General features: G+C 60.8%; 59 protein-coding genes, 1 tRNA gene and 1 pseudogene (1 of these 61 cut by a window edge). 20 read left to right on the plus strand and 41 right to left on the minus strand.

Annotated elements, in window-relative coordinates:
- Window positions 1-39: 39 nt before the first annotated feature.
- Window positions 40-399, plus strand: a pseudogene (locus NW822_RS09670) (C39 family peptidase); the annotation flags it as partial.
- A gap of 232 nt (window positions 400-631) precedes the next feature.
- Window positions 632-2,539: a hypothetical protein gene (locus tag NW822_RS09675; protein ID WP_414404291.1), complete on the plus strand. Its 1,908-nt coding sequence runs from the start codon at window positions 632-634 to the stop codon at window positions 2,537-2,539.
- Here the strand turns inward: NW822_RS09675 and NW822_RS09680 are convergent.
- The 3 genes from NW822_RS09680 to NW822_RS09690 all read right to left on the minus strand — a co-directional run bounded on the left by NW822_RS09680 (window position 2,536) and on the right by NW822_RS09690 (window position 4,647).
- Window positions 2,536-4,002 carry a DASH family cryptochrome gene (locus NW822_RS09680; protein WP_414404292.1) on the minus strand — a complete coding sequence of 489 codons (1,467 nt, stop codon included), beginning with the start codon at window positions 4,000-4,002 and terminating at the stop codon, window positions 2,536-2,538. The genes NW822_RS09675 and NW822_RS09680 overlap by 4 nt on opposite strands.
- 1 nt (window position 4,003) lies before the next feature.
- Window positions 4,004-4,333, minus strand: a complete 330-nt coding sequence (locus tag NW822_RS09685; RefSeq protein ID WP_414362421.1) for an HU family DNA-binding protein — start codon at window positions 4,331-4,333, stop codon at window positions 4,004-4,006.
- A 116-nt stretch (window positions 4,334-4,449) separates the two neighbouring features.
- On the minus strand, window positions 4,450-4,647 hold the full coding sequence (locus tag NW822_RS09690; protein WP_414362420.1) for a cytochrome b6f subunit family protein: 198 nt from the start codon (window positions 4,645-4,647) through the stop codon (window positions 4,450-4,452).
- Between the two features lie 155 nt (window positions 4,648-4,802).
- On the opposite strand from NW822_RS09690, the gene NW822_RS09695 reads away from it, so the two are divergent.
- Window positions 4,803-5,264: an ATP-binding protein gene (locus NW822_RS09695; RefSeq protein ID WP_414362419.1), complete on the plus strand. Its 462-nt coding sequence runs from the start codon at window positions 4,803-4,805 to the stop codon at window positions 5,262-5,264.
- Here NW822_RS09695 and NW822_RS09700 read toward each other — a convergent pair.
- Entirely contained in the window at window positions 5,261-6,850 is a 1,590-nt protein-coding gene (locus NW822_RS09700; RefSeq protein WP_414404293.1) for a DUF3352 domain-containing protein, read from the minus strand. The two genes, NW822_RS09695 and NW822_RS09700, sit on opposite strands and share 4 nt — an antisense overlap.
- A gap of 220 nt (window positions 6,851-7,070) precedes the next feature.
- Between NW822_RS09700 and tatC the strand changes: the two genes are divergently transcribed.
- The 4 genes from tatC (at window position 7,071) to NW822_RS09720 (ending at window position 11,739) form a co-directional block, all read left to right on the plus strand.
- Window positions 7,071-7,853 (plus strand): twin-arginine translocase subunit TatC, encoded by a 783-nt coding sequence (gene tatC, locus NW822_RS09705; RefSeq protein ID WP_414404294.1) that lies wholly within the window; start codon window positions 7,071-7,073, stop codon window positions 7,851-7,853.
- A 621-nt stretch (window positions 7,854-8,474) separates the two neighbouring features.
- Entirely contained in the window at window positions 8,475-9,698 is a 1,224-nt protein-coding gene (locus NW822_RS09710) for an NAD(P)/FAD-dependent oxidoreductase (RefSeq protein WP_414404295.1), read from the plus strand.
- Between the two features lie 246 nt (window positions 9,699-9,944).
- The gene (locus tag NW822_RS09715) at window positions 9,945-10,676 is read left to right on the plus strand and encodes a DUF2993 domain-containing protein (RefSeq protein WP_414404296.1); all 732 of its coding nucleotides are present in this window, start codon (window positions 9,945-9,947) and stop codon (window positions 10,674-10,676) included.
- A 151-nt stretch (window positions 10,677-10,827) separates the two neighbouring features.
- Window positions 10,828-11,739, plus strand: coding sequence for a methylenetetrahydrofolate reductase (locus NW822_RS09720; RefSeq protein WP_414404334.1), 912 nt, complete (start codon window positions 10,828-10,830; stop codon window positions 11,737-11,739).
- Here the strand turns inward: NW822_RS09720 and dapB are convergent.
- The 6 genes from dapB to rpsL all read right to left on the minus strand — a co-directional run bounded on the left by dapB (window position 11,736) and on the right by rpsL (window position 17,491).
- Window positions 11,736-12,509 (minus strand): 4-hydroxy-tetrahydrodipicolinate reductase, encoded by a 774-nt coding sequence (dapB, locus tag NW822_RS09725; protein WP_414404335.1) that lies wholly within the window; start codon window positions 12,507-12,509, stop codon window positions 11,736-11,738. The genes NW822_RS09720 and dapB overlap by 4 nt on opposite strands.
- Window positions 12,510-12,645: 136 nt before the next feature.
- The gene (gene rpsJ, locus NW822_RS09730) at window positions 12,646-12,963 is read right to left on the minus strand and encodes a 30S ribosomal protein S10 (RefSeq protein ID WP_414362414.1); all 318 of its coding nucleotides are present in this window, start codon (window positions 12,961-12,963) and stop codon (window positions 12,646-12,648) included.
- Between the two features lie 88 nt (window positions 12,964-13,051).
- Entirely contained in the window at window positions 13,052-14,281 is a 1,230-nt protein-coding gene (gene tuf, locus NW822_RS09735; protein WP_414404297.1) for an elongation factor Tu, read from the minus strand.
- A 22-nt stretch (window positions 14,282-14,303) separates the two neighbouring features.
- Complete coding sequence (gene fusA, locus NW822_RS09740) at window positions 14,304-16,433, minus strand: elongation factor G (protein ID WP_414404298.1); 2,130 nt, start codon at window positions 16,431-16,433, stop codon at window positions 14,304-14,306.
- Between the two features lie 135 nt (window positions 16,434-16,568).
- The gene (gene rpsG / locus NW822_RS09745) at window positions 16,569-17,039 is read right to left on the minus strand and encodes a 30S ribosomal protein S7 (RefSeq protein ID WP_414404299.1); all 471 of its coding nucleotides are present in this window, start codon (window positions 17,037-17,039) and stop codon (window positions 16,569-16,571) included.
- Between the two features lie 44 nt (window positions 17,040-17,083).
- Window positions 17,084-17,491 (minus strand): 30S ribosomal protein S12, encoded by a 408-nt coding sequence (gene rpsL / locus NW822_RS09750; protein ID WP_414362410.1) that lies wholly within the window; start codon window positions 17,489-17,491, stop codon window positions 17,084-17,086.
- Between the two features lie 133 nt (window positions 17,492-17,624).
- On the opposite strand from rpsL, the gene NW822_RS09755 reads away from it, so the two are divergent.
- Window positions 17,625-18,326 carry a ComF family protein gene (locus NW822_RS09755; RefSeq protein WP_414404300.1) on the plus strand — a complete coding sequence of 234 codons (702 nt, stop codon included), beginning with the start codon at window positions 17,625-17,627 and terminating at the stop codon, window positions 18,324-18,326.
- Here NW822_RS09755 and NW822_RS09760 read toward each other — a convergent pair whose 3' ends face one another.
- Window positions 18,327-19,262: a prohibitin family protein gene (locus tag NW822_RS09760; protein WP_414404301.1), complete on the minus strand. Its 936-nt coding sequence runs from the start codon at window positions 19,260-19,262 to the stop codon at window positions 18,327-18,329.
- Window positions 19,263-19,348: 86 nt separating this feature from the next.
- Complete coding sequence (locus NW822_RS09765) at window positions 19,349-20,152, minus strand: prohibitin family protein (protein WP_414362407.1); 804 nt, start codon at window positions 20,150-20,152, stop codon at window positions 19,349-19,351.
- A 219-nt stretch (window positions 20,153-20,371) separates the two neighbouring features.
- Between NW822_RS09765 and NW822_RS09770 the strand changes: the two genes are divergently transcribed.
- The 5 genes from NW822_RS09770 (at window position 20,372) to NW822_RS09790 (ending at window position 24,178) form a co-directional block, all read left to right on the plus strand.
- The gene (locus NW822_RS09770) at window positions 20,372-20,653 is read left to right on the plus strand and encodes a hypothetical protein (protein ID WP_414404302.1); all 282 of its coding nucleotides are present in this window, start codon (window positions 20,372-20,374) and stop codon (window positions 20,651-20,653) included.
- A 506-nt stretch (window positions 20,654-21,159) separates the two neighbouring features.
- The gene (locus NW822_RS09775; RefSeq protein WP_414404303.1) at window positions 21,160-21,660 is read left to right on the plus strand and encodes a GNAT family N-acetyltransferase; all 501 of its coding nucleotides are present in this window, start codon (window positions 21,160-21,162) and stop codon (window positions 21,658-21,660) included.
- 57 nt (window positions 21,661-21,717) lie between these two features.
- Window positions 21,718-22,008, plus strand: a complete 291-nt coding sequence (locus NW822_RS09780; protein WP_414404304.1) for a 4a-hydroxytetrahydrobiopterin dehydratase — start codon at window positions 21,718-21,720, stop codon at window positions 22,006-22,008.
- A 117-nt stretch (window positions 22,009-22,125) separates the two neighbouring features.
- Complete coding sequence (locus tag NW822_RS09785; protein WP_414404305.1) at window positions 22,126-23,082, plus strand: NmrA family NAD(P)-binding protein; 957 nt, start codon at window positions 22,126-22,128, stop codon at window positions 23,080-23,082.
- A 109-nt stretch (window positions 23,083-23,191) separates the two neighbouring features.
- Window positions 23,192-24,178: an ABC transporter ATP-binding protein gene (locus NW822_RS09790; RefSeq protein ID WP_414404306.1), complete on the plus strand. Its 987-nt coding sequence runs from the start codon at window positions 23,192-23,194 to the stop codon at window positions 24,176-24,178.
- 232 nt (window positions 24,179-24,410) lie between these two features.
- On the opposite strand, the gene NW822_RS09795 is transcribed toward NW822_RS09790, so the two are convergent.
- The 3 genes from NW822_RS09795 to NW822_RS09805 form a co-directional block, all read right to left on the minus strand.
- Entirely contained in the window at window positions 24,411-25,553 is a 1,143-nt protein-coding gene (locus NW822_RS09795; RefSeq protein WP_414404336.1) for a glycosyltransferase family 4 protein, read from the minus strand.
- 95 nt (window positions 25,554-25,648) lie between these two features.
- Window positions 25,649-25,792 carry a hypothetical protein gene (locus NW822_RS09800; RefSeq protein ID WP_414362400.1) on the minus strand — a complete coding sequence of 48 codons (144 nt, stop codon included), beginning with the start codon at window positions 25,790-25,792 and terminating at the stop codon, window positions 25,649-25,651.
- Window positions 25,793-25,914: 122 nt separating this feature from the next.
- Window positions 25,915-26,643, minus strand: a complete 729-nt coding sequence (locus tag NW822_RS09805; RefSeq protein ID WP_414404307.1) for a M50 family metallopeptidase — start codon at window positions 26,641-26,643, stop codon at window positions 25,915-25,917.
- 150 nt (window positions 26,644-26,793) lie between these two features.
- Here NW822_RS09805 and NW822_RS09810 point away from each other — a divergent pair, with 150 nt between their 5' ends.
- Window positions 26,794-27,426 carry a class I SAM-dependent methyltransferase gene (locus NW822_RS09810; RefSeq protein WP_414404308.1) on the plus strand — a complete coding sequence of 211 codons (633 nt, stop codon included), beginning with the start codon at window positions 26,794-26,796 and terminating at the stop codon, window positions 27,424-27,426.
- Window positions 27,427-27,445: 19 nt separating this feature from the next.
- Here the strand turns inward: NW822_RS09810 and NW822_RS09815 are convergent, their stop codons facing one another.
- From NW822_RS09815 to NW822_RS09830, 4 genes are read right to left on the minus strand one after another with little or no spacing between them, the layout of a single operon-like run.
- A complete protein-coding gene (locus NW822_RS09815; protein WP_414404309.1) occupies window positions 27,446-28,273 on the minus strand; it encodes a thiazole synthase in 828 nt (275 codons plus the stop codon).
- Window positions 28,274-28,306: 33 nt separating this feature from the next.
- Window positions 28,307-28,504, minus strand: a complete 198-nt coding sequence (gene thiS / locus NW822_RS09820) for a sulfur carrier protein ThiS (RefSeq protein ID WP_414362396.1) — start codon at window positions 28,502-28,504, stop codon at window positions 28,307-28,309.
- Window positions 28,492-29,682 carry an FAD-dependent oxidoreductase gene (locus NW822_RS09825; RefSeq protein WP_414362395.1) on the minus strand — a complete coding sequence of 397 codons (1,191 nt, stop codon included), beginning with the start codon at window positions 29,680-29,682 and terminating at the stop codon, window positions 28,492-28,494. The genes thiS and NW822_RS09825 overlap by 13 nt, the downstream gene beginning before the upstream one ends.
- Before the next feature lie 50 nt (window positions 29,683-29,732).
- Window positions 29,733-30,485, minus strand: a complete 753-nt coding sequence (locus tag NW822_RS09830; protein WP_414404310.1) for a GvpL/GvpF family gas vesicle protein — start codon at window positions 30,483-30,485, stop codon at window positions 29,733-29,735.
- A gap of 133 nt (window positions 30,486-30,618) precedes the next feature.
- Between NW822_RS09830 and NW822_RS09835 the strand changes: the two genes are divergently transcribed.
- The gene (locus NW822_RS09835) at window positions 30,619-31,233 is read left to right on the plus strand and encodes a DUF3318 domain-containing protein (RefSeq protein WP_414404311.1); all 615 of its coding nucleotides are present in this window, start codon (window positions 30,619-30,621) and stop codon (window positions 31,231-31,233) included.
- Here the strand turns inward: NW822_RS09835 and surE are convergent.
- Window positions 31,216-31,947, minus strand: coding sequence for a 5'/3'-nucleotidase SurE (gene surE, locus NW822_RS09840; RefSeq protein ID WP_414404312.1), 732 nt, complete (start codon window positions 31,945-31,947; stop codon window positions 31,216-31,218). The two genes, NW822_RS09835 and surE, sit on opposite strands and share 18 nt — an antisense overlap.
- A gap of 180 nt (window positions 31,948-32,127) precedes the next feature.
- Between surE and gap the strand changes: the two genes are divergently transcribed.
- Window positions 32,128-33,141, plus strand: coding sequence for a type I glyceraldehyde-3-phosphate dehydrogenase (gene gap / locus NW822_RS09845; RefSeq protein WP_414404313.1), 1,014 nt, complete (start codon window positions 32,128-32,130; stop codon window positions 33,139-33,141).
- 3 nt (window positions 33,142-33,144) lie between these two features.
- Here the strand turns inward: gap and folK are convergent, their stop codons facing one another.
- The 7 genes from folK to NW822_RS09880 form a co-directional block, all read right to left on the minus strand.
- Window positions 33,145-33,651 carry a 2-amino-4-hydroxy-6-hydroxymethyldihydropteridine diphosphokinase gene (gene folK / locus NW822_RS09850; RefSeq protein WP_414366273.1) on the minus strand — a complete coding sequence of 169 codons (507 nt, stop codon included), beginning with the start codon at window positions 33,649-33,651 and terminating at the stop codon, window positions 33,145-33,147.
- Window positions 33,648-34,019: a dihydroneopterin aldolase gene (folB, locus tag NW822_RS09855; protein WP_414366274.1), complete on the minus strand. Its 372-nt coding sequence runs from the start codon at window positions 34,017-34,019 to the stop codon at window positions 33,648-33,650. Before folB ends, folK begins: the two co-directional genes overlap by 4 nt.
- Complete coding sequence (folP, locus tag NW822_RS09860; protein WP_414404314.1) at window positions 34,006-34,875, minus strand: dihydropteroate synthase; 870 nt, start codon at window positions 34,873-34,875, stop codon at window positions 34,006-34,008. Before folP ends, folB begins: the two co-directional genes overlap by 14 nt.
- 491 nt (window positions 34,876-35,366) lie before the next feature.
- Window positions 35,367-36,458 (minus strand): redox-regulated ATPase YchF, encoded by a 1,092-nt coding sequence (gene ychF, locus NW822_RS09865; RefSeq protein WP_414404315.1) that lies wholly within the window; start codon window positions 36,456-36,458, stop codon window positions 35,367-35,369.
- A gap of 111 nt (window positions 36,459-36,569) precedes the next feature.
- Window positions 36,570-37,964: a 23S rRNA (uracil(1939)-C(5))-methyltransferase RlmD gene (gene rlmD / locus NW822_RS09870; RefSeq protein ID WP_414404316.1), complete on the minus strand. Its 1,395-nt coding sequence runs from the start codon at window positions 37,962-37,964 to the stop codon at window positions 36,570-36,572.
- A gap of 119 nt (window positions 37,965-38,083) precedes the next feature.
- Window positions 38,084-39,337, minus strand: coding sequence for an O-antigen ligase family protein (locus NW822_RS09875; RefSeq protein ID WP_414404317.1), 1,254 nt, complete (start codon window positions 39,335-39,337; stop codon window positions 38,084-38,086).
- Window positions 39,338-39,390: 53 nt separating this feature from the next.
- Entirely contained in the window at window positions 39,391-39,759 is a 369-nt protein-coding gene (locus NW822_RS09880) for a 2Fe-2S iron-sulfur cluster-binding protein (protein WP_414404318.1), read from the minus strand.
- A 200-nt stretch (window positions 39,760-39,959) separates the two neighbouring features.
- On the opposite strand from NW822_RS09880, the gene NW822_RS09885 reads away from it, so the two are divergent.
- A complete protein-coding gene (locus NW822_RS09885; protein WP_414362446.1) occupies window positions 39,960-40,349 on the plus strand; it encodes a phosphomannose isomerase type II C-terminal cupin domain in 390 nt (129 codons plus the stop codon).
- Here the strand turns inward: NW822_RS09885 and NW822_RS09890 are convergent.
- Window positions 40,346-42,388 (minus strand): M48 family metalloprotease, encoded by a 2,043-nt coding sequence (locus NW822_RS09890; protein ID WP_414404319.1) that lies wholly within the window; start codon window positions 42,386-42,388, stop codon window positions 40,346-40,348. The two genes, NW822_RS09885 and NW822_RS09890, sit on opposite strands and share 4 nt — an antisense overlap.
- A gap of 401 nt (window positions 42,389-42,789) precedes the next feature.
- Complete coding sequence (locus tag NW822_RS09895; protein WP_414362381.1) at window positions 42,790-43,236, minus strand: Fur family transcriptional regulator; 447 nt, start codon at window positions 43,234-43,236, stop codon at window positions 42,790-42,792.
- A gap of 261 nt (window positions 43,237-43,497) precedes the next feature.
- On the opposite strand from NW822_RS09895, the gene NW822_RS09900 reads away from it, so the two are divergent.
- Window positions 43,498-43,878, plus strand: coding sequence for a hypothetical protein (locus tag NW822_RS09900; protein WP_414404320.1), 381 nt, complete (start codon window positions 43,498-43,500; stop codon window positions 43,876-43,878).
- A gap of 46 nt (window positions 43,879-43,924) precedes the next feature.
- A complete protein-coding gene (locus NW822_RS09905) occupies window positions 43,925-45,235 on the plus strand; it encodes a D-alanyl-D-alanine carboxypeptidase (RefSeq protein ID WP_414404321.1) in 1,311 nt (436 codons plus the stop codon).
- Window positions 45,236-45,312: 77 nt separating this feature from the next.
- Here NW822_RS09905 and NW822_RS09910 read toward each other — a convergent pair.
- The 6 genes from NW822_RS09910 to NW822_RS09935 form a co-directional block, all read right to left on the minus strand.
- Window positions 45,313-45,385: transfer RNA gene (locus NW822_RS09910), tRNA-Ile, on the minus strand.
- A 73-nt stretch (window positions 45,386-45,458) separates the two neighbouring features.
- The gene (locus NW822_RS09915; protein ID WP_414362378.1) at window positions 45,459-45,686 is read right to left on the minus strand and encodes a DUF3134 family protein; all 228 of its coding nucleotides are present in this window, start codon (window positions 45,684-45,686) and stop codon (window positions 45,459-45,461) included.
- Window positions 45,687-45,793: 107 nt separating this feature from the next.
- Window positions 45,794-47,134: a UDP-N-acetylmuramoyl-tripeptide--D-alanyl-D-alanine ligase gene (locus NW822_RS09920; RefSeq protein WP_414404322.1), complete on the minus strand. Its 1,341-nt coding sequence runs from the start codon at window positions 47,132-47,134 to the stop codon at window positions 45,794-45,796.
- 82 nt (window positions 47,135-47,216) lie between these two features.
- On the minus strand, window positions 47,217-47,714 hold the full coding sequence (gene aroQ / locus NW822_RS09925) for a type II 3-dehydroquinate dehydratase (protein WP_414362376.1): 498 nt from the start codon (window positions 47,712-47,714) through the stop codon (window positions 47,217-47,219).
- Window positions 47,692-47,823, minus strand: coding sequence for a hypothetical protein (locus tag NW822_RS09930; RefSeq protein WP_414362375.1), 132 nt, complete (start codon window positions 47,821-47,823; stop codon window positions 47,692-47,694). The genes aroQ and NW822_RS09930 overlap by 23 nt, the downstream gene beginning before the upstream one ends.
- Before the next feature lie 110 nt (window positions 47,824-47,933).
- The gene (locus NW822_RS09935; protein ID WP_414362374.1) at window positions 47,934-48,071 is read right to left on the minus strand and encodes a hypothetical protein; all 138 of its coding nucleotides are present in this window, start codon (window positions 48,069-48,071) and stop codon (window positions 47,934-47,936) included.
- Between the two features lie 147 nt (window positions 48,072-48,218).
- On the opposite strand from NW822_RS09935, the gene NW822_RS09940 reads away from it, so the two are divergent.
- Complete coding sequence (locus tag NW822_RS09940; protein WP_414404323.1) at window positions 48,219-49,421, plus strand: Era-like GTP-binding protein; 1,203 nt, start codon at window positions 48,219-48,221, stop codon at window positions 49,419-49,421.
- A 7-nt stretch (window positions 49,422-49,428) separates the two neighbouring features.
- Here the strand turns inward: NW822_RS09940 and lipA are convergent, their stop codons facing one another.
- From lipA to NW822_RS09970, 6 genes are all read right to left on the minus strand, one after another.
- Entirely contained in the window at window positions 49,429-50,283 is an 855-nt protein-coding gene (lipA, locus tag NW822_RS09945; RefSeq protein WP_414404324.1) for a lipoyl synthase, read from the minus strand.
- Between the two features lie 86 nt (window positions 50,284-50,369).
- Complete coding sequence (locus NW822_RS09950; RefSeq protein WP_414362371.1) at window positions 50,370-50,867, minus strand: DUF4079 domain-containing protein; 498 nt, start codon at window positions 50,865-50,867, stop codon at window positions 50,370-50,372.
- A 37-nt stretch (window positions 50,868-50,904) separates the two neighbouring features.
- Window positions 50,905-51,033, minus strand: a complete 129-nt coding sequence (locus NW822_RS09955; RefSeq protein WP_414404325.1) for a hypothetical protein — start codon at window positions 51,031-51,033, stop codon at window positions 50,905-50,907.
- Window positions 51,034-51,557: 524 nt separating this feature from the next.
- A complete protein-coding gene (locus tag NW822_RS09960; protein WP_414404326.1) occupies window positions 51,558-52,064 on the minus strand; it encodes a thioredoxin domain-containing protein in 507 nt (168 codons plus the stop codon).
- A 44-nt stretch (window positions 52,065-52,108) separates the two neighbouring features.
- Entirely contained in the window at window positions 52,109-52,297 is a 189-nt protein-coding gene (gene rpsU / locus NW822_RS09965; RefSeq protein WP_414362368.1) for a 30S ribosomal protein S21, read from the minus strand.
- 77 nt (window positions 52,298-52,374) lie between these two features.
- Window positions 52,375-53,494: the 3' portion of a trypsin-like serine protease gene (locus tag NW822_RS09970; protein WP_414404327.1), read on the minus strand. It continues 161 nt past the right edge of the window; 1,120 of the gene's 1,281 nt are visible here — the last part of the coding sequence; the start codon falls outside the window, past its right edge; it ends in the stop codon at window positions 52,375-52,377.

Genomic DNA, 53,494 nt, shown 5'->3' on the forward strand with positions numbered 1-53,494 from the left:
GTGGCTGGGGTGTAGGACCGGGTTTACCAGGGCCACGGCAACTGGGCCTTCAATGTGGCCCATGCCGCTGAGCGAGGTTTGGCCGGCCTGGTGGCGCGGCTGCAGAGCCTGGCCCAAGCAGAAGCCTGGATTGCGGCGGGGGTGCCGGTAATCCTTAGCTACGCCTGGGGTGAGGGCGAGCTGGAGGGGGCGCCGATCCCCCGCAGCAACGGCCATCTGGCAGTCCTGGTGGGGTTCGATAACCAAGGGGATCCCATCCTCCACGACCCGGCGGCCCCGACCCACGAAGAGGTTCGCCGCACCTACCGCCGCGACCAGCTAGAGTCTTTGTGGTTGGCACACTCCGGCGGTACTGTCTATTTGATTTATCCACGAGGGTGGCCAATTCCAGAAGGTTAGCCACAGGGCCGAGTTGGATTGACCTCTGGCTGTGCGAATAGGTAGAGTGAGGAGGGGGACTCACCCATAGGTGAGTCCGGTTGGAGATGAAGAGGGTTAGGGTTCAAGGCCGGAGAGGGTGGCCAAGGGACTTCCCTTTGTCGACCAGCCGCTGGGGCACGGCTGGCTGCAGGAAACGTGAGGGTTTGGGTTCCTGCCGTTTCCCCGCCTGGGGGAGAGGGTGAGCTGCATCATGCCACGACGGGTTTCCCCTCCACCAGTATCCTTGCCAGCGCTCAGTGTCTTGGTGCTGGCCCTCTCGGCCTGCGGCAAGCTTGTTTCCTCTAATTTGTCTCCCAGCGCCGTTCCCCCTTCTGCCCTGCAGCCGGTCTCCACTCCAACTCCCCTCGCCCCCTCCGCCTTTGCCCTCACACTCGAACAGGCCCGCCAAGCGGGTTTGGCGGTGCCCAGCAACCGCATCGTTTTGCTGCTCCAGGAACAGGGATCCGATCTGGTGGCCCAGCTGCCGGTCTCCGAGGTGGAGCGCTGGCTGGCCCGCACCGCCAGCTGGCCAGGGGTGGAAGGGATCGACTTGAGCATTACCCTGGGCAGCTATCGCCAAACCGCCACCGCGCCCCTGCGCCCAGGGCAGCCGGCCACCTTCACCTTTACCAACCCGCCCGCCGGCGAAGCGGAGCTCAGTGCCGTCGCCTACCGGGGATCCACCACCCTGGCCCAAGGGAAGGGATCCCTGACCCTTTCTGACCGCTCTGGAGCTTCTGGCGGGACCAATCGCCGCCTGGCCATGCTGGTCCTCGCCGAGGTAGAGGTGCCGCTGCTGCATACGGGGTCGGGGGTGCCGGCGCCCGGCCAGCCCCTGCTGCTGTTAGGAGAAAACCTGGAGCGGGTGGAAACGGTTTTGTTTGCTTCAGCCGCCAATCCCGAGCGCAGCTTGAAAGGGGAGATCCGCTCCCGCAGCAGCGACCGCCTGACGGTGATGCCGCCGGCCTCCCTTTCCGGAACCGTTTGGGTGGCCGTTGCCGATGCGGCGGGGCAAGGGTTGGGAACCTTGGTTTACGAGTGGCCGGCCCCTACCCCCTCACCCACCCCTACGGCGGCGGCAGCCTCAGCCTGGCGGGTGGAGACCTTGCTGAATGGCCGCACCGCCTCGGCAGTCCTTCCTAGGAACAGCGTCTCTGATGGCGGCGGCGAGTCCGAGATCCCTCTCAAACAGGTTGGCGGCATTGCTGTTGATCCAGAAGGGTTCTTTTACTTGGCTGACCCGGCCCAGCACCGGATTTTTCGCCTTTCTCCCGAAGGGGAACTGGAGGTTTGGGCCGGCAGTGGCAAGGCCGGCTATCGGGATGGAGCAGCCGATCGGGCCCAGTTCGATTCTCCCCAGGGGCTGCTCTGGGATCCCAAAGGGGGAGTGTGGGTGGCCGACAGCGGCAACCACTGCCTACGCCACATCAGCCCTCAGCGGCAGGTAACCACCTTTGCCGGCACTTGTGTAGCCGGCTACCGCGATGGGAAGCGCGACCAGGCGCAGTTTCGCGAGCCCTTTGGCCTGGCCTTGGGTCTAGAGGGCAGCCTTTACGTGGCCGACCGTGCCGACCGCCGCATCCGCCGCATCACCCCCGCCGGCGAGGTGACCACAGTGGCTGGCACCGGGCAGCCGGGATCTGCCGATGGCCCGGCAGAGCAGGCCCAGCTCCTGCAGCCCACGGCCCTAGCGGTGGACAGGGAAGGGAATCTCTGGATCGCTGACCGGCATCGCCTGCGCCGGCTCTCTGCCGACGGAGAACTGACCACCCTCTCCAGCCCAGAAGCGGGCTACCGCGATGGCCCCTTGGCGGAAGCCCGTTTTCAAACCCTTGCAGGGCTGGCCTTCGATGGGTCGGGGGGCCTCTGGCTGGCCGACCGAGATAACCAGCGCATTCGGCGGCTGCAGCCCAATGGACAAGTCTCCACCTTGGCCGGAGGGGAGGAGCCAGGCTGGCAGGATGGCCCCGCCTCCTCGGCCCGCTTCCAGCAGCCCGGCCATCTGCTCATTTTGCCGGATGGCAGCGTGGTAGTGGCAGATAGCGGTTTACCCGGCTTGCGCCGTCTTAGCCGCCTCCTCCCCCCGCCCGCTACTCCCGTTTCCAGGGGATCCCCCTAGCGGCGCCGGTGGCGGGCCAAGGCCGCTTCGTAAGCCCGCCGATTGGCCTGCAGGGACTTTTCCAGATCCACCAGAGGGCGGGGATAGTCTACCCCTAGCCGCACGCCAAACTGCTTTTGCTCAGCGGCGCTGAGGCGATAGGGCTCGTGGATCTTGTCCCCCGGGATCCCGGCCAGTTCCGGCAGCCAGTGGCGTAAGTAGTGGCCTTGGGGATCGTAGTCGCGGGACTGCTTGGGAATGTGGAAGTAGCGAAAGCCGCGGGCGTCGTTGCCCACACCGGCGGTGTAGTTCCAGTTGCCATAGTTGCTGGCCACGTCGTAGTCGATGAGCAGCGACTCAAACCATTCCGCCCCCAGGCGCCAGTCAATCCCCAGGTTTTTGGTTAGAAAGCTGGCCACATTCTGCCGCCCGCGGTTGGACATAAAGCCGGTGGCCGCCAACTCCCGCATGTTGGCATCCACCAGGGGGTAGCCGGTCTCACCGCGACACCAGGCCTGAAAGCGGTCCCAGTCCTGCTGCCAGGGGATGGGGATCCCCTGGATCCCGGAGGGGCGAAACAGCTTGGCCCCGTGCTTGGCCAAGATGAAGCGAAAGTAATCCCGCCACAGCAGCTCGAACACCAACCAGTAGGTGGATTCGTTGCGCACCCGCTCCTGCTCGTAGCGCTTGACTTCGGCATACACGGTGCGGGGGGAGAGGCAGCCTAGCGCCAACCAGGCAGAAAGGCGCGAGCTGTCGTTGGGATCCAGCATGCCATTGCGGGTTTCTTTGTAGACGCGCAACCGGTCCAGCTCCCAGATATAGGTCTGCAGGCGCGCCTGGGCGGCGGTGCTGCCACCGGTATAGACAAAGCGGGCGCGGGGATCCGGCGGAGGCAGGCTCAGCCCCAGCTCGGCCAAGGTGGGCAGAGGGCCGGGATCCAGCCCCGGTGGCAACGGCGGGAGAGAAGGAATGGGCAAGGGATCGCGGACGGTGGCCTTGGCTTCCACCTGCTGGCGGAAGCGGGTGAACACCTCCGGCAGCTCTGCCAGAGCAAAGGGGAGATCTTCAGGGTGGTAGAGGGTGTGGCCCCAGTCCAGCTGCAGGGGGATCCCCAAGTTCTGAAGCGCTTGCTGCAGGGCAGTGGCTACCGCCTCCTCCTCCGTGCCCACCTCTGCATGGGCATAGACGGCCTTCACCCCCCACTCCCGCACTAGGGCTGGGATCACCTGCTCCGGCTGGCCCTGGCGGATGACGAGGTCGGAGCCGCGGGCTCGGAGCTGCTGCCGCAGATCCGCCAGGCTTTCCAGCAGGAACTGGGCGCGGAAAGGACCGGTCTTAGGAAAGCCAAAGGCCGTCCGGCCAAAGTGGCGGGGATCCAGGCAGTAGAGGGGAATGAGGAAGGAGCCCTGTTGGCATGCCCGTGTGAGCGGCTGGTGATCCAGCAGGCGCAAATCGGTGCGAAACCAGAGCAAAACGGTCATTTTAGACGGATGCCGGCGCTTCTGGGTCTCCTTGGCGTTCCCTCCTGGGTCGTCCCAGCTCTGGGCTGGGGACAAAGTGGGGCACTTGGGCAGCCGGGATGTGGATGGGAGCTTTGGTGCGGGGATGATAGGTTCGCCGGGCCGGACGGTGCCGCAGCAAGAAGGTGCCAAAGCGCGCTAGCCGCACAGATCCTCCTTCCGCTAGACACTGGCTAATGCTGTCTAGCATCGCCTCCAGGGCAGCGGCAGCCATTTTGACTGTCAGGCCATCCACCTGGGCGGCCATCTGGCGGGCCAGCAAACGACGATTCAAATGGGGAGGAGAAGCCACGACCACCTCTCCAGACAACGGCAACGGGACAACAGCGGCCTTAAGTAGGAGCGGAAATAGCCCCAGATGCAGAAGGGATCCAAGACTGCAACTGCCCCTGTTTCTATCCAGACTGCTCACCTCGGCTCCTCGTTAGCGTGGTCGGAATCGACCGCTTCCAGCTCGCTCTCGAAAAACCAGTGCCGCGAGCGATCGGGAAACTCCAGAATATAGCCGATGCCGCTGCCATCAACTACCCGCCGCGCCAGGACCACGGCCTCCTTGCCCACCAGCGCGCTCACCTCTTCTTGTCCGCGATCCTGGATAGAGCGCACCCTAACCTTCGTCCCAACTTTGATCACCATAGCCAATCAGGGTAACCGCGAAGAGCTTCACCACTCAAGATGGTACGCCAAAAAGGCTCCCTGCCGGGATCTGGCCCGACCGGGCGGAGGCCAAGGGGGATTGGCTAGAATGGAAAAAGAGCGTTGTGCCCCCACCTGCCCCTGTGATTGCCCTCTCTCTCAAGCCCGCCAACTGCTCCTGGAGCGTCCTCAGCTTTCCCTCCACCCTCTATACTCAGCCAGTTCTGGAGGTGTTAACTGCAAAAGTTCCCGCCCCCTGGAGAGCAGAGGTGCGTCTGGGCTTGCAAGAGGCAATCATCAACGCTGTTCGCCATGGCAATCGCCTAGATCCCAATAAGAGGGTGATTGTCGAGTACGCCAGCTCTGAGTGCTTGTACCAGTGGCTAGTGCGGGATCAGGGATCCGGCTTCCGTCCCCAGCAGGAGTTGCAGCGCTGCCGCTGCGGCCTTTTGGAAACAGAGGAATCGGGGCGGGGGATGCTCCTGCTTACCCAGATTTTTGATCTTGTGGAATGGAACGAGACGGGCAACCAAGTCTATTTGGCCAAGTACATTTACCCCGGCTGCCGGGATCCCTGGATCGTCTAGTACCACTGCCAAAACAGCTTGCCCCTTTGGAGAAGCCAGCGTCCCCGATCCGGGTAGGGAGCCTCAGACAGCCTCAGCGCCGTGGTGGCAAAGGCAAGGCGGGTGGATGACCAGCGGGATCCCGAGAGCTGTGGCAGCCAAGTTTCCAGTAAGTCCAGGGACCCATACCCATAGCCCAGGTTGCGGTGAGGGAGGGGAGCCACCAGGCGGCGCCAGGTGCGAGCAGCACTTAAGGGGGGATCCGCCAGGGCCGCTTCCAAGGCCGCCAGCGACGAAGCCAGATAAGAATAGCCTGCCCGGTCGGCGTGATACACCTGGGCCGAGAGGGACGCGAGCAGGGCTTGGGGAACAGCCTCGGCTGCCGGCTTGCTCCAGGCAGTAACAGGACCGTGTTTTGTTGAAAGAGAAACCACCTGCCAGCCTTGGGCGATGGCCCGCTGATCTAGGGTTGGCGCATCCGGCATCTCGCCAACCCACAGCCAAGCCGGCCCCTCATCGGTGGGCAGAAAGGCAAAAGCGAACTCTCCCCTTTCCGGCAGCAAGTGCTGCCAGGCCAGCTCCACCGGCAACGGCAACCGCTGCAGCCATTGGTCGGGATCCAGCTGCAGCCCCAGGAGGCTCAAGGGTTGCATCTGCCCCAAACTCTGCCAAAAGGTGCCCCAGTTCCCGCCGGACACCAGCGCTAGCGTCTCGTCGGGCAGGTGGCCAATAACCTGGGGACGAAAAGCTTCCTCCCTAGGCAGGGCAAAGTCGGCAGGCGTATGCCAAAGAGCAGCCGCTTCCGCCAGCAAGCCCTGAAAGCTCACTCCTAGCCCCAGCCCCACCGCCTGCAAGGTCAAACCTTCGGCGGAGGCCGGTTGCGGATTTTGCCAGAAGGCCCAACCCACCGGCGCTGGCTGCAGCAGCTGAATGACCTGCCGAAACCGCGGCTCTGCTAGCAGCGACAACTGCGGCACCTGCCAGGCATCGATGGCGGTGCGAATGGCAGCAGCCTGTTCCGCCAGCAGCACATAGCGCTCCCCGAAGAGGGCTGCTGCAAACCCCGGCAACCCTGGCAGCGGACTAGAGACCACCTGGATGCCCTTGTAGGTGTCCACCTGGACCGGCAGCCCAGCCAAACTCTGCCGCTCCCACAACAGGTTGAGCTCAAATTGCGCCAGCGCCGGGTTGCGGATTTCCAGGGCAACCAAGGTGCCCCCCTCCGTCAAACTGGCCAAGAGTGTACTCTTTCCCAGCCAGGGTTGCACCTCGCGCTCAAAATCCAGCGATCCTCCCGCCAAGAGGGATCCCAGCCATCCTGGACCCTCGCTGGAGAAAAACTTGCGCCACTGCTGGCGGGTAGCGCGTCGTTGGGGGGCGGGAGTTGCTGCTTGCCAAAAGGTCTGCAGCTCCTCCAGGGGAACAGCCAGCAGCAGGAGCGCCTGGGTAGAGCGGGGGGCCAGGCCCACAATTGGCGGCAGCTCCTGGCGAAGCAGCAACAGGGCTAGCGGACTTTGGGTAAGCAGCCAGGCGATCACCCCCACCGTCATGGCTGCCAGCAGGCCCAGCCCAATTAGAATGCCGCGCCAGCGTTGCCGTTGTCCCATACCTCTGTTCCCACTTTGGAATAGATGCCGTCTTGCCGTGAAGCCGGTAGTCAGCACTGCGTAATCATCTTACCTGGGAGGGGAAGTTAGCTCCCCTTGCTTGCCGTTGAAACAAGGGTTTCTTGGGGCAGCAGTGCGCCAAACCTTGCTGAGTGGGCGCTTTCCCTGGAGGCTGGGGCAAGGCTAAGATAGCGGAAAAGGTTGTGTTACCAGCCGGCCGATGCCCCTTGCCTCTGAGACTGAATCCTCGCAGCAAGCTGCGGCAACGCAGGCGCCTACACGGGTGCCCGATCCAGAGTTTCCCTACGAGGTCGAGATGACCTTGCTGGAGCACCTGGAGGAGCTGCGCCGCCGCCTCTTGGCCAGTCTCATTGCCGTGGCCCTGTGCATCGTTGCCTGTTTTCTGGGGGTGAACCGCCTTATCACCTTCCTGGAGGTGCCTGCCCAGGGAGTAACCTTTTTGCAGCTGGCGCCGGGCGAGTACTTCTTCGTCTCCCTCAAGGTAGCGGCGTATGCCGGTTTGCTCTTGGCCACGCCCTTTTTGCTCTACCAAATTGTCCGCTTTGTGTTGCCAGGGCTAAGCGTCAAAGAGATCAAGCTGCTGGGGCCGGTGGTGCTAGGGTCTAGCCTCTTGTTTGTGGCGGGCCTGGCTTTTGCCTACTACCTTCTCCTTCCGGCAGCGCTTAGCTTCTTTATTCACTATGGGGAGGGGGTGGTGGAGCAAGCCTGGTCCATCGAGCGCTACTTTGAGTTTGTGCTGCTGCTCTTGTTCAGCACTGGCTTGGCCTTTCAGGTACCGATTCTGCAGGGACTGCTGGGGGCTTTGGGGCTGGTAACTGCCGAGCAAATGCTCAAGGGCTGGCGCTACGTCGTCGTGGCTGCAGTGGTGGCAGGAGCCATTCTTACCCCCTCCACCGATCCCCTTACCCAGAGCCTTCTAGCCGGCGCCATCACTTTCCTGTACTTGTTGGGCGTCTTGCTGGTAAAGCTACTGGGTCAGTGACCACAGCCAGGGGCGCTGGCTTGGGCAGCCTGGCTTCCCGTTGGGGGAAAGCAGTTTGACTCTGGGAAGAAGGATGGACAAGCTCTACCTACTCACCAAGATACTTAGCGGTAACAGTCGCGACTGCAGCCCTGGTTAGGGCTGGGCTGCCAGCCTTAGGCGAAAACCGCACCCCTCTAGCAGCAGAGAGTCCCAGGGGGGTGCAAAGAGGGCTTGTCCAATCTGTCTTTGCTGGCGGGGGATCACCCCTGCCCCTACCCTACCTCAGGCGAGGGGGAGAGCTAGCTATGCGCCCCTGTTAAAGGGGTGCGGGCCAGGAGTGGCTTGCTGTTTTTCATCGCCAGTACCTGCGGCAGGGTCCTGGCCAGTACGGGCAGGAGGCAGCGCTCCCTGCTCCTCCTCCTGCTGGCTGGCAAAGAGGCTGCTGCTGCAAAAGTGGATTTTCTTGCTTTTGCGCAACGAGTTCTTAACATCACTGCTTCTATGCTTTCTTGGACTTTTTGCCCCAAAACAAACCCCTATCCCGCTAGAACTTACGATCCTTCCTATCCAGTCGGTAGCTACTGGGACAGCACGATAGCAGATTCCAGTTGGCGACACCCCGCCCCCCTGCAAGGGCAGGTGGAGGTCGAGGTAGCCATCATCGGGGGCGGATTCACAGGACTTTCGACAGCGCTGCACCTAGTTCGCGACTACGGTATTTCCGCCTGCCTGCTGGAGGCAGGATCCCTGGGCTGGGGGGCCTCGGGACGCAACGGCGGTTTCTGCGGCGTGGGGGCGAGCTGCCTTACCCATGCCCAGATGGTACGGCGGGTAGGGCTAGCCGAGACAGAGCGCTACTACCGGGATCAGTGGCAAGCGGTGGAAACCGTTCAAGAGCTGGCTGCTACCGAGGGCTTTTCCCTGGATGCCCAAGGCCAGGGTTGGTACGCGGTGGCCCATCGCCCCAGCGCTTGGCGGGAGTTGGAGGCGGAATACGAGATCTACACTCAGGTGGCCGGCTACCCGGTTCAGCTCCTTAGCCCCAAAGAGCTGCGGGAGCGGGGCTTCGATAGCCGGGAGAATTACGGCGCTCTCCACATCGGCATTGGGTTTGGCCTCAACCCCCTCAAGCTTACCCAGGGGCTGGCCCAGGCTGCCCGCAGGTGGGGAGCCCAGCTATACAGCGCTAGCCCGGTTATTGCCTGGGAAAAAGTAGGATCCCGCCACCTTTGCCATACGCCAGGGGGGACAGTGCGGGCGCGCCATCTGGTAATTGCAACCAACGGCTACACCCCAGCCCAACTCTATCCCCAGCTGGCGGGATCCCTCCTGCCGGTACTTTCCAATATTGTGGTGACCCGCCCCCTGACAGCGGAGGAGCAAAAAGCCCAGGGTTGGTGGGATCCGACCCCTATCTACGACACACGGCGGCTTCTGTTTTACTACCGCCTCTTGCCCGATGGGCGGCTGCTGTTTGGGGGACGGGATGCCACCTGCGATAGCCCAGCGAAACGCCAGGGTCTGCGGGCTTGGATGGCGCGGCAGCTCTACCGCCTCTTTCCTGCCTGGGAGGGGGTGGAGATTGAGTACGCCTGGAATGGTTTGGTTTGCCTTTCCCGCGAGCTACATCCCCACATTGGCCCTTCGCCGACAGACCCTAGCCTCTGGTACGGCCTGGCCTACCACGGCAGCGGCGTGGCCACAGGGGTGTGGGCAGGCAAAATTTTGGCTCAGGATATTGCCGGTCATCGACCCCAGATCAGCGGCCTTTTTCGTCAGCCGCCGCGTGTTTTTCCTTTCCCTTGGTTGCGGCTTCACTACCTACGGTTGGTCTATCTTTGGTGGCAGTTGATAGACGGCTAGCTCCTCAACCAACTGTGCGGGAGAAGTCCTTGGGCACTGCCGCAGCCCTGTCGTAACCTAGTCCTAGTTTGGCCGGAGAAAGCCGCCTAGCTGTCTTTACCAGTTTTTCCTCTGAGGTGCCTCGTGCTGTCCCCATCTAGCTCCCTCCCCCTGGAGCCATCCGCTCCTTTGGTTTCCCCCCCCTGCCGCCCCCGCCGCCTCTTCCTAGGGAGGCTGGGGCTTGCTCTGCTGCTTGGCCTGCCCGCTATGGTTTTGCCCTGGCCTGCCTTTGCCCAAATTGCCGGATCCCTGCTCAACCCTCTGGTGGCCGCCTGGATTCGCTCCGAGGTGCAGCAGGTGGAAAACTTGCAGGTGCAGATTGCGGGTTCTGACGCCCAGATTCTTAACGGCCAGATCCCTCAGGCCCAGGTCTCAGGAGACAACCTCATCTACCAAGGCTTCCAGATCAGCCATCTGCGGCTGCGGGGCCAGGACATTCGCCTCAATGTGGGAGAAGCCATCCAGGGGCGTAGCCCCCTGCGGCTGTTGGCCCCTGTGCCCGTGCAGGTAAGCCTGCGCCTCACGGAGGCAGACTTGAATCGCACCCTTCAGGCTCCCCTCATCCAGTCGCAACTGGCCCAAGCCCAGGTGCAACTGCCCTTTGGAAAGCAAACGGTTCCCTTTTTCATCCGCCAACCCCAGGTTGCCCTAGAGCCAGGGCGGCTGCGCATCCAAGCCCAACTAATGACTCCTGAGGGGGCAGCGGTGCCAGTTACAGTGCTAACTGGGCTGCAAGCCCAGGGCCCTAACCAGTTGCGACTGGTTAACCCTGTCTGGGTAAGTGAAGGCCAGGAGATCCCTATCCCTGGCCTGGCAGATTTTCCCATCCAGTTGGATCCAGCGGTGCGCATTGATCGCTTGGAGCTGCAGTCTGGCCAAATCCTTTACGAGGGGATGTTGGTCATCTACCCGGAGTCGGTGACGCCACCCCAGGGGTAGGTGGTGCCAAAGCTTGCTGCGGAGAAGCCTAGCTGCAGTTGAAGGGGGATCCCAAGGTCCCTGAGCAAAGGGAAGCACTGCCCTGGTTGGAAAAACCCTCCCAAACGGTCGATAATAGGCCAACGTGCTACTTTTCAATCTTCTCAAAACTGTGGCCTTGACTTGCTCACCACCCTCACGCTTTGCTCAAGCCATTCAGCGGGGAGAGTTTCTGCTCACCGCTGAGATTACCCCCCCTAAGGGATCCGACACCACTGCCATGCTGGCTTTGGCCCAGCAGCTCAAGCAGCGGGTGCACGCCATCAACATTACTGACTCCAACCGAGCTGTTGCTCGCATGAGCCCCTTGGCCGCCTCGCTGCTGCTGCACCAGGCGGGCATTGAGCCCATCCTGCAACTGGCCTGCCGGGATCGCAACCGCTTGGCTCTCCAGGGGGATTTGCTAGGAGCTTCAGCCCTTGGCCTGCGCAATGTTCTAGCCCTAACGGGGGATCCCATTCACATTGGGGATTGCCCCGATGCTCGAGCCGTCTTTGACCTGGAGTCGGTGCGCCTGCTGCAGCTTATCCAGCGCCTTAACAACGGCCTTGACTGTAACGGCAAGCCCCTTCCTGACGGCGGCACTTGTCTGTTTCCGGGAGCAGCAGTAGAGCCGCAATCTCCCAGCTTTTCGGGTCTGGAGCGGCGCTTCTACCGCAAGCTGGAGAACGGAGCCCAGTTTTTCCAAAGCCAGATGGTGACTGACTTCGAGCAACTGGAGCGCTTCATGGACAAGCTGGGCCGCCCCGCCGGCAAGCCTATCCTGGCCGGCATCTTCCTGCTCAAATCCGCCAAAAATGCCCTGTTCATCAACCGCAACTTGCCAGGGGTTCGCATCCCAGAGGAGGTCATCCAACGGCTGGCCAACGCTCCCCATCCCCTAGAAGAAGGGATCCGCATCGCTGCCGAACAGGTGCGCCAGGCCCGCCAAATCTGCCACGGGGTGCACCTCATGGCCGTCAAGGCCGAACATCTCATCCCCCGCATTCTTGACGAGGCGGGGATCCCGCCTCTGAGCAGCTAGCTCAGCACCTGCTCCAAGCCATAGACCAATCCCTTGAGCTGCAACACCTTGCGAATGCCTAGGATTACCCCCGGCATGAAGGCCACCCGGTCGGTGATGTCGTGTCTCAAGGTTAGCGTCTGCCCCATGCCGCCGAAGATCACCTCTTGGTGGGCAACTAGTCCCGGCAGGCGAACGCTGTGGATGGGAATGTTGGGGCCAGGGATCCCTCCCCGCGCGCCAGGAATCAGCTCTTTTTCTTCCACCTCGGGGGGATTGAACGCCTTGCCCAGTTGCCCCAGGCGCTGGGCCGTCTGCAGAGCTGTGCCACTGGGAGCATCAGCCTTGCGGTTGTGGTGTAGCTCGACAATTTCCACGTGATCGAAATATTGGGCTGCCTGCAGGGCCATCTGCTGCAGCAGGATCATGCCGATAGCAAAGTTGGGCGCAATCAGGCAGCCCACCCCCGCCTTGTCTGCCAGATCCCGCAACCGCTCCAGTTGCTCTGGCGTCAGGCCTGTCGTCCCCACCACTGGCCGCACCCCAAAAGCAATTGCCGAGCGGACATTTTCATACACAGAGCGCGGATGAGTAAAGTCCACCATCACCCCCCGGCTGCTCTGCTGCGACAGCCGCAGCAGCTGCCCTGCCAGGTCGTCACTAATTGCCACTCCCAACGATCCCAGACCCAGCACCTCACCAATATCTGCACCCAGTTGCGAGCGGGCCACCGCCCCGACCAACCTCATGTCGGGGGTTTGAGCTACCGCGCGTACCACCTCCCGCCCCATTTTGCCCAGGGCTCCTACTACCACAACTGGGATGGGCTCAGAAGTGGCTGCCTCCTGGCAAGGGTCGGTTTCCTTGTGCACAGCCCCTGTTGTCACTGCCTGTCCCCCAGAAAGCTAGAGATCCACCAGCAGGCCCTCACAACTTCACCTCAATGTCCACCCCTGCCGGCAGGTCTAGCTTCATCAAAGCATCAATGGTTTTGGAAGAGGGGGAATAGATATCGATAATGCGCCGGTGGGTGCGGATTTCAAAATGTTCCCGCGAGTTCTTGTCGATGTGGGGAGAACGCAGCACACAGTAGAGGCGGCGCCGCGTTGGCAGAGGGATCGGGCCCACTGGCACTGCCTCTGTCCGGCGCGCTGTCTCCACAATTTTGTCGCAGGAAGTATCCAGCAGCCGATGGTCGTAGGCCTGTAGGCGGATGCGAATTTTCTGTTGGGTTAAGGTAGCCATACTCAGAGAAAGCAGAGTGTACTCCAAAGCAATAGGGATTGAGCCTTCTGGAGCAACCAGTGCCCAATCCCTGCTAAGAGCCAGTAGCTTACTTCAGGATCTTGGAGACTACCCCAGCTCCAACCGTCCGACCGCCCTCACGGATGGCAAAGCGCATCCCTTGCTCAATGGCAATGGGTCGGATTAGCTCCACCGTCATTCTCACTCGGTCACCCGGCATCACCATCTCCGGCTTCGAGCCATCGTCAGCCGTAAAGGAGGAAATGGTGCCAGTGACGTCGGTGGTACGCACGTAGAACTGGGGACGATAGCCGGCAAAGAAAGGTGTGTGGCGGCCTCCCTCTTCTTTGGTGAGGACATAGACCTCCGACTCGAATTGAGTGTGGGGGGTGATGGTTTTGGGCTGGGCCAGGACCATGCCCCGCTCCACCTCGTTCTTCTGAATACCCCGCAGAAGGACGCCGACGTTGTCGCCCGCAATCCCCTCGTCTAGAGTCTTCTGGAACATCTCCAGACCCGTGACGGTGGTGGAACGGGTCTCCCGCAATCCAACTATCTCTACCGTATCCCCCACCTTGATGCGGCCGCGCTCAATCCGGCCTGTTACCACCGTACCGCGACCTGTAATCGAGAAGACATCCTCTATCGCCATCAGGAAGGGCTTGTCCACCTCCCGTACCGGCGTTGGAATGTAAGAGTCGACCGCATCCATCAACTCATAGATCTTGTCCACCCAGGGATCCTCCCCTCGTTGGGTTTTGGGGTTGGCCTGCATCTTCTCCAGAGCCTTCAGAGCAGATCCCCTGACAATTGGGATTTCGTCGCCAGGGAAATCGTACTTGGAGAGGAGCTCCCGCACCTCCAGTTCCACCAGCTCCAGCAGCTCCTCGTCGTCTACCATGTCCACTTTGTTGAGGAAGACCACGATGCTGGGCACTCCTACCTGGCGGGCCAGCAGGATGTGCTCCCGCGTCTGCGGCATCGGCCCGTCGGCTGCCGAGACCACCAGGATGGCCCCGTCCATCTGGGCCGCACCCGTGATCATGTTTTTCACGTAGTCGGCGTGGCCAGGGCAGTCCACATGGGCGTAGTGACGCTTCTCCGTCTGGTACTCCACGTGGGCAGTGTTGATGGTGATGCCACGGGCTCTCTCCTCTGGCGCCGCGTCGATCTCGTCGTAGCGCTTGGGTGTCGCTTGGCCAAGGGCAGCCAAGGTCATGGTAATGGCGGCGGTCAACGTTGTCTTACCGTGGTCGACGTGGCCAATGGTGCCAACGTTGACGTGGGGTTTGGTCCGTTCGAACTTAGGGCGTGCCATGTATCGTCACTTCCTTTTGGTTTCAGCTAGCTACGTTTCCTTTACTTTTGGCAATGATGGCTTCCGCGATACTGCGAGGAACCTCCTCGTAGTGGCTGAACTCCATCGTAAAGATGCCCCGCCCTTGCGTCTTGGAGCGGATGTCAGTGGCATACCCAAACATCTCCGCCAAGGGAACCTTGGCAGTGACCTTAGAAATGCCACCCTCCGTTGTCATCCCCTCCATTTGACCGCGGCGGGCGTTGATATCCCCGATAACATCCCCGACAAAGGCTTCGGGCACTTCCACCTCCACCTTCATCACAGGTTCTAAGAGTACGGGGTTGGCCCTGCGAGCGGCTTCCTTGAGAGCCAGGGAGCCAGCAATCTTAAAGGCCATCTCGCTGGAGTCCACCTCATGGAAGGAGCCGTCCACCAGGGTGACCCGGATATCAATCAGCGGATAGCCAGCCAATACTCCAGACTCGCAGGCTTCGCGGATCCCTTGCTCTGCAGGTGGAATGTATTCTTTAGGAATGACCCCACCCACAATTTTGGAGACAAACTCAAAGCCTGTACCTGGCTCTGCCGGCTCCAGGTCAATGACCACGTGCCCGTACTGACCGCGGCCACCGGTTTGGCGGATAAACTTCCCTTCCACGCGGCTAACTGCCTTGCGGATGGTTTCGCGGTAGGCCACCTGCGGGTTGCCAACATTGGCCTCCACGTTGAACTCCCGCAGCATCCGATCCACCAAAATCTCCAGGTGGAGCTCACCCATGCCGGAGATGATAGTTTGGTTGGTCTCTGGATCCACGGAGACGCGAAAGGTGGGATCCTCCTTGGCCAAGGCCTGCAGCGCCCTCGAGAGCTTGTCAACATCTGCCTTGGTTTTGGGCTCAATCGCCACTGAGATCACTGGCTCTGGGATGTAGAGGGATTCTAGGATTACCGGAGCATTTTCGTCGCAGAGGGTATCGCCGGTGGTGGTATCTTTCAGCCCCAACACCGCTCCCAGATCCCCTGCCCGCAGCTCGTCTACATCTAGGCGCTCATCTGCCTTGAGCACCACCAGTCGCGAGATGCGCTCCTTCTTGTTTTTGGTGGAGTTAAGCACATAAGTGCCCTTGGTCAGGACCCCAGAGTAGACGCGGATAAAGGTAAGATCCCCATACTTGTCGCTCATCAACTTAAAAGCAAGGGCGGAGAAAGGCTCCTCGTCGCTGGCCTTGCGTGACACTTCCGTGCCATCCGGGAGGATGCCTTTGATAGCCGGAATGTCAACAGGGGAGGGGAGGTAGTCCACCACCGCATCCAGGAGCAACTGGATGCCTTTGTTCTTGAAGGCAGAGCCACACAGGACAGGTACAATTTGACCGCTGATGGTTCCCTTGCGCAGACCCAGCATCAGGTCTGCCTCGCTGAGATCCTCCTCAGCAAAATACTTTTCCATTAGGCTTTCATCGACTTCAGCCACTGCCTCCACCAGCTTGGCCCGGTACTCCGCGGCTAGATCCTTGATTTCTTCTGGGATCGGCTCGGAGCGGATGTCCTTGCCAATCTCATCCATGTAGATACGGGCCCGCATGCGCACCAGATCAACGATGCCGCGAAAGTCTTCCTCCGCTCCAATAGGCAGCTGAATAGGAATGGCATTGGCTTTAAGGCGCTCCCGGATCTGGTTGCAAACCCTGAGGAAATTGGCCCCCATGCGATCCATTTTGTTGACAAAGGCAATGCGGGGCACATTGTAGCGATTGGCCTGGCGCCAGACTGTCTCCGACTGCGGCTGCACGCCTGCTACGGAGTCAAAGACCGCAATCACGCCGTCCAACACCCGCATGGAGCGCTCCACCTCAATGGTGAAGTCCACGTGACCAGGTGTATCGATGATGTTGATGGTGTACTCAGGTGCACCGGCGAGAGGCTGGGAGGGGTTGTCCGGATCCCGCTTGGTCCAGCGGGTAGTGATGGCTGCAGCGGTGATGGTGATACCCCGTTCCCGCTCCTGTTCCATCCAATCGGTTACCGTGGTTCCCTCGTGAACCTCCCCCATCTTATGCACTAGGCCCGAATAAAAAAGAATCCGCTCCGTCGTCGTCGTCTTGCCGGCATCGATGTGAGCTGCGATGCCGATGTTGCGGACTCGTTCCAGGGGAACTGTGCGTGCCACGTTAACCTCCCACTCCTCGTCGCCCTGCGACTTAGGCAGAAAAACCTTTACAATTCTAACCTCTTTCGCCAAGTTTTCTCCAGATCCCGACCCTCTCCTGGGCCCTAGAGAGGGATACCCGCTGGCTAGACAAGCTCAGTAGCGGTAGTGAGCAAACGCCTTGTTAGCCTCAGCCATGCGATGGACTTCTTCTCGCCGACGGATGGCACCACCGGTTTCGTTGGCTGCATCGATAATCTCGTTGGCCAGCTTAGCCGACATCGTACGGCCGGAACGAGCGCGGGCAAAGGTAACCAGCCAACGCAGCGCTAGCGAGGTACCCCGCTCTGGCCTTACTTCCACTGGAACTTGGTAGGTGGCCCCACCCACCCGCCGCGCTTTGACCTCCACTAGGGGGGTAGCGTTGCGCACCGCATTTTCCAGGACGGCCAGCGGCTCTTGACCGGTGCGCTCCCGCACAATTTCCAAAGCCTCATAGAGGATTCTAGCGGCCAGGGAGGCCTTGCCCCTCAGCATCAACTTGCGGATGAGCATGGTAACCAAACGGCTCCTGTATTTGGGATCAGGGGGCACTTCACGACGAGGGGCACGGTTGCGGCGAGACATAGGACCAAGAAAGTGCAGGGTAGGAAACTGACCTTGAGGGAAAGCTATTTCTTCTTGCCTGCAGCAGCAGGAGCTTGGCCTGGTTTGGGTCGCTTTGTTCCGTATTTGGAGCGGCCTTGCTTGCGGTCTTTGACCCCTGCGGCATCCAGGGCACCGCGGATGATGTGGTAGCGCACGCCAGGTAAGTCTTTTACCCGTCCGCCGCGCACCAAAACTACTGAGTGCTCTTGTAAATTATGGCCAATGCCTGGAATGTAAGCTGTGACTTCAAAGCCAGAGGTCAGGCGAACCCGTGCCACCTTCCGCAGGGCGGAGTTGGGCTTTTTGGGCGTTGTCGTGTACACTCGCGTGCAAACTCCCCGCCGCTGCGGACACCCTTTTAGAGCAGGCGACTTGCTCTTGCGAGCGGCCACTTCGCGCTCTTTGCGAATTAGTTGCTGAATGGTGGGCATGGGTTGGCTAAGAAGGCTAGCTCTGATGATTTGGCAGTACCTAATCCTAGCAAGCAGGGATCCCGCCGTCAACTTTGTGAGCTGTCTAGCCCTCCCCTTGCGGCTAGACTGAGCCTAGCAGTGGAACCTGGCCATGAAGTGGCTGGATTGGTGGATTGCGCTTCCCTGTCCGCTCTGCCAACGCCCGGCTAGGGCTGTGTTTTGTCGAGATTGCCAGAGGCGGCTGCAGGCGGAGCGGCTCGACTCTTGGCCGGTCACCACTTCGCCTTGGCCGCTTTATGCCTGGGGGATCCACCGGGGAGCGCTGCGCAGGGCCCTCTATTGCCTGAAATATGAAGGACAGCGGCGCATAGGTGCGGTTTTGGGGGAATGGCTGGGATCCCGCTGGCTCGAAAGCCGGCAACCCTCTTCAGGCTCTCGTAAAGCCTACGGTTCGGACTATACGGTAGTCCCCATCCCGCTGCATGCGGAGCGCCTGCGGCAACGGGGCTACAATCAGGCGGCCCTGATTAGCCAAGCCTTTTGTGAGCGGACGGGTCTAAGACATTTACCTGAAGCTCTGGTGCGGGTGCGGGCCACGGCAGCCCAATACGAGCTCAACCCGCTGCAACGCCAGCAAAATTTGGCAGGCGCCTTTGCCCTCCAGCACGCTCCCGCCACCCCAGTTCTGTTGGTGGATGACATTTACACCACTGGCTCTACTGTCCAAGCGGCGCAGCAGGTCTTGGTTGCTGCTGGGATCCCTGTGGCCGGGGTGATTGTTGTGGCCAAGGCGCAGCCGGCTGCCCACCGCCCCACTCTGCCCTGGGAGCTCCGACGGCGTGGCCAGGTTTAACTATTGGGCCTGGTGCACGGCTGCCTGCCGGGGATCCACGTTGAGGAACACCGTGGCCTCCCCCTCGACGCGAATAATACGCAGAGGTGGCAACGCGTCCGTTGGGTTTTGGATGCGCTCCTGCAGCTTTTCGTAAAACAGCAGATCCGCCAGTTGTGCGTTTTCCGCTGCCGCTTGGCCTTTGAGCTCGATGGCCCGCTGGTTGGCTGCTGCCAAGATCAAAAGCCGCTCAGTTTCTTTTTGTTGAATTTGCGCCCGCACCGCTGCTGTTTGCGCCGTAATCGAGGCCACTTGTTTGCGTTCAATGGAATCTCGCAGAGCTTGGGGAAAATCGGGATAGCCCAAGAAAAGGCCCTCTACTTCTATCAGGGGCAAAGATTGCCCATTGCGGTTAACGCTGGGCATCTCTTGGCGGATCAAATCCAAGGCCTGCTGCTCGATAGCAGCCCGCTGGCTTTTGCGGTAGAAATCTTCGGAATCGAAGGAGGCAGAAACATCCCGGATTTTGGAGCGCACCACCGGCACCACCACTGTGGAAAGATACTTCTCGCCGATGGTGGCATGCAGCTCGTCTAGGGTAGCAACGTTGGGCTTGAGGGCAATGGCCACATCAACGGCAAAGGCCTGCCCGTCCGCCGTGTTTACTGCAATGGCATTGCTGATGGCATTGGCCGAGTGGGGGTCGTTGGTAAACTCCCAAACGCGGGTGAGCACGGTGTAGGTGATTGGCGTCTCGATCCCGGGGATCCGGAACATCACCCCCGGCAATTCTACCCGCCCCTTTTGCAGCCCAGAAAAGGTGTTGAACACTACGGTGGCATGGCCGGGCAAAGTAACATACAGGCAGGCGCGGAGCATTCCCAAAGCTGCTAAGAGAGTGATCCCGCCCAAAGTTAGCCAGCAGACCTGACTCTGCGCTCCTCCTGTTGAATACATAGTGGCTGATCCCGTTTTGAGGTTTGAGAAAAGAGCTGGGGCAGATGGAGCCACGCCCAAAAACTGTCCTTTTTCTGTTGGGTTTTCTATTTGGTGATCAACGTTTCCAGCCGGGATCCCAAGACGGAGGCTTTCACTACCTCTAGGTACTTGGGGTTCTGGGTGAGGGCCTGGGCCTTGGCTCGCAATTGGCCAGCCTCGGCCTCGGCTTGAGCAATGATGCTGCGGGCATCTTGGCGCGCCTGCTCGATCTCAAATTGCTTTTGCGCCAGTTGGTTTTCGGCGATGGTCTTGGCTTCAATAGCAGCTACAAAATCGGGATCAAAATCCACATCCCGCAGCAGAAAGTCCAAAACCTCGATGCCGTATCCCTTCAGCAAAAGAGCCACCCGTTCGCGAATTTGGCCCTGGAGCACTGGGCGCTCGGTAGAATAAAGGGCTTGGGCAGAAAAGCCGCTAGTCTCGTTCAAGACTACCGACCGAACAATAGGAGCAACGCGATCCAAGTAGTTCTCCCCCAGTTGGGTGTAGACTTTGGGAGCGTCGACAATCCGAAACTGGAGCGTTGCCTCCACTTGAATTTGCTGGCCATCCTGCGAGAGGGCTACTAGCCGCGGTGCATAGGCACTGGGGTCATCATCTTTCCAGGTGAGGGCCTGGGCCTTCACATCAAAGGTCACTGTGCGCGAGACAAAGGGCGGTACCCAGTGGAGGCCTGGCTGCAGGGGTGTTGGGCTCACCCCTCCCCCCCAGGTAAATAGCACCATGTTCTCGCCGTTGCCCACCAAGCGCAGCGGCCTACCTGCTGCCAGCAGGACCACCACAGCTCCACCCAGGATGGCCTTGGGCAACCACTGACCGACTTGCCTTTCCCAGCCTTCCGCTTGCATCGTTCCTTCTGCTGCTCTGCAGCCATTTTGCAGCTCTCTCCCAAGAGGAGGGAGGGTTTTCTTTATCTCTTAAGCTTTCTCAGCTTTGGCTTGCATAGTCTTTGGAGGCAAGTCCTGCCCAAGTTCACAAAAGATTACTTCACAATCTGCAAAGACCTAGGATAAGCCGGCAAAAAAGGGAAGAAGATTAAAACATAATAAAGATTTGGGTTGCCGTTCATGCTGCCTACTATTGACTACGAGCGGCGAGATATCCAGGTGTCACCCTCCTGCATTGCCGTTGCCGCTCGGGCCTTGATCCGGCAGGGGGTATCTGTCTGCTGGCGGGAAGACAGTCTGTCCGCCCTGATTCGTCTGGGCTCCAAAGGAGCCAGCGATCGAGCTGCCATTTTGCTGGTGGAAATGAGCTTGATGGGCCAGCCAGAGGAGCTGAAAAACTGGCTGGAGATGTGCTGGCAACTGCCCGCCTATCGCCGCGAGGTGCTGCGGGTGCGCGGGTAAGGGATCCCTGGAGAGGCGCGCCAGTCTCCTTCTGATGGTCGCTGGGGTTTTCCAAGGCGTACCAGGAGGGGGAAAGGAGGTGATAGGGCCCCCAAATTAGCTCCTACAGCAGCCCCCTGGCCTTGAGAAGCCGCGCCAAGCTAGCCAAGGCGGGAGCTTCTCTTCCCCGTCTTTTCCTCCAGATGGCTGACCTCAAACGGCTAACTAAACCCAGATCCCTGGGACTTCCGACTCGTCTACCCAGCCCGGAGGGATCCGAACCTGAAAGTCCCCTGGGATCCCTAACCGTGGAGCAAGCGCTGCAAAATAGTCTTGAGGTTATTTCTGGCCCAGCGAGCCTATGAACTTTTTGCAGCAGTATGTCTTTCCCGCTCTGCTTCTCCTGGTGTTTCTATTTACTCTGGTGGTGGTGAGTATCCGCTCGTTTCTCCCCCAAGATATGGCTCAGCCTGCACCGAGGGAGGAAGCAACTTCTATAGCTCTTTCTGCTTGCTGGATGCCTGGCTATGTCGAAAGCTGAGATCCCTTTGCCTGCTGGCTACCGTTGGCGCATCGGCTCTGTGTGGGATCGGCCTTGGGTGCGGCGGGGATTGCAGGCCACCCTACAGGAATCTTTCCCTGAGCAAAAGCACTGGGATCACCTTGAGGAGACGTTGGACCGCTTCTTCGATCCCCCACGTACCCCCTGCTGGTGGATCTTGAAAGAAGAAACAGGAGAACCTGTGGGTGGGGTTTGGGCTGGCATCTCCACCGATCAAGCTACCTATCAACGGGTGGCCTATGTTTTTTTGCTCTGGGTGGACCCCACTCACCGCCGGCGCGGACTGGGGAGAGCTTTGATGCAACAAGTGGAACAGTGGGGATTGCAGCAGCAGTTGGCAGCCATCACCCTACAGGTTTATCGCCACAACCAGGCCGCCCTCAACTTCTACAAACGGACTCACTTCTCCGTACAAGGCTACTGGCTGTACAAACCGCTCGGCACTGCCGCCAAGCCAGAGGGTTAAGCTCCGCTCTCAGTTACTCTGATGAAAGCGGTGGCAATGGATGGAGCGAATACGCCTATGTCCAGACCTGTCAAGCTTAGTGAAGCCGAGATCCAGGCCAGGCTGGAAAACCTACCGGGCTGGTCCTTGCGGGATGGAAAGCTGCACCGCCAGTTTCAGTTCCGCTCTTTCGTCGAAGCCTTTGGCTGGATGAGCAGTGTGGCCTTGGTGGCTGAGAGCATGGGCCACCATCCCGAATGGAGCAATGTGTACAACCGGGTGCGGGTGGATCTCACAACCCACGATGCCGGGGGCATTACGGAGCTGGACTTTATCCTGGCCCAACGCATGAACGAGTTGGCCGGCTAAACCCTTTCTTGGCAGCAGCCTGGGCTAGGGATGTCCCTGGCGCAGAGGTGGGCTGAGTTGTGTTGGAAGCTGCCTCCCTCTGATAGACTAAGCCTAAGGTTAAGAAATGATAATTTTATGAACGTGCTGGTTGTGGGGGCAACGGGAACCCTGGGCCGTCAGGTGGTGCGGCGGGCCATCGAAGAGGGACATCGGGTTACCTGTCTGGTGCGAAATCCGGCTAAGGCTGCTTTCCTAAGCGAATGGGGGGCCCACCTCAAAGTGGGGAACCTGCTGCAGCCAAGCACGCTCCGAGAGGCCATGGAAGGAGCTGAGGCGGTGATTGACTGTGCCACCGTGCGAGTAACCGACACCCTCAGCACCCGCCAGGTGGATTGGGATGGCAAGGTGGCCTTGATTAACGCTGCTCGGGCCGCCCAGGTGGGGCACTTTATCTTTTTCTCTATCATGGGTGCTCAGCACGAATACCCCAATGTGCCCCTGATGAATTTTAAGCACCACATTGAGAAGTATTTGATGGGATCCCCACTGCCCTACACCATTTTCCGGGCGGCGGGCTTTATGCAGGGATTGATTGGCCAGTACGCCATCCCCATTCTGGAAGAACAGATTGTTTGGGTAACCAGTGAAAGCACCCCCATAGCCTACCTCGACACCCTAGATGCAGCTCGATTTGCCGTGCGAGCCCTCAGCGTTGAAGCAGCCAAGCAGCAGGTCTTTCCCTTGGTGGGACCCAAGGCCTGGACTTCCCAAGAGGTCATCGCTCTCTGTGAGCAGCTTTCCGGCAAAAAGGCCAAGGTTCGAACCATACCACTGGGGGTCTTGCGGGGAGCGCGCAGGGTGGCCCAGTTTTTTCAGTGGAGCTGGAACATTGCCGACCGGCTGGCGTTTGTGGAGGTAATTGCCGCCAAAGAGCCAATGCACGCCGACATGAGGCCTGTGTGCGAAGCCTTGGGTATTGAGTTGGCTTCCCTGACCTCCCTTGAGGACTACCTGGCTGACTATTTCCAGAGAATGCTGAAGCGGATCCGCGAGCTGAAGGTTAAGCAGCCCAAGGTCAAGACACCTTTCTAGATGGCTGCCAACCAGGGGCTGAGGCAAAAGAAGGGGGAGAGCGTAAACTGGAGAGCAGACCAGCATCCTGCCTAGTTCTCCTTGGTTTTTTCAACCCCAGCCTCCCCCTATGAGTGAGACGTTGGCCCCCTCTCTAGAAGCGACTGCCGTGCAGCCTGAGCCGGCCATTGCCGTCACTGGTCTGAGCAAAACCTATCGCACCGGCTTTTGGCTAAACAAGGTGGTCAGCCCCCTCAAGGATTTTTCGCTAACAGTGGCCCGTGGCGAAACCTTTGGGCTACTGGGGCCTAATGGAGCTGGCAAAACCACCACGATCAAGTGTCTGCTGGGCATTGTGGAGCCTACCAGCGGCAGGGGTATGCTCCTGGGCAAACCCCTGGGGGATCGCTCCATCAAGCAGCAGGTGGGCTATCTTCCGGAAAACCCTTACTTTTACGACTACCTAACTGCCTGGGAGTTTCTCCATTTTGCGGGCAAGGTCTTTCGCTTGTCCGATAGCCTCCTCAAGGAGCGGATCCCGCAACTGCTGGAGCTGGTGGGGCTTTCCCTAGATACGGCCCGCAAAAAGCCAATGCGCACCTACTCCAAGGGCATGCTGCAGCGCACTGGCCTAGCCCAGGCCCTCATCAACGACCCAGAGCTGGTGTTTCTGGATGAGCCGATGTCGGGGCTGGATCCCATAGGCCGCTACCAGATGCGCGAGATCATCTTGTCTCTCCGGCAACAGGGCAAGACTGTGTTTTTCAACAGCCACATCCTGGGCGATGTGGAGGTAATCTGCAACCGCATTGGCATTATTGTCGGCGGCAAGTTGGTGCAGCAGGGAACATTGGACGAATTGCTGGGCCAGAGCAAAAGCTACCGAGTGCAAGGGCAAGGTGGCGCTATTGACCAGTTCCGCGACTGCCTCGAGCATTTCTCGATCCAGGGATCCCATTGGTCGGGGGAATGGAAGGGATCCCTGCCGGAGCTGCTCACTCTTTTAAGCCAGGCGGGGGCAGTGGTGACCGACTTGCACTGGCAACGGCAGTCGCTAGAAGAGTTCTTTGTCGAGCAGGTGCGGGCCATTGAAGGGGAGCGCCCCCTCTCCGCCTAGCTCTACGGCGCAGAGGCGACCTGGAGTTGCACCGCTGATCTGGCTGATGTCCTTGCAGGATCCCTGGAGTGGATGCAGACCATAGGGGGCGGGTGGGCCACCCGCAGTTTATTCTCTCCACAGGCCGCCTGCAGCTCCTTTTGCCAAGAGATCTCGCTGCCCCGATACAATGCAGCAGGGCTCTGCTATGGTCGGGGATCCGCTGCGACTGTCCTTAGCCGAAGATTAGTTCTCACGCGCTGCCTGCGCTCTTGCCGGATCCCGACTCAGCAATGACGGTGCGGTAGTACTCCTCCAACTGTTGTGTGGCTGCCGACCAACTCCAGCGCTCGGCCTCTTGGCGGGCCTGTTGCCGGAAGAGCTGCCGCTGCCCGGCACTCTCCAACAGTTGCCGGGTGGCCTGGACAAAGTCGCTGTCGGAATCGGGATCGAAGAGAAAGCCGTTGCGGCCGCTGTCCACCACATCGGTAATGCCGCCACAGCGGGGGGCGATTACCGGACAACCGGCAGCCATGGCCTCCAACAAGACCAATCCCAACGTCTCGGTGCGGGAGGGGAACACAAACAGATCTGCAGAAGCAAAAGCTGCTGCCAGCGCTTGCCCCTGCAAGTAGCCGGTAAACACGACGTCGTAGCCGGCAAAGTGTTGTTCCAGGGATCGCCGCTCTGGCCCGTCGCCCACAATGGCCAGCCGCGCCTGGGGGATCTGCTCCAGCAACACCCGGATCCGCCCCACCTCTTTTTCTGCCGAGAGCCGACCCACGTACAGCAACAGTGGCCGCTCCGGCTGCCCTGCAGTAAGACGGGCCCGCATCTCTAAACTGGCGGCTTGGGGATGGAATAGCTCCGTATCCACGCCTCGCTGCCAAAGGTGAACCCGCTCGATGCCGTGGGCAGTCAGCTCCTGCATCATGGCAGTCGAGGTGCAGAGGTTAAGCCGCGCCAAATTGTGCCCTAGCTTGAGGAGGTTCCACAAAACCCCCTCCAGGAAGCCCAGCCCGTAGTGCTTTAGGTACTTCGGCAAATGGGTGTGGTAGGACGCCACCAGTGGGATCCCCATGGTCTGGCTGTAGTAGAGGCCTCCCAACCCCAAAACCGCTGGGTTGACCACGTGGATGACATCCGGTCGAAAACGGCTAAGCAGTCTGCCAATGGCCGGGCCGGGAGCAGCTAGCTTCAACTCCGGGTACAAGGGCAAGGGCAGGCCTGGGATCCCGTAGACCCGTGCCCGGGCAAACCGCCTAGGCGCCCCCTGCGGGGCAACAATGAGCACCGAGTTGCCACGGGCCGTCAGGTGGCGCACCGTATGGCAAAGCCGCGTCACAATGCCATCCACCTTCGGCAGAAACGTCTCCGTAAACAGGGCAATGCGCATTGGGGATCCCAAGCCCACTCCACTGCTCCCACTACTGGCTCTTAGGATGAGTGTTGCACAAAATAGCAACGTTACAACGGCCTGGGTACCCCCTCCTAGGGGGAAAGGCTGGCAGCAGGGCCAGCTGGCTTGACCTGGCCTAGGGTTGGATCTTGGCTCTGACCGAGGGTATCGGCCGCCGTTTTGCTAATAAGCAGCAGCGTGCCTGCTAGGGCCAGGCCAATCACATCTTTCCACATTGTCCACTCCCACACTCCTCACGCCCCTTACTGTAGCGGCAGTCTTTTCGCTTGGGCAGTGATGGACAACGGATTTTTAGGTGACAGCAATCACTTCCAAAATTGCGGCTTTACTCCCTCGGCTAGTCGCGGAAGGCCAGTTGCAAGCTGCCCATCAGCAAAACCAAAGAAAACACTGCCATCACCCCTCCCCAGAACCAGTAGGGCAAAAATAAGTTGTGGGCTATCTGACTGGAATCGGAGAGGATCAGCCGCCCGTTAATGACAGTAGCCTCCACAAAAAGGTAGTCAATCTGGCGATAGGTACTCACACAGGCTTGTACCCCCAAAAATTGCAGGGCAAAACCCCGCAACCCAGGGGAGGCCCAGCGAGCTACTGCCAGGATCCCCAAGCCCATGGCTGGGAGAAACAAGAAGCCAAAGGGAGAACGCACCCAAAGCAGCGTCGAAAGCAGCAACAGGGATCCCAAAAACAACAACCCCAGCCGAGCTGTGCTCGGACGGCGAGAGGTGAGGATGAACATAGCCCCAGCTATGGGCGGCCCCATTGGCCCAGCAGCAGCCACCAAGGCCCGCCCCACCCGCCCCAAGAACAGCTCGCCACTGTGAATAGCCAGCCCCGAGCCATCGGGATAGATCTCGAGACGATGAAACTCTCCCCCCAACAGCACTGCCATGAGGCCATGGCCCATCTCATGAAACCAGGTGGCCAACAAAGTAAAGGGATAGAGGAGATAATTGCCCCAGGGAAACTGCCAGAGCAAAACTGTCAGCCCCGCCGCAGCCACTAGCCAAGTCAGGCTGTGCTGGCCAGGCCCTTTGGAAGGAGGCAGCTCAAACTGAGTCATCATTTAAGGGAGTGGAGCTGGGCTTGAAGACGGTTAGCGGCAAAAGAAAGTTCCCCACTAGAGAGAGGTTGGGGGTGAGGGCCGACAACAGGAGGAAGACGGGGAAGCCGTCTTACAAGTAGGCTGGAGAAGCTCCTACGAGGATCCCTGCCTATGGCCACCTTCCTGCGCACCTGGAGCTACCGCTTTCCTTGGCTTTACCGCAGCATCAGCCGCGCAGCGGCCCTGGCAGTGGGGGGATATGAGCGACTGCGCCGGTTGCCCCTGCAAGGGATCTCCATCCAACCCCAGGATTGGGTCCTGGATCTCTGCTGTGGCCCTGCCGAGGTGACTCCAATCCTGGCCCAGCTAAGCCAAAACGTTGTCGGCCTGGATGCTTCTCCCAAGGCCCTGGCGGCAGCTCACCAACGCCTCCCCAGCGTCAAATTTGTCCAAGCCTTTGCCCAGGATCTGCCTTTTCCTGCCGATAGCTTTGACTGGGTACATACCAGCCTGGCCCTGCACGAGCTGCCTTTTCCCGACCTGGAACAGGTGCTGCGGGAAGTGGGGCGGGTGCTCAAGCCGGGGGGAGGGCTCTTGATCCTGGATTTGCACGCGCCCTGCCAGCCTCTCCTTTGGCCAGCCCTGGCCCTCTTTCTGGCCCTGTTTGAAACCGAGACTGCCTGGCACTTCCTCCAGCTGGACCTGCCCCAGTATCTGCAGCAACAGGGCTGGCAACCTGTCCGGCAGACCCTGCACGCTGGAGGAGCCCTGCAGGTCGTCCAGGCGCAAAAGCCTGGTGCTTGATCCCCTGTTCTAGGGGAAGCTAACCCTGGTGCCAGAAGGGGGTGCCCAGAACAGGGGTGCTGGGTTGGGGTGTTTCCTGGGGGGCCATTGCCCCCGCCAGGTAGGCTTGGCGGCCGGCGCGCACTGCTGCCGCAAAAGCCTCGGCCATCGCCACCGGATCCCGAGCCAGGGCCACTGCCGTATTGAGCAGCACCCCGTCAAAGCCCCACTCCATTACCTGGCAAGCGTGAGAAGGTAGGCCTAGGCCGGCATCCACAATTAGGGGCGCCTCGATCCGCTCCCGCAGCAGGCGCAAGTTGTAGGGGTTGAGGGGGCCTTTGCCAGTGCCGATGGGAGCCGCCCAGGGCATGACTACCTCACAGCCGGCATCCAAGAGCCGCTGACACAGCACCAGGTCGTCGGTGCTATACGGCAAAACCTTAAACCCCCGCCGCACCAGCTCGGCGGCAGCAGTGGGCAGTTGCACCGGATCCGGCTGGAGGGTGTAGTCATCCCCTATCAGCTCCAGCTTAATCCAGTCGGTGCCAAACACCTCTCGGGCCATCTCCGCTGTGGTAATTACCTCCTGCACGCTGTGGCAGCCGGCGGTGTTGGGCAAAAGCGGGATCCCTAGCTTCTGCAGCAGGGCCCAAAACCCCTGCGAGGCCTGCGGCCCCAGGGCTCCCTGACGCCGTAGGGAAACGGTCAACAGACAGGGCTGCGCCCGCGCCACCGCCTGTTCCAAAACAGCTGGCGAAGGGTAGCGAGCTGTCCCCAGCATCAAGCGGCTGGGCAGCGCTTGTCCGTAGAGCACCAAAGGATCCCCATCGGCCTGAGTGGAAGGGGAAAGCTGGAGAAGGGTGGACATTGGGGGAGGAGAGGGAGAAAGACAACTGGGGCACTAGCCGCCGGCACTTGGCACGACAATCTCCACCTGGTCGCCCTCTTGCAGACGGGTTTGCCCGTAGCGGGCGCGCGGCACAAATTCTAGATTAACCGCCACTGCGAAGGGGCCGTTGACCTCTACCTGGGCAATGGCCTCGGCCAGAGTTGTGCCCTCCGGCAGATCGTAGGGTTTCTGGTTGATTAGGACGCGCATGGGGCCAGAGACTTACCGGAAAACGGAGCAGCCTGTACCTGAAAAGGGATCCCCAACTCCTGGGCAAGGCGACAACTGCCGTGGTGAAGGTACTCCAAAACGGCATCGAGAAGGGCCGGAGCAATGAGAAAACCGTGGCGGTAGAGACCGTTGATCTGCAGTAGGCGCGGGGATGGCTCCACCACCGCCGGCAGATTGTCCGCCAAGGTGGGACGGCATTGGCTGCCTAATTCTAGGATACGCGCTTCGGCAAAGGCAGGGTGGACGGAGTAGGCAGCGCTGAGTAGCTCTAGAGCCGAGCGGACGCTCACAGGCGAGCGATCCTCGGATTCAATTTCGGTGGCTCCCACCACGAACAGATGCCCTGGCTTGGGGGCAATGTAGATGGGGTAGCGAGGGTGTAACAGCCGCGTTGGACGCCGCAGCGAAACTTCCGGAGCATACAGACGCACCACTTCCCCCCGCACCCCCCGTAGCAGCTGCTGGCCACCCCATTCTTTCTGGGCCCCCAGGCCGCGGCAGTCCAAAACCCAGCCGCCGGTTTGCTGTTGCCAGGCTCGCGCCCGCTCCAAAGTCCAGGGGGATCCCCACTCCACCTCCACCCCGTGCTGCCGCAGTTTGGCCAGCAGAGCCAACAGCAGTTGGCGGTTGTCCAGCTGACCCTCCTGGGGAAGATAGAGACCCTGGCTAAATCGGCCAGCCAGAGAGGGCTCCAGTTCAGCTAGCGCCTGGGCATCCAGCGGCTGGGGGCGGGGGAGGTGGGGAAGGCGTTCCCCTACGGCGGCCAGCAAGTTGGCGAAGCGCTTGGCTTCCCCGGCATCTTGGCGGTGCCAGAGGATCAAAGTGCCCTCCTGCTGAAAGAAAACTGGTTCTGGCAGGCTGGCCAGAAGAGCAGGCCAGCGGGAGAGGGCGTAGTACCCCTGGACCACTACACTTGCTTCGGCTACAACCGACTCGGCCAGCGGAGCCAGCATGGCTGCGGCAAAATGGGCGGCGCTGCTTTCGGGGGTAGTGGCCGGGGCCGCTTCCACCAGGTGCACCCGATGGCCGGCGTCGAGCAGGCTGGCAGCTAACAGGCGTCCCATGAGGCCGGCCCCGAGGATGAGGACGGGATCCGGCTGGGCCGCCTGCGGTGGGGACGAGGGCTTGCTCTGAGGAGAACCGCTGGGAAGAGTCATGGGTGGCGTGGCAGAGGAGGGAAAGCTGGTCAGATGCCTACGACCTAGGCCTATCCAGAAGGATCCCGCAGGGCCTCCACAAAGTGATAGGGGGGGAGGGGAGGGCTCCAGTCCAATTGCCAGTGGGGGTGCTCCGCCAGCCAGGTTTGGGTAAGCTGGGCTGCAACTTCCCGTTCGGCAGGGGTGAGCAAAAAGTATAGCCGCAGCCCTTCCCCTGGCTGGAGATCCCCCTTCTGCACAGGCCAGTTAGGGGGCCAGAGCTGCTGCAGCAGGGCTAGCTCCTGCTGCCGTTGCTCCTGGGCCTGGCGCTGGTGCAGGTAGGCCTGCCTGCGGGCCAGCAGATAGGCTGTTCCACTGGGGGCGGGCTGGGGATCCCGAGGAAGCTGGGTTTGAACCCTGCCTTTGAGACAATACTCGGCTCTTCCCCCGAGAACAGCCAGCGCCTGTTCGTACTCCGCCTGCTGGGTCAACAGGTGGGCCTCTAGCTTTTCCGCCGAGAGAAAACATGTGCCAAAGCGGAGAGGCAAAAGAGGCGTCTGGGTAAATAGCCAGCAGAGTACCTGGTCATGGCGCAGGGCCGAACGCAGCAGCACCTCCTCTGAGGCCTGGAGGGCCGCCGGGTCGGGTAGCGGCTCAACAGCGGCGGCGATGCGGACCCCCGGCGGGGAAAACACCTGCAGGGGCTGCTGAAGCCCGGGGATTTGCTGGATGAATTGGCAAAGGGAGGCCCCCGGCCTTGGCAAGAAAGCATAGGTGTAAAGAGGGCTGCTAGGGATCCCCTCCGGCTGAGCTGACCACGGCATGGTTCCATCCCGGCTAGGCTTTTCTTCAGTCTATGCAACTCTTCCCCCGCCCCTCCTGCCGCTAGGCTAGAGAGGGGTCTAAAAACAGCTTGCTAGCCATGGGCAAAAACCGGCACAAGTAGGTGGGTGAAGTATGACGGGTCGCCTAGACTTCCACTCTTTGGAAACCTTTCAGAAGGAAGAAATTGAACGGCTGCGGGATCTGCTCCCCGCTTCCTTCCGGGCTTTGATTAAAGTTGTTCCTCACTCGGGCGGCGAGGGGCTGCTGGTTTCTCGCCGCAAGGCTCCTTGGCAGCCCCAGGGCATCATCGCCATCGACTTTCGCCGCTGGCAAGGGATCCCGCAGCCCCACCGAGATCTCTTGTTTTTGCGGGAGGTGGGCTGGCTTAGCCATCGCAACTGGCTGCAGCCAGGGTTTTACCAATCGCTGGCCCTGATTGGGGGCATTACCACAGTGGTGGAGATCTCTCTGCAGCACCCCTTTTCTGCCCTTCTGGCTGGGGGCATTACCGCCCTCTCCGTTCGGCAAATCTGGCAAAACCTCAATCGGGAGAGCGCCCCCTTCGAGGCCGATGAATTTGCCCTGCGCCGCGCCCAGTTCCGCGGCTATAGTCGTCAGGAGGCAGCCCGCCACTTGGCAGATGCTCTGGAACAGACCCTGAAGCTGGATCCCACCGACATCCTGACAGCACTGCGGCTGCAACGCCTCAGAACCATTGCCCGTAACCTTTCACCAGGGAGCTCCTGAGGTCAAGTGCACCTGCGTGATAGCAACCCGACCGGAAAAGCAGATGTCGGTGTCCGTCTGGGGATCGCGGGCTCGCTCGCGATAGCGGCCCTGGTAGCGGAACCACAGCACCTCTGCCCCCTCCCCTTCTGCCTCTACGCTGTAGTCGAGCGGCAGCGGCTGTGTGCAGAGAGGGCAATAGACCCGCTCTGGCAAAGGGGACCCCGGCGGCAGGTGGGGCAAGTTCACGTTCCAAAAGGCGCCCCTCGGCAAGGGTTGCTCCATTAGCTCTGCGAGGATCTCCCGCGTCCACCGCTGCACCTGCTCCCAATCAATCGGTTGGCTCCCCGCCCGATACTGGGAGATGGCAATTCCCCGGATCCCGCGCAGCGCCGCTTCCCGCACCGCCGCCACCGTGCCGGACAAGTACACATCCGATCCCAGATTCCCTCCCTCGTTGATGCCAGAAAGCACCCAATCCACAGAAGGGGCGAGCTTAAACAGGGCCACCCGCACGCAGTCGGCAGGGGATCCCTCGACAGCAAAGGTGCGCTCGCCGCGGGCCCAGGCACGAAAGGGCCGCCCCGTCGTTACCTGGTGGCTGCAGCCAGAAATTGGCTGGTGGGGAGCCACAATCCAGCAGTGTTCCTCGGCAACCAGATCCCTGAGGGCCAGCTTGAGATGGGCCAGCCCTGCTGCCTCGATGCCATCATCGTTGGTCAGCAATACCTTCATCTGAATTCCTCTACCGGCAACTTCCTGGGTTAGCCTGAATCGCAAATCTCCGTTGCAGATGGGATCCAAATGCAAAGGCAAGGCGGATCCCGTTCTTCTTCTAACCTATCCCTAGGGGGTTGGCGTCTCCTGCGCCGCAGCCCTCGACCCATGCTTGTGAACTGATACCGGAGGATTGCGATGACCACACGGGTAGCCATCAACGGATTTGGCCGCATTGGCCGGTCGTTTTTGCGGGCGCTGCTTTCCCAACCCGAGCGGGGGCTGGAGGTGGTGGCGGTTAACGATTTAACCGAGCCGGAAAACTTGGCCTACCTGCTGCAATTTGATTCTGCCTACGGTCGCCTGCCCCAGACGGTAAGCGTTGTGGATGGCCACCTGCAAGTTGGCAGCCACAAGATTCGGGTTCTGGCAGAACGGGATCCGGCCCAGCTTCCCTGGAAAGATCTGGGCGTCGAACTGGTGATAGAATCCACTGGCCTGTTTACCAAGCGGGAAGGGGCAGTCAAACACCTAGAAGCCGGCGCCAAGAAGGTGATTATCTCCGCCCCTGCCAAAGGCGCCGACCTAACGGTGGTGATGGGGGTCAACGACGACCAGTACGACCCCGCGCGGCACCATATTGTCTCCAACGCCTCCTGTACCACCAACTGTCTGGCACCGCTGGCCAAGGTCTTGTTGGACCGCTTCGGCATCGAGACGGGCTTTCTCACCACCTGCCACGCCTACACCGCCACCCAGGCCATTGTGGATCGCCCAGATCCGAAGGACTATCGGCGGGGCCGCTCGGCAGCGGTGTCGATTGTGCCCTCCACAACCGGAGCAGCCACGGCAGTTGCTGAGGTTTTGCCTGCCCTAAGGGGGAAAATGGATGGTCTGGCGCTGCGAGTGCCTGTGCTAACCGGCTCGATTGTGGACTTTGTCGTGCGCACTGAGCGGCCCATTACTAAAGAGGCGGTTAACCAAGCCTTTGTTGAAGCTGCTGAAGGGCCGCTGCGCGGCATCCTCGCCATTGCCCCGCCGCACATTGTTTCGGCCGATATCATCGGCGATCCCCACTCTTCGATTGTGGATCTAGAGTCGACAATGACGCTGGGGGATCGCACCGTGAAGGTGCTCTCCTGGTACGACAACGAGTACGGCTACGCCTCGCGGCTGGTGGATCTGGCGGTGAAAATGGCGGCTGCGCTGTAGAGCTCAATCCCAGCCTAAGTCGGTGCGCTCCAGCCAGGAGCTATCCAGGGCAGCCAGCGCCTCAGCTGCAGCTACGCCGGTTTCAGGGTGGCGCCAATGGGGAGCGATCTCGCACAGCGGGGCCAGGACAAAAGGGCGCTCCATCATGCGAGGGTGGGGCAGGGTTAGCTCAGGGCTCTTCAGGATCCGGTTGCCCATGGCCAGCAGATCCAGATCCAGCGTTCTGGCCTCCCAGCGGATGCGCCGCACCCGCCCCGCCTCCTGCTCGATGGCCAGCAGCGCCCTCAGCAACTCTAGGGGCGATTGGTAAGGGGGAAAGGGATCCAGCGCCACCACGGCGTTGAGGTAATCCGGCTGCCCCGGCGGCCCCCCTTGGGCAGGGCTGCGGTAGAGGCTGGAGCGGGCCACCACCTGGCCCAGCCGCGGCAACTTCTCTCCAGCCGTGCGCAACTGCTGCAGCGGATCCCCCAGGTTGCTGCCCAAAGCAATGTAGGCCAGGTCAGGCTTCATGGAAGAGCAGGGCGACGGCGGACGATCTCCACGTAGACATCCTCGAACAGGCCCGGCAGGGGAGCTTGCGGCTTGTGCACCCGCACCGTTAGGGCTTCCAACTGGGGATAGTTCTGCCACAGCCGCTCAGCAATCCGCTCTGCCAACGTCTCGATCAGCCGGTAGCGTCGCTGGGTTACCTCCTCCCGCACCGCCTCGTACACCTGGGCGTAGTCCACTGTGTGGGCTAGGTCATCCGCTTGGGGAACCCAACCAAGCTGCATCTCCACATCCACCACAAAGCGCCCTCCCAACACAGCCTCCTCAGGACGATAGCCGTGGTGGGCATGGAAGCTAAGACCCCGCAGCACCAGCCTAGTGGGGTTCATCGTGGAGACCTGCCCAAGCTGCCAGAGCCGAGACATGGGCCGGGACGTTGTGCACCCGCACCAGGGTAGCGCCCCGGCTGGCGGCAAAGAGGTGCACGGCTACGCTGGCGCTATCCCGCTCCCTGGGCACAGCAATCCCGGCAAGCTGGCCAACAAAACTTTTGCGCGAGGCTCCCACCAGCACCGGGTAGCCATAGGCCACCAGCCGTGGCAGCGCTTTGAGGAGGGCAATGTTCTGCTCGGCGGTTTTGGCAAAACCCAGGCCGGGATCCAAAATCACACTGGGAACACCGGCTGCCAGCGCCCGTTCTGCTTGATCCTTGAGAAAGCCAAAAACTTCCCCTTCGAGGTCGTCGTAGTGGGTGAGCTGCTGCATGGTGCGCGGTTCTCCCCGCATGTGCATGATGATTGCCGGCACCCCCTTCTCGGCACACAGCTGCATCATCTGCGGATCCCGCAGCCCAGTGACGTCATTAATCATGTGCGCTCCGGCTGCTAGAGCCGCCGCCGCCACCTCCGTTCGGCGCGTATCAACGCTGATGAGAATGCCGGATCCATCTAGAGCCCGGATCACGGGCAAAACCCGGTCGCACTCCACCTCCACCGACACCGGCTCCGCCCCCGGCCGGGTGGACTCGCCGCCGATATCCACAATCAAGGCTCCCGCTGCTGCCATGGCCTTGGCTGCCTGCACGGCTGCCTCTACGGATCCCCACTGGCCACCGTCGCTGAAGCTGTCGGGGGTTACATTGAGTACCCCCATCACCGCCACTCCCCGCCAGGAAAGGCGGTACCCCTCCGGTGTTTGTTCGGCCCCAGGCAGGGGACGGCGGGAGATCAAGCTGGTAAAGCCCATAACTACTGCAAACAGATCTGCTGTCAAAGCAGCCGAGAGGGATCTCTCCGCTCTCGATGGCTTTACTCTTCCTTCTGGGGCTAGGGCAAGCCTATCTGAATCCTACTTTGCAAAAAGCTATATCCAAGAGGGATCCCCTGCTCGCCCAAGTCAGGGAGGAGTTTAGGCCTGCAGAGGAACCCCTCTTGCTCAAGCTAAAACATGATGTCGTCTTCCGAACGACCCCAGAGGCACCAGATGATAGAAGCAAAAATTGCTAGGTAAACCCAGGCCATCGGCCCGTATTGCAGCAGATCCATCAATATGTCCCTTAAAGAACTTGTTTACCTAGTCCAATTATTGTGATGTTTCGTTACAGCGTCAACGGTTTTCTCAGGAAAACTCTTCCTCAAAGCAGGCCCCTCTGCGGCGGGGATCCCTTCCCAGAAAGAACTAGGTCTTTTTGCTTAGGGGCAGGGGGCACGCGGCTTGGCGGAATAGGCCAGGGAACCCTAGACATGGAAGCGAAAGTGCATCACATCCCCTTCCTGAACCACGTAGTCCTTGCCCTCGCTGCGCACCAGCCCCTTCTCTCGGGCAGCACTTAGGGATCCTGCTGCCACTAGATCCTCATACGCTATCGTTTCTGCCCGGATAAAACCCCGCTCAAAATCCGAGTGGATCACCCCCGCTGCCTGGGGAGCAGTGGCACCGGCAGGGATCGTCCAGGCGCGAGTTTCTTTGGGGCCGGAAGTAAAGTAGGTGCGCAGACCCAGCAGCTCGTAGGTGGCGCGGATCAAGGATTTCAGCCCCCCTTCTTTCACCCCCAGCGAGTCTAGATAAGCCTGTCGCTCTGCAGGCGGCAGCTCCACCAATTCCGCCTCCACCTGGGCTGAGACCACCACCACACGCGCCCCTTCCGCCTGCGCCACTTGCCGCACCTGCTCTACCCACGCGTTGCCAGTGGCCAGCTCCGTTTCCGCTACGTTGGCGGCGTAGATTACCTTCTTGCGCGTGAGTAGCCCCAGCCCCTTGATGGCGGCCTCCTCCTCCGGACTAAGGGGCACCAGGCGAGCTGGCTTGCCCTCGTCCAGAGCAGCCTGTAGCTTTTCCAGGGCCTGCAGCTCCACTTGAGCCGTTTTGTCGGACTTGGCCTGCTTGCGCACCCGCTCCAAACGCCGCTCGATCTGCGCCAGATCCGCCAGGGCCAGCTCTAGGTTAATCACGCCTATGTCTCGCAGGGGATCCACGGAGCCGGCCACGTGGACAATGTTCTCGTCCTGAAAGCAGCGCACCACATGCACGATGGCGTCCACCTGGCGGATGTGGGAGAGAAATTGGTTGCCCAGCCCCTCGCCTTTGCTGGCGCCAGCTACGAGCCCAGCAATGTCAACAAACTCAATCTGGGCGGGGACGATTGCCGCCGAGCCGCTGATCTTGGCCAGCACCTCTAGGCGCTCATCCGGCACCGCCACCCGCCCTATGTTGGGCTCGATGGTGCAAAAAGGAAAGTTGGCCGCCTCGGCCTTGGCATTTTCGCAGAGGGCGTTAAAGAGAGTCGATTTGCCCACATTGGGCAGGCCAACAATGCCAGCTCTGAGCATGAGAGGCTAGGGTAACGGCAAGGGGATCCGTTGCGAAACTTTAACTATTCTGACGTTAGCATTGGTTGCCGGTGGCTGCTGCTCCCTCACCCCCCTCCCCTGGAGTTGCCCTCAGACCCGCTCCAAAAAGACCACTCCCTCAACATGGCCCGTCTGGGGAAAGAAGTCAGCGGCTCGCCATTGGGTTAGGCGGTAGGATCCCTCGGCCATCAGGATTTGCAGGTCGCGCGCCAAGGTGGCAGGGTGACAGCTAATGTAGACGATGCGCTGGGGTTGTCGCTGCTTCAGGATCTCGAGCACTTGCCGGTCACAGCCGCGCCGCGGCGGGTCCAACACCACGATATCGGCAGGAGGCAGAGTCGGCAAAACCGCTTCTACTGTGCCCTGGAAAAATTGGGCCGAGGCGATGCCGTTGAACTGGGCATTGTAGCGGGCCTGGGCCACCGCCGCCGGCAGGACTTCCACCCCTATCGCCCGTTTGGCCCGCCGGGCCAAGAGCAGGGTTAGGGTGCCGATGCCACAGTAGGCGTCTAGGACGATCTCCTCGCCACGCAGCTGGAGCTGATCCACTATCCAGGTAAAAAAGGCCTCCGCCTGCTCCGTGTTGACTTGAAAGAAGGAGGTGCTGTCAATCCAAAAGGAAAGACCGGCCAATTCTTCCCGCAGGGATCCCCGCCCGGCAATGACCTCCGTTTGCGGGCCAAAGATGACGTTGGTGCGGGCCGGGTTGAGGTTAAGACAGACCCCCACCAGGTCAGGGTAGCGCTGCAGCCAGCGCTGGGCCCACCTTTCCAGATGGGGCAGGTCGCGGCTGCAACTGACCAAGGTGAGGAGCACCTCACGGGTGCGGCGGCCAATGCGCAAGCCCAGATGGCGCAGGTGGCCCTGGTGGCGGCTTTCGTCATACACGCTCCAGCCAGTTTCCTGCAGATCCTGCTTTATTTCCCTTAGGAACACATCCAGCCGCTCGTCCTGCACAGGGCATTGGTTGAGGTTCACCAGGCGGTGGCTGCCCGGTCGGTAGTAGCCCATGCGCAACGGCTGGCCCTCCGCTTTGGCGATGGGGTAGGTGACCTTGTTGCGGTAGCGCAGCGGCTGCGGGGATCCCAAAATCGGGACGGGCTCGGGCAGGGAAAGGCCGCCAATGCGCTCCAGGGCATCCCGGAGAATTTGCTGCTTGGTGGCTAGCTGCTGCTCGTAGCGGACGTGCTGCCACTGACAGCCACCACACTTGTCGGCCACAATGCAAGCGGGTCGCACCCGCTGCGGCGAGGGAGCAAGGAGGGAACGAATTCGCCCGACCAGGTAGTTGCGCTTAATCTCAATGACCTGGGCCACCACCCGATCCCCCGGCACACCTTGGGCTACAAACACTACCCGACCCCGCCCGTGGCCAAACGTATGGGCAATGCCATCGCCCTCGGGGGTTAGGTCGGTGATCTCTAGGGATAGGAGATCCCCTGGCTTGATGGGCTCAGGTGCCAGGGAAGGGATTGGCTGCTCCATGGAAGAAGGTGGGGCACTCCAAATACCAATGAGCGGGGACTGGAGTCAATCCAACAAATCCAAGGCTAAACTCGATACGCGAGAAAATCCGGCAACCGAAAACTCTATTGTGGCATTGGCTAGGAGGCCTCGCCTGGGAAGGGAGCCGCCGGAACCCTATTTGCCTCGCTGCAGAGGGGCTCGAGGCTGGCTCCCCAAGCTGCGCCCAAGAGCAAGGTTATCAACAGGTGAATGCGGCCATCCAGGATCACCACGTCCAAAAGCCCCGCAGCAAAAAATGCCGTCAAGGCCAGCAAAACTCCCAAGAGAACCCCGTCCTGGGAGCAGCGCCAGGCTTGCCAGCCCCGCACCCAGATCCAGCCCCACAGGGCCAAATAGCCCACTAGCAGAGGGATCCCGCCTTCTGCAGCTAGGTGCAAGTACAAATTGTGGCAGTGGCCCAGCAGCTCCGGCGGATCCTGGGCGTTGTAGAGGGCAGGGAAGCTCTGCCAGCCCCAGCCCGTTAGGGGACGCTCCCGCACCATCTGCAGGGCAAAGCGCCAGGCATCCAGGCGGTTGGTCGTAGAGCTGAAATGGGGGGCCTGGGGGTCGAAGGTGTCTGCCAGCCGGCTCCAGATCAAGGAGGGCACAACCGCCCGCCAGCCGGGCCAATCCAAAGCCGCCGCCAAGCTGGCTAGCCCCAGGCCGGCCAGGAGAGCCATCCTCCCCCAGCAGCGCCGCAGCGCCAATCCCATCAGCAGTGCCAGCCCCCCTGCCCCCCAGCCGTTGCGGGAGGCTGTCAGCAGTAACAGCAGGGATCCTAGCCCCAGCATTGCCGCCAGCGCTGCTCTGGTAAGGGGGGATGAGGCTACCCCCCACAGCCCCGCCGCCAAGCACAGGTGGATCACCAGGTAGATGGCCAGAATATTGGGGGAGGTGAAGGCCGCCGCCGGTCGCTCCCCGCCAGCCACTCCCGTAATCCAGAGCGGCCCCAAGAAGAGATGCCCCCGCCACCCCCACAGGACCTCTCCCCAGCCCAACAGCAGCATCAGCCCACTGCCTAGCACCAACACCTGTGCCAGGCGCCGGCGGTTGAGGGGATCCCTCAGTGCCCCAGCTAAGGCTGGCAGCATCAGCAGAAAAGGCCAGTAGTTAAACATCCCCAGCAAGCTCAGCCGCCAGTCTTCTGCCAGCAGCGCCGTTGCCACCGCCGCCAGGCTCAGCAGGCCGGCCAAGGGCAGCAGGGGATCCCGCCGGATCTGCTGCCAGGAGCGGCCATAGCTCTGCACCGTCCCCACCACCGCCAGCAAGAGACTGGGAGCCAGGTTGACTGGGATCAGGGCTGCTGCTCCCAGCAGCCAGCTTTGCGGCTGAGGTGGCCAGGAAGGCGGCAACCCTTTTGAGGCCTCCCCCTGCCAGGGGCGGCAAGACAAGATTGGCCTAGCCATCATTCCTCGTCGTCAAGGGGGATCCCTGGTCGTACCCGCCCCTGACCAAAGTAGCGGCCAAACTGCAGCTCGTACACCTCATCTTCATCCTGGGTTTCCACCCACAGCTCCGAGCGGGCATAGCCCACGCACAGCAGCCCGTAGCCCTGCTCCTTCAGCTCCCGCGAGATCCCCATCGCCTCCGGCTGGTAGAGGGATCCCTGCCGGATCCGCACCGCACAAGTGGTGCAGGCGCCGTTGCGACAGGCAAAGGGCAGTTGGATCCCTTGGGCTTCGGCAGCCTCTAGGATGTATTGGTCAGCCGGTACCTGGATGAGATAGTGAGCGTCTTTCTGGCGGTCGTGGATGTGAACTGGGTAGGAATGCATGGAGGAGAAGGGCCTTTTCCAAGATCACTTCTCCATGATCCCATAGGATTTCAACGGGGTTAGGCTACTTCCTTGCTCCGTAGGATAAGCTGAAGGCAGGGCCCCAAGGAGAGCAGCCTATGCTAGAAGCCCACAATTCTCCCCTGCCCTCAGTGGAAAAACTGCCGGCCACCTTCTCGGCCGAAGTTTTCAACAAGCTCATGGAGAGCAATACCGAAACCCGCCCCTGGGGTAGCTTTACCGTCCTGGAGGAGGGCCCCGGCTACAAGATCAAGCGGATTGTGGTGCTGCCTAAGCGTCGCCTTAGCCTGCAGATGCACTACCACCGCAGCGAACACTGGATTGTGGTTGCCGGTACTGCCAAGGTTACCTGCGGCGATGAAGAGCGGCTGATCACCACCAACCAGTCCACCTACGTGCCCCCCTGCACCAAGCACCGCCTGGAAAATCCCGGCGTCATCCCCCTGGTGATCATCGAGGTGCAAAACGGCCAGTACCTGGGCGAAGACGACATCGTCCGCTTTAGCGACGACTACGCCCGTGCTACTGGGGAGCCACCGACCCCCTCCTGTGCCGGCCAAGCTCCCTAGAAAGGGGAAAGGGTGATCACCAGCAGGGCAGCCATCAAGCCCAGCGCCACCTGCAGTGCCTGTCCAAAGGCTGGATGGCTGGTCACTACCTTCCCAGAGCGGCTCTGGAAGCGGGCCAGATCTAGGTAGGGAACTGCCCCCCGCCGGAACCATCCGACAACCGTTCCCTCCTTGCCAATTAGGCCTGCGGCCTGCTTGGCTCCAAATAGGAAATTGCCCAGCGGCCCCAGCCGAGAAACATAGCGCAGGAAAATCATCCCCGTCTCATCCTGGAGCTTGAGATCGGCGCCAAAGCGGTAGCCCGGATCCCCTCGCCCAATCACCCGCCCCTGCAACTGCATCGGCAAGCCGCGCAAGGGGCTGGCGTAGGGGTTGCTCATCGCCTTCAGCACCGTCAACGCCGGCGGGTTTTCCAAGCTGGGGTACATCACCGTCATCTTCAGCAGCAGGCCCAGGCTGGCTCCCGCCAGTGCCAGGCCGGCAAGCATGCCGTAAGACCCTGCCTGCAGAGCTGGGATCCCGAGCACCATCCCCAAGACTGCCCCCAGCCGCTCGGCATTCAACAGCAGCAGATCCCTGAGAAAACTGCCGTAGAGCTGCTGGCGGTTGAGCTGCTTGCCCTGGGCCACCACGCTGGCCATGTCGAACTCCACCGGCAGATCCAGTTGTTCGGCATAGGTAGCCAGCGCCCGCACCCGCTTGCCGGTAAGGGGATGGGTGGAGTTCAGCTCCATCCACCAGGCCCAAGGGTTAAACAGATCCCACAGAAACACCCTGCCCACTTGGCTGGGATCCGAAGCAAGCCGGTAGGCTGTCCCGGCTATCACCGCCGCCTTGGCATCGTAGATCCCTAAGGCCCGCGTCCCTTCCAGCAGGCGAGCACTGCGCTGTCGGGCTTCCTCATCCTCTTCCCGTTCCCCTTCTTGCACGATGCCAAAGGCAATTTTCACCAGCGCCCGCGCCAGGGCATTGGGGTTGCCGGTGGTTGCGGCGGCAAAGTACTCCCGCACCCGCGACAGATACAGCACCAAGTAGGAGCCGGCCACGTAGAAAAAGTAGGCGACCAGAGCCAAGAAACCTATGTTTTTGCCGCCTCTGCGCTCCCGGCGTGTGTCGCGCACGTAGACGTAGAGGAGATAGAGGAGCTGCACCAGCGTGGCAGCCAGGGTCATGACCGCGAAATCCCAGTGGATGATATGCCCCAGCTCGTGGGCGTAAACGGTAGCCACCTCTTCATCTTCCAAGTAGGTGAACAAGCCCTCGCTGACAACAATGCGGGCGTTATTGGGCAGGCTGCCATAGCTGAAGGCAGTGGGGTTTTGATCGCGGATTAGACCCAGCTTCGGCTGCTTCAGCTTGTACTGGCGGCAGACCCGTTCGATCACCTCCGCGCTTTCGGGGCTGCGACGCCCGATTTCCGCCAGGCTCACCCACTGGGTGCCGTAGAGGCTGTGCTGGATCCAGTCCATCAACCAGGGGGACAAAAAGAAAATCAGGGCATTGAAGGTCAGGGTGAGTAGAACGGCGGCAAGGAAAGAGCCGAAGGAAAACCCCCCTTCCAGGGTGCCGAAAACGGCCAGGAGAAGCACAAACACCAGGCCGAACAACAGGCTCAGGGTCACGCCGGCGGCCAGAGTGAGGTTGCCGGCAAAGCTGGCCAAAACCAGCGAGACCCCTGTCTGAGGAGCGCGATACCGGCGTCGGGTCTGACCGGTTTTGAGACCCGAGGTGGCAGGATCCAACTCTGCTAAGGTGCGGCTGGGATCGAAGCAATAGCGGCTTAGCCAAATGCCCAGGAGCCGCAGCTCATAGGGGTTGAGACTTTTCAGAGGTTCCAGCCACAGGGCCGCTTCCACCGACAACGCTACCGTGGAGACGGCGCTGGGGTTGCGGAACAAGGTGGGCAGCAAGGGCAGAACTTCCTCTTTTTGCCCAGCCGTGAGGCTATGAAAACCCAAGACCGCCTGGCGCACCACGCTCGAAGGTTGAGGCAGGTCGGCGGTGAGCAACTGGCGGTCTTGGACAGATCCAGCTCCCAAGCGCTTTTGAGCTCCGGCACCAGGCTTACCTGCGTCTGCCAGTCCGCCTGTCGCTGGCCAATGGGGCGGCTGTAAAGGGCCAAGCGCTTGACTTGGGGGTAGCGGCTAGCTATGGCCTTCTGGAACCAAGCGCTCAGCTGCTCATAGTTGGGAGTGGAATCGGCAGGGCGATTGAGCAGGATCGCCAAGGCGTAGTCCCCAGGGCTGTCTTGGAGGGGCTGGGCCTTGACTTGGACTCGCAGGCACAAATCAGCTAGAGCCCCCTCCAGCCACTGTGCCACTTCCTGCTCGTTCATAGCTTGGGTTCCCTCCAGTGGCTTGGCAACTTGACAGCAGCTGTTCTCAAAGATCTCTTGCTGCTCCTCTGGGGGGGAGGGCAGCCCAGGCAAAGGGGAGCTGGGCTACACAATCGAGCGCTGCCCCTCGGGGCTAATGCCGATGATGGTGAGCTGACAATCGAGCAGCTTAAAGCCGTATTTTTCCGCCACCTTCTGGCTAATGTTGAGGATAGCATTGTTTTTAAACTCGATGACTTTGTTGGTTTTAATGCAAACCAAATGGTGATGGTGGTGGGGGGCCGGCTGGTTGATCTCGTAATGTTTGTGGCCTTCCGTCAGCTCCAGCTCCCGCAAAATGCCCATGCGCGTCATTAGCTTGACGGTGCGGTAGATAGTGGAAAGGCTAATTTTATGGCCTTCTTCCTGCAACTTCTTGTGCAGCTCCTCAGCACTTAGGTGAGTTCCCTCCGGGAGGCTTTGAAAGGTTTGTAGAATGATCTCCCGTTGCCGAGTGGCTCGCCAACCCCTAGCGTTCAGCTCTGCCTTGAAAGCTTCCTCCGTATAGACCATAATCCTGCCCCTCCACTTTAGGCAACGTTGCCGTGCCCCTCAATAAGTTCTGTAATTGATAATAGCTTTCCTGAGAGCCCTGCCAGCGCTTTTTAGCTAGCCAAGGGATCCCTTGAGGAGCAGCCACGGCGCCTCCTTCAGCCCGCAAGGGGAGAGCCCTATCCAGCGGGGAGGAGCTAGCCTGCTCTTGCTGCCGGCAAGTTTGGGCTACCATGCTCAGGAAAAGGCCCGCGTAGTTGGTTTGGGGGAAGGCAGAAAAAGATGCGCTTTGAGCAGCCCAAAACCTATTCCATTTCTCTAACGGGCTGGGGTTTTTGGCTGGGATCCCTAGCTGCGGCAGCTTTGCTAACCGGCCTTGGCCTAGGCTGGCTGGTGGTTGGCCTAGTAGCCCTGCTTTTGTTTTTGCTCTCTCTGCCGGTGCTGGTGCTGATGGCCTTTCGCTGGTGGGCCCGCCGCTGGATGGCAACGGATCTCTGCCCAGTCTGTGGCTCAGAGGCGCAAGCCCTTGAAGGCAGCTGCTTCTTTTGTCCCAGTTGTGGCGAGCCCCTGTTTGTTGCCGATGGACACTTTTACCGGCAAACGCCCCCCGGCACCATCGACGTGGAACCTGTGGAAGAGAACGGCTGGGAGTTGCCGAGCTGAGGGATCCGCTGTAGTGGCGGGCTGGTGTTTTTAGAGGGCACTTGCGGTGAGCAGGGCGGCGCACCCCTATCGCCAACGAGGGCGACGGGTTTGGCTGATTAGGGGGCTGGTGGCGATCTGGGGGGCTATGCTCTCGGCAGCGCTCCTGCTGCTGGGCGCAGCTCCTTTTTCCCAGGCAACGGCGCAGGGATCCCTGCAACCTCAGGTGGAGGCCTACCTGGCCCAGTTGACCGATCGCGGCTTCTCTGCCAAGGCCCAGGGGGTTTGGCTGCAGGTGGGCGACCAGGTGTTGGGGCAGCACCAGGGATCCACCCCCCTGCCGGCGGCCTCCCTGAGCAAGGTGGCCACTACGCTGGCCGCTCTGCAGCAGTTTGGCCCCCAGCACCGCTTTGTTACCACCTGGTTAACCACGGGTTCACTAACCGCTGAGGGAGTCTTGCAGGGGGATCTCTGGGTGCTGGGGGGAGAGGATCCCTTCTTCGTGTGGGAAGAGGCCTTCTTGGTTGGCAACGCTCTCAATGGTCAGGGGATCCGCCAAGTGCGCGGGGATCTGGTGGTGGTAGGTCGCTTTTACATGAACTTTTCCCAGGATGTAGCCCGCTCGGGAGCTCTGCTGCAGCAGGGGCTGGATGCGCGGCGCTGGCCGCCAGAAGCCCAGGTCCAATTTCAGACCTTGCCCCCTGGCACCCCCAGGCCGCAAGTGGAGATCTTGGGCTCGGTGCGGCTTGCCCAGCAGATCCCAGCTACCGCCCAAGTTTTGCTTAGGCACGAGTCGCCCCCCCTCATTCGCCTGCTCAAGCTAATGAATCTCTACAGCAACAACTCCATGGCGGAGATGTTGGCAGCTGCGGTGGGAGGAGCAGAGCGGGTAGCCCAAATTGCCCGCAGGGCAGCAGGGATCCCGCCCGCAGAGCTACAGCTAGTCAACGGCTCGGGGTTGGGGGTGAAAAACCGCATTTCTCCGCGGGCCGATGTAGCTTTGTTGCAGGCAATTCAATTGTTTCTGGAAAAGCAGGGGCTCTCTCTAGCAGATGCCTTTGCTGTCGTCGGCCAAGATGGGGGGGTGTTGGAGCGACGGCTGTTGCCAAGGATGATGATTGCCAAATCTGGCACCCTGAGCAGCATCAGCACCTTGGCGGGGGTATTGCCAACCGAGAAGGGGGACATTTGGTTTGCCCTAATGAACAGCGGCGCCCCTTTGGCCAACCTACGTACCTGGCAGGAACAATTCCTCAGCCAGCTGCAATCGCAGTGGGGAGCCCCTGCGACCTTGCCTGAGCACTGGAGGCCACGCTGGAGGGATGGGGGATCCCGCCTTCACTTTGCCCTCAACTACTCCACCCCAGGCTATCGCTAGCGGCCACTCTACAGCAGGCGGGTTTTCCTACCGCCGCCCGGAGCTTTGCGGCACCTTTGGGTAAAGAGCTTTGCCTCTGGGGCGTACAGGAGTCGAACCTGTGTAAGGCAAATTATGAGTTTGCTGCCTAAACCGCTCGGCCAACGCCCCTTCTTTCTCTACTCTAGCGCCCCTGTCTAGATCCTCACTAGGAGGGCTCGGCCCACTCCTAGGCCCTTCTGACCTACTCCTCTTCCTCCATCTCGAAGTCTTCCACGAAGTTATCGCCAATCAGGTCGTCAATCTCCTCGAGATCCTCGTCCAGGGTTATCTCAGGAACTTCCATCGGCTGCTCCAGCAAGCGACCTTCTTGGCGTAGCCAGTCCAGGATGGAGAGGCTGCCACTGGAAGGCAAGACTACCGGCGGTTGATCCCGCGGCTCCTCCCGCAGAGAAGGGTTGTGGTAGTACATACTTCTTCCTGTCTCGGAAAAGGGAAACTGAGGAAGGATAGACAAAGTCGAAACGCCTCCCCTCTAGGGAGAGGAGGGCCGAGCTAGCGGCCAACTCTTAGCTTAGCCTAGGCCTGCCAGGACTGCAAAAAGCGCTGCAGCACCCGCTCCAACTGGATGGCTCGCGCTGCTTTAAATAACAGCCGATCCCCCCCCTGCACCTGCTGCAGCAAAATTTCTAGGAGAGTCGATTGGTCCTCACAGCGCTCTATCTCAGCCGCCGGCCCTTGCTCAATTAGCGGCTGCATTTCCCCGTCAGGATCCAAAAGCAACAGCCGCTCCAACCCCAAAGGAGCAGCTGCGCGCCCCACCTCTGCATAAAGCTGAGGGGCATGCTCCCCCAACTCCCGCATGGGGCCGAGGACGGCCCAGCGCCGTTTCCCCGGGGTTTGGGCCAGAAGCTGGAGAGCCGCAATCATCGCCTCTGGCGAGGCATTGTAGGTCTCATCCCAAATCTCCACATCTCCTGCCAACTTAAGATGGCGGTTACGCCCCTCCAGAGGTGGAGGCAAGAGGATAGGCTCCCGCAGGCGGTCCCAATCCAACCCCAAGCTGCGCACAGCCGCCAGCACCCCCATCCAGTTGAGGGCGTGGTGTCTGCCTGGCAGGGGCACCGGCAAGGTCAAGCCCTCCACGGTTACCGTTTGCGCTTGCGGATTCCACTGCCCTCGCAGGTTACCTTGGTCGAGGCCGTAGGTGAGGGTTGGTCCCGACCACACCCTGGCGGCAGTGGCTAGCAGCAAGGGATCCTCACCGTTAAGCAGAGCCACTCCCCCCTGGCCTAGCTCCTGCAGGAGCTCACACTTGGCAGCGGCAATGGCCTCGCGGGATCCCAGTCGACCAATGTGGGCAGTGCCAATATGGGTAATCAGGGCGTGGGTGGGCTGAGCCATCTGGGCCAGGCGGGAAATTTCGCCAGGACCGCGCATGGCCATTTCCAGCACTGCAAACTGGTGCTCAGGTCGCATCTGCAGCAGCGTCTGCGCCACCCCAATGTCGTTGTTGTGGTTGGCTTCGCTCTTGAGAACGCTGCCGTAGCGGGAGAGGGCAGCCGCCAGCATTTCCTTGGTCGTGGTTTTGCCTACTGAGCCAGTAATGGCCACCACAGGAATGGCAAACTGCTCCCGCCAGGCTCTGGCCAGGCGCTGGTAGGCAGCCAGGGTATCCGCAACCCGAAAATGGGGTGCAGCCACCGGCTGCTGGCTGATGACGGCAACGGCCCCTTTGCTGAGGGCTTGGGGAATGAAATCGTGCCCGTCAAAGCGTTCTCCCCGCAGAGCCACAAAGATTGCTCCCGGCTGCAGCTGGCGGCTGTCGGTACAGAGGGTCTGAACCGGCCAGCTCAACAGCTGGGGATCCCCCTGCAGAGGAGTTTGCAGCAGCTCAGCCACCCTTTGTAACGTCAGCATGGGTTGACCCTCCCGCCAGCTAAAGTCAGGGTAGGATAGCCAAAGGAAGGTTCGCCTGCGGCAAGTTCTCAGAGCCCCTTGGCTAGGCTACTGGCCGCCGCAGGTGTTGGACGAGAGCTTGCAGACCCAGCAAGTAGCTATGGGCCCCAAACCCACTGATTTGCCCAATGGCTACAGCAGCAATGTAGGAGTGCTGGCGGAAGGGCTCGCGGCGGTAGATGTTGCTGAGGTGAACCTCTACAGTGGGCAATCCCACGGCAGCAATGGCATCCCGCAGAGCAATACTGGTGTGGGTGTAGGCGCCGGGGTTGATCAGAATGCCAGCGTGCTGCTGGCGGGCGCGGTGAATGGCGTCGATGAGCACTCCCTCATGATTGGACTGCAGGATCTCCAGCTTTACCCCCAGCAGCTCTGCTTGCCGCTGCAGAGCCTGATCAACCTGCTCTAGGGAAACTGAGCCATAAATGCCCACCTCTCGTTCTCCTAGCAGGTTGAGGTTGGGACCGTGCAACACCAAGAGGCTCAAGGGTTCGCCACTGGTGGCCAGGGCAGTCGGATTAACGACGACGAGGGGATCCATCTTCTACCGGAATGGGTGCAGGTTGAGGCTGAGGACTTCCCAGCAAGGCATCAATGACACGTTCCACCCATTCGCGGATCTTTTCCAGGACTTTCTCTACCCAATCCATCCGACTTGCCTCGTAGGAGTTGCAAAGCTCTCAAGGGAGTTTAACCCCTCGACTTTCTATCTATGATAGCCTTCTTTTCCAGGGAACAGGGCAATCTCAGCCGGAAATCCCTAGTGCAGAGCACTCAAGAGCAGAATGTCCACAGCCAGCAGAGCCCCGGCAAAGGCCAAGAGGAGGCGGACGATCTGGCGTTCTTGCTTGGAGCGATGGGATCCCCAGCGGAGAGATTTGGGAAGGCGGCGGAGCATACTACTTGAGGAGCGTCGACCTACGCCTATCATGCCCCATTCTCCCCTTGGCGGATCCCAGCTGAGTTCCCCCCGTTGGGGGAGGGAAGCTGGGCTGTAGTGGCCAATTTCCTTGTAGAGTGAGGGTTAATCCCTTTTTTCTTGTCGATGACCACTCCCCTAGCCCAAGCTGAAACCGTTCTTCAGCGCTGCTGGGATCACTGGCAAGCTCTGGCCAGCCGTCCAGACTTGCAGCCGGAGCTTAAGGCTTTGTCCGCTTTGCGCAAGCAATTGACGGCGCGGCTATTTTCCATTGCCGCCTTTGGGCTGGTCAACCGCGGCAAGTCAGCTGTTTTGAATGCCCTCGCTGGCGAGGCTCGGCTGGAAGTGGGGCCCCTCAATGGCGTAACGCAAAAGCCGCAGTCTCTGCTATGGCAGCCAGGGCCAGGGATCCCTTGGCAGGTGCGGCTCATCGACACCCCCGGCTTAAACGAGATCAATGGCGAGGCGCGCGAGCAGTTGGCCTGGGAGGTGGCCCGGGCAGCGGATCTCATTCTGTTTGTGATTGCCACCGATCTCACCCAGCTAGAGTACCAGGCCCTGCTGGAGCTGCGCACCCTGCACAAGCCCCTCCTGCTGGTGTTGAACAAGTGTGATCTCTATTCGGAGGCAGAGCTGCAGGCCATTTGCGAACAGATCAGCCGCCACCTGGACTGGCTGTCGCCGCAGGCACTCTTGACGGTGGCCGCTTGCCCAAAACCCCAGAAAGTCCGCACCCACTGGCCCGATGGTCGTATTACCCTGGAGTGGGAGCGACCCGCACCCCAGATTGAGGCTCTGCGAGGCCGAATTGTGGAGATTTTGCAGACGGAGGCAGAATCCCTTTTGGCCCTGAATGGGCTGAAGCGGCTGGAGCGCCTTCAGGCCCAGCTGTGGCAAAAGCAGTGGCAGTATCACGCCCGCTACTTAGAGCAGTGGAGTACGGCCTGCGCCCTTGGCAAGGGGGTAGCTGTGGGCTTAGCACCCTTGGGCTTGGACCTGCTGCTAGCGCCCCTGCTGGATGGGCTGTGGCTGTTGGGCTTGGGAAGGCGGCTGCGCCTGCCGTGGGGAGCCCTCCGCAGGGCACTAGGGGACTTGTGGAGACCGCTGCTCTTCAACGGCTTGCTGCTGCTGTTGGCCGAAGGGCTGGGTAGCTGGCTGGGGGGAGGCTGGGGCAACAGCCTCCTGGCGGGAGTGGTAGCAGGAGTGGGCCTATACCGCCTGGGCTCCCTAGGGCCGCCCCTGTTGACCCGCTGGGTTGGCGAAGCGTTTGGCTTAGGGGCCGTCCTACGGGATCTCATTGGCAGCAAAGAGCTACCGGCCAAGGTCTAGGGAGCGCCTAGTCCTGCACCATCTCGGCAGCATGGTAGGAGCTACGCACCAGAGGCCCAGAGCGCACCTGGCGAAACCCCATCTGGCGGGCAATCTCCCCCAGCTCGGCAAACTCCTCTGGTGTCCAGTAGCGCTGCACAGGACGATGGGCCAAAGAAGGCTGCAAATACTGCCCTAGGGTAAGCCGGTCGCACCCCACTGCCAGCAGATCCCGAAACGTCTCCAGCACTTCCTCCCGGGTCTCCCCGTGCCCCAGCATAAGGCCGGACTTGGTAGGCAGATGGGGATCTAACTCCTTTACTGTTTGCAAAACCCGCAGTGATAGGTCGTAGCCAGAACTGCGCCGCACCACTTTGGACAGCCGCCGCACTGTCTCGATGTTGTGGTTGTAGCAGGCTGGCCGAGCTGACACCACGCGGGCAATGCAGTCGCGGTCGCCGCGAAAGTCAGGAGTGAGCACCTCGATCTGGGTGTTGGGACAGCGCCGCCGAATGGCCTCCATTACCTCCACAAAGCGGCCGGATCCCTGGTCCGGCAGGTCATCGCGAGCTACTGAGGTCAGCACCACGTAGCGCAGCCCCAGCAGCTCAACCGCCTCGGCCACCTTCTCCGGCTCTTCGGGATCCAGGGGGGCGGGCCGTCCCCTGGTCACTTGGCAAAAGGAACAGGCACGGGTGCAGACTCCACCCATCAGGAGAAAGGTGGCAGTCCTTTGGCTGTAGCACTCGGCCCGATTGGGGCAGCGTCCCTCCTCACAGATGGTGTACAGGCCCCGCTGCTTGATAATCTGCTGCACCGCTGCGATCTCACTGGCTTTGCCAATGGAACGCTTGACCCAGCTGGGAAGAGGGCTAGCAGGCATGGACAGAACCGCTGGCTTAGTTTCTGCGGGATTGAGGTAGGGTTTATTTTGGCATAGAGGCTGCCCCTACGGAGTAGCTTGGGCGCTTAGGCCACCTGCGGGGTGGTTAGCATTTGGTTGACGATGCGCTGCAGAATTTGAAAGCCGGTTACCGCCTGCCACCCTAGGATCCCCAAGATGACCCCGTTGAGCAGCAAGTGGACATTGCGGGCCCACACCTTTTGCCCATCCTTCATCAAGGGCGCCAGAGCAGCAGAGCTGGCCACCAAGGCTACAATGCCTAACCCTGCTAACAGGTGAGGCCCGACAAACAGCTTGCCGTTTTTAAGGTAGGTCACCCCCATACCCCCTAGGGCCCCCAACACCATCAACAGCAAAAAAAGAGATCCCGCGAGAAAATGCCGCTGGCCAAACTTACCCTTAATCAACTCCTTGCGCTCTTCCGCTGAGGCAGTGCGTAGCCTTCGCACCTGCAGACCCAAATAGAGGGTATAGAGGGCTAGGGCAGAGGCCAAAATCATCAGCACAGGGTGAAAGAAGGGCAGGGCTAAATCCAACCAGCGGGGAAGTTGAATGCTGCTCATAGAAACTGCACACCCAAGGGAGAGCTACTCCCAAGTTTTAACATAAATTAATTTCCTCTTCTGCCACAGGGTCGCCCATAGCCTCCAGCACCTGAGGCAGCCTCGGGGTGATGGCCGCTGGCAGCCGGCCAGGTTGCCAGCTGGGCAGGGGGGTAGCGCTGCCCATCCCAACTCCCCTCAGCTGGATCCCTTACAGGAGGAGCGCCGGCTGCCAATTTGGGCACAGCCCCGCCAGGATTGCCTTGGCCTCAAAGGCACCCCCTTGCTGGGAGCGCAGGGCATCTCCTAGCTGGACATGCAGGGTCTGGAGGAGGAGACGTGGCAGCAAGAGGAAGCCGGGCACAGTCTCGAGAAATCTCTTGGGTTAGGACTGCCAAAAACGGGATCTGAAGGTGAAAACGGCAGGGCAGTTGCCGGAGGGCGGCCCCCTTGTTTTCTATGGCTCCAGGCAGGAATTGGAAAGCCCAGGAGTCCACGGCCTAACCGTTGGTCCAATGGGCAAGCAAGGATTCCCTTGTCTTGAGATCCCCTCAGGGCTCCAGGTAGCTCGGGATCCCTCGACAAGGGGATCTCCCCAGGCAACAAAATCTGGCCTTCGCAAGAATTGAGCCCCCCGCCAGGGACTGCCACTTGCTAGAGTCCTAGGCCGAGCAGATCCAGCTGAGCGGGGGGGAGGCTTTCCTCACTGTCTCACTGTAGGGCAGACACTGGCCCAGCCTGAGTCAGCGGCAAGGGATCCCCGGCTACCAGAGCCAGCAAGTTGGCCCGCAAAACAGAAGCTGGCTGTTCTCCAATGGCCGATCCCACCACTTCTCCTTGGCTATCCAAAAAGAGAAAGTGAGGGATCCCGTTAACCCGATAGCGGCTCAACTCCGGCAGCCACTTGGGGTTGTCCACATTCAGCATGACAAAGTTAACCTGCTGGGCAAATTCCGCTTTCAGGTTGGCCAGAAGAGGCGCCATGGATCGACAGGTGGTGCACCAATCGGCGTAAAACTCCACTAGAGAGGGCTTGCCGTTGACCAGTGCCTCCTCCCAAGGCACAGCCTCTGCTGCCAAAGTGGCCAAGCTGGCCCTGCCCTGCTGAGCTTGGTTGGCCAAAAACAGACCTGCTGCCAAAAGCACAGCTACGGCAGCAACCAGCCCATTGCGCAGCCGCTTTGCCCACTTTTCCCCCCTGCGCCCTTCCTTGGCCATGGCAGACTCCCTCTCGCCAGACTGGGGGATTTGCTCAACTCAGGTTATCCATTGGCAGCTTTGCGGCGATTGCGACGGGCGGCCACTGCTTTCCGCTTGCGCTTTTCCAGGCTGCTTTCAAAGTGGCGATGGTTGCGCAGATCCCGCAAAATGCCCGCCTTGGCCACTTGGCGCTTAAAGCGGCGCAGCGCCGATTCAATGCCTTCGTTTTCGCCAATCGTTACTTGCGTCATAGAGAACTCATCCCCTCCCTCAATTAGCTGAACAGTTCTAATGCCTGGATCCCTATCCTAAACCATTTCCGGCCCGCCTATTGGGCGCGGCTGCCAAAGTTGACCCCGGAAACCACCTCGCCCTCTCGCAGGTTCACCGTCAAGGAAGCTGTCGCTCCCCCTGCCAGAGAAGGGGAGGGTGTTGGAGCTGGGGTCGGGCTGGGGGCGCTGCTGGTGGAGCCGATGACCGCTTGCACAAACTCAGCAAAGCTGGACACGCGCGTGTAGACCCCATAGAAATTGGGCTGGGCGCAGCCTTTGCCAAAGCTGGTGATCCCGGCCAGGGCAAAGCCGCTGCCGCTGGGCACGAGCAAAGGCCCCCCGCTGTCGGCCTGACAGGTATCCACACCCCCTTGGGGAAAGCCGGCGCAGAGCATGGTGTCTAAAATGATGCCGTTGTAAGACTGGGGCGCGTTGCACACCTCGTTGGCGACAATGGGCACTTCGGCCTGTTGCAGATCCAAAGCAAAGCCGCTGGGTTCCTGGTCAAGGTCACGGGGGGAGGTGGCCCCCCACCCCAGAATGGTGGCGAACGTGCCGGGGGCGGTCAAGCTGGTTTGGTTGGGCAGTACCACTGGCAGGGTGGGCAGAGCCACCGGCCGCGAGAGGCGCACTAGGGCAAGGTCGTTCCCCCCCAGTTGCCCCACCTGGGGATTGTAGCCGGGGTGGATGACGATTTGCGCAGCGCGAATGCGCTGGCCGGCGCCAAGCTGCAGACGGGTTGTTCCCACCAACAGATCCAGGTTGCGGGCGTTCACTACCTGCTGGCCTTGATCGTCGAAGAAGCAATGGGCGGCGGTGAGCACCCACTCCGGAGCAACCAGGGATCCAGCGCAAAACTGCGCCCGAAAAGGATCTGGCTCCGCCGCGTTCAGCAGGGCTACCATCCAGGGAAAAGCCCCCGGATGAGCCGGCCTGCCGCCAACAATCCGACCTAGCCCTGAGGGCGGCCCAGTAAACACCCGCCCTGGGGGCAAAAGGGCGGTGACACGGTAGGTGCCGGGGGGCAAGTTGAAAAAGCGGAAGTTGCCGTTGGCATCGCTGAGGGTGCTGGGCTCCCCCCCATCGAGGCGACCATTGCCGTTTAAGTCCAAAAAGGTAGTCATGCCCGCCAGACCCGGCTCTCCCGGATCCCGCAGGCCATTGCCGTTGAGATCG

Origin of the sequence: Synechococcus sp. H70.2, from assembly GCF_047462275.1 — a bacterium.
GTDB lineage: Bacteria > Cyanobacteriota > Cyanobacteriia > Thermostichales > Thermostichaceae > Thermostichus.

What these genes read in the sequence shown, in the direction of transcription:
- NW822_RS09675 (WP_414404291.1), top strand. Translation starts at nt 632, where the DNA reads ATGCCACGACGGGTTTCCCCTCCACCAGTATCCTTGCCAGCGCTCAGT.
- NW822_RS09680 (WP_414404292.1), bottom strand. Translation starts at nt 4,002, where the DNA reads ATGACCGTTTTGCTCTGGTTTCGCACCGATTTGCGCCTGCTGGATCAC.
- NW822_RS09700 (WP_414404293.1), bottom strand. Translation starts at nt 6,850, where the DNA reads ATGGGACAACGGCAACGCTGGCGCGGCATTCTAATTGGGCTGGGCCTG.
- tatC (WP_414404294.1), top strand. Translation starts at nt 7,071, where the DNA reads ATGCCCCTTGCCTCTGAGACTGAATCCTCGCAGCAAGCTGCGGCAACG.
- NW822_RS09715 (WP_414404296.1), top strand. Translation starts at nt 9,945, where the DNA reads ATGGTTTTGCCCTGGCCTGCCTTTGCCCAAATTGCCGGATCCCTGCTC.
- dapB (WP_414404335.1), bottom strand. Translation starts at nt 12,509, where the DNA reads ATGGGGCGGGAGGTGGTACGCGCGGTAGCTCAAACCCCCGACATGAGG.
- rpsJ (WP_414362414.1), bottom strand. Translation starts at nt 12,963, where the DNA reads ATGGCTACCTTAACCCAACAGAAAATTCGCATCCGCCTACAGGCCTAC.
- tuf (WP_414404297.1), bottom strand. Translation starts at nt 14,281, where the DNA reads ATGGCACGCCCTAAGTTCGAACGGACCAAACCCCACGTCAACGTTGGC.
- rpsG (WP_414404299.1), bottom strand. Translation starts at nt 17,039, where the DNA reads ATGTCTCGCCGCAACCGTGCCCCTCGTCGTGAAGTGCCCCCTGATCCC.
- rpsL (WP_414362410.1), bottom strand. Translation starts at nt 17,491, where the DNA reads ATGCCCACCATTCAGCAACTAATTCGCAAAGAGCGCGAAGTGGCCGCT.
- NW822_RS09755 (WP_414404300.1), top strand. Translation starts at nt 17,625, where the DNA reads ATGAAGTGGCTGGATTGGTGGATTGCGCTTCCCTGTCCGCTCTGCCAA.
- NW822_RS09760 (WP_414404301.1), bottom strand. Translation starts at nt 19,262, where the DNA reads ATGTATTCAACAGGAGGAGCGCAGAGTCAGGTCTGCTGGCTAACTTTG.
- NW822_RS09765 (WP_414362407.1), bottom strand. Translation starts at nt 20,152, where the DNA reads ATGCAAGCGGAAGGCTGGGAAAGGCAAGTCGGTCAGTGGTTGCCCAAG.
- NW822_RS09770 (WP_414404302.1), top strand. Translation starts at nt 20,372, where the DNA reads ATGCTGCCTACTATTGACTACGAGCGGCGAGATATCCAGGTGTCACCC.
- NW822_RS09775 (WP_414404303.1), top strand. Translation starts at nt 21,160, where the DNA reads ATGTCGAAAGCTGAGATCCCTTTGCCTGCTGGCTACCGTTGGCGCATC.
- NW822_RS09780 (WP_414404304.1), top strand. Translation starts at nt 21,718, where the DNA reads ATGTCCAGACCTGTCAAGCTTAGTGAAGCCGAGATCCAGGCCAGGCTG.
- NW822_RS09785 (WP_414404305.1), top strand. Translation starts at nt 22,126, where the DNA reads ATGAACGTGCTGGTTGTGGGGGCAACGGGAACCCTGGGCCGTCAGGTG.
- NW822_RS09790 (WP_414404306.1), top strand. Translation starts at nt 23,192, where the DNA reads ATGAGTGAGACGTTGGCCCCCTCTCTAGAAGCGACTGCCGTGCAGCCT.
- NW822_RS09795 (WP_414404336.1), bottom strand. Translation starts at nt 25,553, where the DNA reads ATGCGCATTGCCCTGTTTACGGAGACGTTTCTGCCGAAGGTGGATGGC.
- NW822_RS09800 (WP_414362400.1), bottom strand. Translation starts at nt 25,792, where the DNA reads ATGTGGAAAGATGTGATTGGCCTGGCCCTAGCAGGCACGCTGCTGCTT.
- NW822_RS09805 (WP_414404307.1), bottom strand. Translation starts at nt 26,643, where the DNA reads ATGATGACTCAGTTTGAGCTGCCTCCTTCCAAAGGGCCTGGCCAGCAC.
- NW822_RS09810 (WP_414404308.1), top strand. Translation starts at nt 26,794, where the DNA reads ATGGCCACCTTCCTGCGCACCTGGAGCTACCGCTTTCCTTGGCTTTAC.
- NW822_RS09815 (WP_414404309.1), bottom strand. Translation starts at nt 28,273, where the DNA reads ATGTCCACCCTTCTCCAGCTTTCCCCTTCCACTCAGGCCGATGGGGAT.
- thiS (WP_414362396.1), bottom strand. Translation starts at nt 28,504, where the DNA reads ATGCGCGTCCTAATCAACCAGAAACCCTACGATCTGCCGGAGGGCACA.
- NW822_RS09825 (WP_414362395.1), bottom strand. Translation starts at nt 29,682, where the DNA reads ATGACTCTTCCCAGCGGTTCTCCTCAGAGCAAGCCCTCGTCCCCACCG.
- NW822_RS09830 (WP_414404310.1), bottom strand. Translation starts at nt 30,485, where the DNA reads ATGCCGTGGTCAGCTCAGCCGGAGGGGATCCCTAGCAGCCCTCTTTAC.
- NW822_RS09835 (WP_414404311.1), top strand. Translation starts at nt 30,619, where the DNA reads ATGACGGGTCGCCTAGACTTCCACTCTTTGGAAACCTTTCAGAAGGAA.
- surE (WP_414404312.1), bottom strand. Translation starts at nt 31,947, where the DNA reads ATGAAGGTATTGCTGACCAACGATGATGGCATCGAGGCAGCAGGGCTG.
- gap (WP_414404313.1), top strand. Translation starts at nt 32,128, where the DNA reads ATGACCACACGGGTAGCCATCAACGGATTTGGCCGCATTGGCCGGTCG.
- folK (WP_414366273.1), bottom strand. Translation starts at nt 33,651, where the DNA reads ATGAAGCCTGACCTGGCCTACATTGCTTTGGGCAGCAACCTGGGGGAT.
- folB (WP_414366274.1), bottom strand. Translation starts at nt 34,019, where the DNA reads ATGAACCCCACTAGGCTGGTGCTGCGGGGTCTTAGCTTCCATGCCCAC.
- folP (WP_414404314.1), bottom strand. Translation starts at nt 34,875, where the DNA reads ATGGGCTTTACCAGCTTGATCTCCCGCCGTCCCCTGCCTGGGGCCGAA.
- ychF (WP_414404315.1), bottom strand. Translation starts at nt 36,458, where the DNA reads ATGCTCAGAGCTGGCATTGTTGGCCTGCCCAATGTGGGCAAATCGACT.
- rlmD (WP_414404316.1), bottom strand. Translation starts at nt 37,964, where the DNA reads ATGGAGCAGCCAATCCCTTCCCTGGCACCTGAGCCCATCAAGCCAGGG.
- NW822_RS09880 (WP_414404318.1), bottom strand. Translation starts at nt 39,759, where the DNA reads ATGCATTCCTACCCAGTTCACATCCACGACCGCCAGAAAGACGCTCAC.
- NW822_RS09885 (WP_414362446.1), top strand. Translation starts at nt 39,960, where the DNA reads ATGGAGAGCAATACCGAAACCCGCCCCTGGGGTAGCTTTACCGTCCTG.
- NW822_RS09895 (WP_414362381.1), bottom strand. Translation starts at nt 43,236, where the DNA reads ATGGTCTATACGGAGGAAGCTTTCAAGGCAGAGCTGAACGCTAGGGGT.
- NW822_RS09900 (WP_414404320.1), top strand. Translation starts at nt 43,498, where the DNA reads ATGCGCTTTGAGCAGCCCAAAACCTATTCCATTTCTCTAACGGGCTGG.
- NW822_RS09915 (WP_414362378.1), bottom strand. Translation starts at nt 45,686, where the DNA reads ATGTACTACCACAACCCTTCTCTGCGGGAGGAGCCGCGGGATCAACCG.
- NW822_RS09920 (WP_414404322.1), bottom strand. Translation starts at nt 47,134, where the DNA reads ATGCTGACGTTACAAAGGGTGGCTGAGCTGCTGCAAACTCCTCTGCAG.
- aroQ (WP_414362376.1), bottom strand. Translation starts at nt 47,714, where the DNA reads ATGGATCCCCTCGTCGTCGTTAATCCGACTGCCCTGGCCACCAGTGGC.
- NW822_RS09930 (WP_414362375.1), bottom strand. Translation starts at nt 47,823, where the DNA reads ATGGATTGGGTAGAGAAAGTCCTGGAAAAGATCCGCGAATGGGTGGAA.
- NW822_RS09935 (WP_414362374.1), bottom strand. Translation starts at nt 48,071, where the DNA reads ATGCTCCGCCGCCTTCCCAAATCTCTCCGCTGGGGATCCCATCGCTCC.
- NW822_RS09940 (WP_414404323.1), top strand. Translation starts at nt 48,219, where the DNA reads ATGACCACTCCCCTAGCCCAAGCTGAAACCGTTCTTCAGCGCTGCTGG.
- lipA (WP_414404324.1), bottom strand. Translation starts at nt 50,283, where the DNA reads ATGCCTGCTAGCCCTCTTCCCAGCTGGGTCAAGCGTTCCATTGGCAAA.
- NW822_RS09950 (WP_414362371.1), bottom strand. Translation starts at nt 50,867, where the DNA reads ATGAGCAGCATTCAACTTCCCCGCTGGTTGGATTTAGCCCTGCCCTTC.
- NW822_RS09955 (WP_414404325.1), bottom strand. Translation starts at nt 51,033, where the DNA reads ATGGGCAGCGCTACCCCCCTGCCCAGCTGGCAACCTGGCCGGCTGCCA.
- NW822_RS09960 (WP_414404326.1), bottom strand. Translation starts at nt 52,064, where the DNA reads ATGGCCAAGGAAGGGCGCAGGGGGGAAAAGTGGGCAAAGCGGCTGCGC.
- rpsU (WP_414362368.1), bottom strand. Translation starts at nt 52,297, where the DNA reads ATGACGCAAGTAACGATTGGCGAAAACGAAGGCATTGAATCGGCGCTG.